Origin of the sequence: Nostoc sp. GT001 (genome assembly GCF_030382115.1) — a bacterium.
Taxonomy (GTDB): Bacteria; Cyanobacteriota; Cyanobacteriia; order Cyanobacteriales; family Nostocaceae; genus Nostoc.
The window spans coordinates 1-57,671 of sequence record NZ_JAUDRJ010000003.1 but is presented as its reverse complement, the minus strand read 5'-3'; the positions used below and the strand labels follow the sequence as shown (position 1 = coordinate 57,671).

At 40.7% G+C, this 57,671-nt stretch carries 50 protein-coding genes, 1 tRNA gene and 1 pseudogene (1 of these 52 running past the window's edge); 35 read left to right on the top strand and 17 right to left on the bottom strand.

The annotated features are described in order from the left end of the window. Window positions 1-62: the final stretch of a pyruvate:ferredoxin (flavodoxin) oxidoreductase gene (nifJ, locus tag QUD05_RS02925; RefSeq protein ID WP_289794785.1), read on the top strand. Its footprint begins 3,550 nt before the window's first position; only the last 62 of its 3,612 coding nucleotides appear in the window; the start codon falls outside the window, past its left edge; the stop codon is at window positions 60-62. Window positions 63-819: 757 nt separating this feature from the next. On the opposite strand, the gene QUD05_RS02920 is transcribed toward nifJ, so the two are convergent. Next, window positions 820-957, bottom strand: coding sequence for a hypothetical protein (locus tag QUD05_RS02920; RefSeq protein WP_289794784.1), 138 nt, complete (start codon window positions 955-957; stop codon window positions 820-822). Between the two features lie 50 nt (window positions 958-1,007). Continuing rightward, a pseudogene (locus QUD05_RS33920) lies at window positions 1,008-1,085 on the bottom strand (transposase); the annotation flags it as partial. Between the two features lie 402 nt (window positions 1,086-1,487). Between QUD05_RS33920 and QUD05_RS02915 the strand changes: the two are divergent. Continuing rightward, window positions 1,488-1,874 (top strand): hypothetical protein, encoded by a 387-nt coding sequence (locus QUD05_RS02915; RefSeq protein WP_289794783.1) that lies wholly within the window; start codon window positions 1,488-1,490, stop codon window positions 1,872-1,874. A gap of 34 nt (window positions 1,875-1,908) precedes the next feature. Here the strand turns inward: QUD05_RS02915 and QUD05_RS02910 are convergent, their stop codons facing one another. Further along, window positions 1,909-3,204, bottom strand: coding sequence for a glycosyltransferase family protein (locus QUD05_RS02910; protein WP_289794782.1), 1,296 nt, complete (start codon window positions 3,202-3,204; stop codon window positions 1,909-1,911). A gap of 547 nt (window positions 3,205-3,751) precedes the next feature. On the opposite strand from QUD05_RS02910, the gene QUD05_RS02905 reads away from it, so the two are divergent. From QUD05_RS02905 to QUD05_RS02895, 3 genes are all read left to right on the top strand, one after another. Continuing rightward, window positions 3,752-6,142, top strand: a complete 2,391-nt coding sequence (locus QUD05_RS02905) for a hybrid sensor histidine kinase/response regulator (RefSeq protein WP_502911424.1) — start codon at window positions 3,752-3,754, stop codon at window positions 6,140-6,142. 110 nt (window positions 6,143-6,252) lie between these two features. Then, on the top strand, window positions 6,253-7,554 hold the full coding sequence (locus QUD05_RS02900) for a sensor histidine kinase (RefSeq protein WP_289794780.1): 1,302 nt from the start codon (window positions 6,253-6,255) through the stop codon (window positions 7,552-7,554). Window positions 7,555-7,574: 20 nt separating this feature from the next. Next, entirely contained in the window at window positions 7,575-7,760 is a 186-nt protein-coding gene (locus tag QUD05_RS02895) for a hypothetical protein (RefSeq protein WP_289800139.1), read from the top strand. Between the two features lie 91 nt (window positions 7,761-7,851). On the opposite strand, the gene QUD05_RS02890 is transcribed toward QUD05_RS02895, so the two are convergent. Beyond that, complete coding sequence (locus tag QUD05_RS02890) at window positions 7,852-8,049, bottom strand: DUF2283 domain-containing protein (RefSeq protein ID WP_289794779.1); 198 nt, start codon at window positions 8,047-8,049, stop codon at window positions 7,852-7,854. A 397-nt stretch (window positions 8,050-8,446) separates the two neighbouring features. On the opposite strand from QUD05_RS02890, the gene QUD05_RS33915 reads away from it, so the two are divergent. The 9 genes from QUD05_RS33915 (at window position 8,447) to QUD05_RS02845 (ending at window position 17,459) form a co-directional block, all read left to right on the top strand. Then, entirely contained in the window at window positions 8,447-9,034 is a 588-nt protein-coding gene (locus tag QUD05_RS33915; protein WP_354666110.1) for a hypothetical protein, read from the top strand. Between the two features lie 269 nt (window positions 9,035-9,303). Further along, window positions 9,304-13,290: a magnesium chelatase subunit H gene (locus QUD05_RS02880; RefSeq protein ID WP_289794777.1), complete on the top strand. Its 3,987-nt coding sequence runs from the start codon at window positions 9,304-9,306 to the stop codon at window positions 13,288-13,290. A gap of 114 nt (window positions 13,291-13,404) precedes the next feature. Then, a complete protein-coding gene (locus tag QUD05_RS02875; RefSeq protein ID WP_289794776.1) occupies window positions 13,405-13,824 on the top strand; it encodes a XisH family protein in 420 nt (139 codons plus the stop codon). Beyond that, window positions 13,812-14,147, top strand: coding sequence for a XisI protein (locus QUD05_RS02870; protein ID WP_289794775.1), 336 nt, complete (start codon window positions 13,812-13,814; stop codon window positions 14,145-14,147). The genes QUD05_RS02875 and QUD05_RS02870 overlap by 13 nt, the downstream gene beginning before the upstream one ends. Window positions 14,148-14,484: 337 nt before the next feature. After that, a complete protein-coding gene (locus tag QUD05_RS02865; protein WP_289794774.1) occupies window positions 14,485-15,723 on the top strand; it encodes a HEPN domain-containing protein in 1,239 nt (412 codons plus the stop codon). Between the two features lie 227 nt (window positions 15,724-15,950). After that, window positions 15,951-16,526: a Uma2 family endonuclease gene (locus QUD05_RS02860; RefSeq protein WP_289794773.1), complete on the top strand. Its 576-nt coding sequence runs from the start codon at window positions 15,951-15,953 to the stop codon at window positions 16,524-16,526. Window positions 16,527-16,660: 134 nt separating this feature from the next. Continuing rightward, on the top strand, window positions 16,661-16,858 hold the full coding sequence (locus QUD05_RS02855; RefSeq protein WP_289794772.1) for a hypothetical protein: 198 nt from the start codon (window positions 16,661-16,663) through the stop codon (window positions 16,856-16,858). Continuing rightward, window positions 16,842-17,171, top strand: coding sequence for a type II toxin-antitoxin system PemK/MazF family toxin (locus QUD05_RS02850; RefSeq protein WP_289794771.1), 330 nt, complete (start codon window positions 16,842-16,844; stop codon window positions 17,169-17,171). Before QUD05_RS02855 ends, QUD05_RS02850 begins: the two co-directional genes overlap by 17 nt. Then, entirely contained in the window at window positions 17,172-17,459 is a 288-nt protein-coding gene (locus tag QUD05_RS02845) for an addiction module protein (RefSeq protein WP_289794770.1), read from the top strand. It abuts the gene before it with no gap. Window positions 17,460-17,816: 357 nt separating this feature from the next. Here the strand turns inward: QUD05_RS02845 and murA are convergent, their stop codons facing one another. After that, a complete protein-coding gene (gene murA / locus QUD05_RS02840; protein ID WP_289799864.1) occupies window positions 17,817-19,184 on the bottom strand; it encodes a UDP-N-acetylglucosamine 1-carboxyvinyltransferase in 1,368 nt (455 codons plus the stop codon). Between the two features lie 407 nt (window positions 19,185-19,591). On the opposite strand from murA, the gene QUD05_RS02835 reads away from it, so the two are divergent. Together QUD05_RS02835 and QUD05_RS02830 are read left to right on the top strand one after the other, a co-directional pair. After that, window positions 19,592-19,672 (top strand) — tRNA-Leu (locus tag QUD05_RS02835). A gap of 86 nt (window positions 19,673-19,758) precedes the next feature. Further along, window positions 19,759-20,541, top strand: a complete 783-nt coding sequence (locus QUD05_RS02830; RefSeq protein WP_289794769.1) for a TrmH family RNA methyltransferase — start codon at window positions 19,759-19,761, stop codon at window positions 20,539-20,541. Between the two features lie 14 nt (window positions 20,542-20,555). Here QUD05_RS02830 and QUD05_RS02825 read toward each other — a convergent pair whose 3' ends face one another. Beyond that, complete coding sequence (locus QUD05_RS02825) at window positions 20,556-20,924, bottom strand: hypothetical protein (RefSeq protein ID WP_322636120.1); 369 nt, start codon at window positions 20,922-20,924, stop codon at window positions 20,556-20,558. A gap of 180 nt (window positions 20,925-21,104) precedes the next feature. On the opposite strand from QUD05_RS02825, the gene QUD05_RS02820 reads away from it, so the two are divergent. The 8 genes from QUD05_RS02820 to QUD05_RS02785 all read left to right on the top strand — a co-directional run bounded on the left by QUD05_RS02820 (window position 21,105) and on the right by QUD05_RS02785 (window position 29,207). Continuing rightward, a complete protein-coding gene (locus QUD05_RS02820; protein WP_289794768.1) occupies window positions 21,105-22,775 on the top strand; it encodes a dipeptide ABC transporter ATP-binding protein in 1,671 nt (556 codons plus the stop codon). 183 nt (window positions 22,776-22,958) lie between these two features. Continuing rightward, complete coding sequence (locus tag QUD05_RS02815; RefSeq protein ID WP_289794767.1) at window positions 22,959-23,462, top strand: GNAT family N-acetyltransferase; 504 nt, start codon at window positions 22,959-22,961, stop codon at window positions 23,460-23,462. A gap of 386 nt (window positions 23,463-23,848) precedes the next feature. Continuing rightward, window positions 23,849-24,136: a Mo-dependent nitrogenase C-terminal domain-containing protein gene (locus tag QUD05_RS02810; protein WP_289794766.1), complete on the top strand. Its 288-nt coding sequence runs from the start codon at window positions 23,849-23,851 to the stop codon at window positions 24,134-24,136. Window positions 24,137-24,305: 169 nt separating this feature from the next. Beyond that, window positions 24,306-24,980, top strand: a complete 675-nt coding sequence (locus QUD05_RS02805) for a response regulator transcription factor (protein ID WP_289794765.1) — start codon at window positions 24,306-24,308, stop codon at window positions 24,978-24,980. A 203-nt stretch (window positions 24,981-25,183) separates the two neighbouring features. Beyond that, entirely contained in the window at window positions 25,184-26,152 is a 969-nt protein-coding gene (gene arsM / locus QUD05_RS02800; RefSeq protein WP_289794764.1) for an arsenosugar biosynthesis arsenite methyltransferase ArsM, read from the top strand. Window positions 26,153-26,420: 268 nt separating this feature from the next. After that, a complete protein-coding gene (locus QUD05_RS02795) occupies window positions 26,421-27,386 on the top strand; it encodes an inorganic phosphate transporter (protein ID WP_289794763.1) in 966 nt (321 codons plus the stop codon). 43 nt (window positions 27,387-27,429) lie between these two features. After that, window positions 27,430-28,437, top strand: coding sequence for an arsenosugar biosynthesis radical SAM (seleno)protein ArsS (arsS, locus tag QUD05_RS02790; RefSeq protein WP_289794762.1), 1,008 nt, complete (start codon window positions 27,430-27,432; stop codon window positions 28,435-28,437). Further along, a complete protein-coding gene (locus QUD05_RS02785) occupies window positions 28,437-29,207 on the top strand; it encodes an SDR family NAD(P)-dependent oxidoreductase (RefSeq protein WP_289794761.1) in 771 nt (256 codons plus the stop codon). Before arsS ends, QUD05_RS02785 begins: the two co-directional genes overlap by 1 nt. Window positions 29,208-29,225: 18 nt before the next feature. Here the strand turns inward: QUD05_RS02785 and QUD05_RS02780 are convergent, their stop codons facing one another. Together QUD05_RS02780 and QUD05_RS02775 are read right to left on the bottom strand one after the other, a co-directional pair. Beyond that, complete coding sequence (locus tag QUD05_RS02780; RefSeq protein ID WP_289794760.1) at window positions 29,226-30,146, bottom strand: alpha/beta hydrolase; 921 nt, start codon at window positions 30,144-30,146, stop codon at window positions 29,226-29,228. Between the two features lie 365 nt (window positions 30,147-30,511). Next, window positions 30,512-33,796, bottom strand: a complete 3,285-nt coding sequence (locus QUD05_RS02775; RefSeq protein ID WP_289794759.1) for an alpha-mannosidase — start codon at window positions 33,794-33,796, stop codon at window positions 30,512-30,514. Between the two features lie 87 nt (window positions 33,797-33,883). Here QUD05_RS02775 and QUD05_RS02770 point away from each other — a divergent pair, with 87 nt between their 5' ends. Continuing rightward, a complete protein-coding gene (locus tag QUD05_RS02770) occupies window positions 33,884-35,524 on the top strand; it encodes a hypothetical protein (RefSeq protein ID WP_289794758.1) in 1,641 nt (546 codons plus the stop codon). Between the two features lie 322 nt (window positions 35,525-35,846). Continuing rightward, window positions 35,847-36,143, top strand: a complete 297-nt coding sequence (locus QUD05_RS02765) for a hypothetical protein (RefSeq protein ID WP_289794757.1) — start codon at window positions 35,847-35,849, stop codon at window positions 36,141-36,143. A 963-nt stretch (window positions 36,144-37,106) separates the two neighbouring features. Here the strand turns inward: QUD05_RS02765 and QUD05_RS02760 are convergent. Both QUD05_RS02760 and QUD05_RS02755 read right to left on the bottom strand, forming a co-directional pair. Further along, window positions 37,107-37,520, bottom strand: a complete 414-nt coding sequence (locus tag QUD05_RS02760; protein WP_289794756.1) for a hypothetical protein — start codon at window positions 37,518-37,520, stop codon at window positions 37,107-37,109. 480 nt (window positions 37,521-38,000) lie between these two features. Further along, entirely contained in the window at window positions 38,001-38,552 is a 552-nt protein-coding gene (locus QUD05_RS02755) for a DUF2231 domain-containing protein (RefSeq protein WP_289794755.1), read from the bottom strand. A 451-nt stretch (window positions 38,553-39,003) separates the two neighbouring features. Between QUD05_RS02755 and QUD05_RS02750 the strand changes: the two genes are divergently transcribed. From QUD05_RS02750 to QUD05_RS02730, 5 genes are all read left to right on the top strand, one after another. Next, a complete protein-coding gene (locus QUD05_RS02750) occupies window positions 39,004-39,570 on the top strand; it encodes an HD domain-containing protein (protein ID WP_289794754.1) in 567 nt (188 codons plus the stop codon). A 184-nt stretch (window positions 39,571-39,754) separates the two neighbouring features. Then, complete coding sequence (locus tag QUD05_RS02745) at window positions 39,755-40,285, top strand: hypothetical protein (protein WP_289794753.1); 531 nt, start codon at window positions 39,755-39,757, stop codon at window positions 40,283-40,285. Window positions 40,286-40,325: 40 nt separating this feature from the next. Next, window positions 40,326-41,162: a CheR family methyltransferase gene (locus QUD05_RS02740; protein WP_289799862.1), complete on the top strand. Its 837-nt coding sequence runs from the start codon at window positions 40,326-40,328 to the stop codon at window positions 41,160-41,162. A 201-nt stretch (window positions 41,163-41,363) separates the two neighbouring features. Then, window positions 41,364-42,143 (top strand): hypothetical protein, encoded by a 780-nt coding sequence (locus QUD05_RS02735; protein ID WP_289794752.1) that lies wholly within the window; start codon window positions 41,364-41,366, stop codon window positions 42,141-42,143. 45 nt (window positions 42,144-42,188) lie between these two features. Next, the gene (locus QUD05_RS02730) at window positions 42,189-42,320 is read left to right on the top strand and encodes a hypothetical protein (protein ID WP_289794751.1); all 132 of its coding nucleotides are present in this window, start codon (window positions 42,189-42,191) and stop codon (window positions 42,318-42,320) included. Window positions 42,321-42,601: 281 nt separating this feature from the next. Here QUD05_RS02730 and truB read toward each other — a convergent pair whose 3' ends face one another. After that, entirely contained in the window at window positions 42,602-43,486 is an 885-nt protein-coding gene (gene truB, locus QUD05_RS02725; protein ID WP_289794750.1) for a tRNA pseudouridine(55) synthase TruB, read from the bottom strand. Between the two features lie 441 nt (window positions 43,487-43,927). Between truB and QUD05_RS02720 the strand changes: the two genes are divergently transcribed. After that, window positions 43,928-44,434: a hypothetical protein gene (locus QUD05_RS02720; protein WP_289794749.1), complete on the top strand. Its 507-nt coding sequence runs from the start codon at window positions 43,928-43,930 to the stop codon at window positions 44,432-44,434. Window positions 44,435-44,463: 29 nt separating this feature from the next. On the opposite strand, the gene QUD05_RS02715 is transcribed toward QUD05_RS02720, so the two are convergent. The 3 genes from QUD05_RS02715 to QUD05_RS02705 all read right to left on the bottom strand — a co-directional run bounded on the left by QUD05_RS02715 (window position 44,464) and on the right by QUD05_RS02705 (window position 49,441). Beyond that, a complete protein-coding gene (locus QUD05_RS02715; RefSeq protein WP_289794748.1) occupies window positions 44,464-46,284 on the bottom strand; it encodes a hybrid sensor histidine kinase/response regulator in 1,821 nt (606 codons plus the stop codon). A gap of 279 nt (window positions 46,285-46,563) precedes the next feature. Next, window positions 46,564-47,037: a response regulator gene (locus tag QUD05_RS02710; RefSeq protein ID WP_289794747.1), complete on the bottom strand. Its 474-nt coding sequence runs from the start codon at window positions 47,035-47,037 to the stop codon at window positions 46,564-46,566. A gap of 52 nt (window positions 47,038-47,089) precedes the next feature. Beyond that, a complete protein-coding gene (locus QUD05_RS02705; RefSeq protein ID WP_289794746.1) occupies window positions 47,090-49,441 on the bottom strand; it encodes an ATP-binding protein in 2,352 nt (783 codons plus the stop codon). Between the two features lie 215 nt (window positions 49,442-49,656). Between QUD05_RS02705 and QUD05_RS02700 the strand changes: the two genes are divergently transcribed. Then, window positions 49,657-49,923 (top strand): type II toxin-antitoxin system ParD family antitoxin, encoded by a 267-nt coding sequence (locus QUD05_RS02700; RefSeq protein ID WP_289794745.1) that lies wholly within the window; start codon window positions 49,657-49,659, stop codon window positions 49,921-49,923. Then, window positions 49,920-50,228: a type II toxin-antitoxin system RelE/ParE family toxin gene (locus QUD05_RS02695; protein WP_289794744.1), complete on the top strand. Its 309-nt coding sequence runs from the start codon at window positions 49,920-49,922 to the stop codon at window positions 50,226-50,228. The genes QUD05_RS02700 and QUD05_RS02695 overlap by 4 nt, the downstream gene beginning before the upstream one ends. A gap of 33 nt (window positions 50,229-50,261) precedes the next feature. Here the strand turns inward: QUD05_RS02695 and QUD05_RS02690 are convergent, their stop codons facing one another. Together QUD05_RS02690 and QUD05_RS02685 are read right to left on the bottom strand one after the other, a co-directional pair. Further along, on the bottom strand, window positions 50,262-52,064 hold the full coding sequence (locus tag QUD05_RS02690) for an alpha/beta hydrolase (protein ID WP_289794743.1): 1,803 nt from the start codon (window positions 52,062-52,064) through the stop codon (window positions 50,262-50,264). A gap of 508 nt (window positions 52,065-52,572) precedes the next feature. Then, window positions 52,573-53,496, bottom strand: a complete 924-nt coding sequence (locus QUD05_RS02685) for a DMT family transporter (protein WP_289794742.1) — start codon at window positions 53,494-53,496, stop codon at window positions 52,573-52,575. A 284-nt stretch (window positions 53,497-53,780) separates the two neighbouring features. Between QUD05_RS02685 and QUD05_RS02680 the strand changes: the two genes are divergently transcribed. Then, window positions 53,781-55,949: a cytochrome-c peroxidase gene (locus QUD05_RS02680; protein ID WP_289794741.1), complete on the top strand. Its 2,169-nt coding sequence runs from the start codon at window positions 53,781-53,783 to the stop codon at window positions 55,947-55,949. 287 nt (window positions 55,950-56,236) lie between these two features. Here QUD05_RS02680 and QUD05_RS02675 read toward each other — a convergent pair whose 3' ends face one another. After that, entirely contained in the window at window positions 56,237-57,577 is a 1,341-nt protein-coding gene (locus QUD05_RS02675; RefSeq protein ID WP_289794346.1) for a transposase, read from the bottom strand. Window positions 57,578-57,671 lie beyond the last annotated feature (94 nt).

Below are 57,671 nucleotides of genomic sequence, written 5' to 3'. Positions count from 1 at the left end.
AAGCTGAAGTAGATGCACGTTGGCAGATGTACCAATTTCTGGCAAAACGCGATATTCTCTGAATATTAACCCTAATTTTAGTTATAAAAATTGCGACTTAACTAACTCATATCATGTCCGCTTGATTGCTTATTAAACCCGAAGAACCCCACCCCGCCAAAGCTGTGCTTTGTCTCCCCTCCCCGCAGGCGAGGAGGGTGTTGGGGGTGGGGTTATTTTATTATGGGTAATTTGGCGGACATGATATCAAGTCGCAATTTTCATTATAAAAACCCATTTTTTTTGTTACAAACATTAGAATTTTCGTTATAAAAAACCATTTTGGTTACTAAATTCATTATTTTCGTGACAAACATCAGAGTTTTCGTTACAAAAGCACCATTTTAGCTACTCAAATCGTTATTTTCGTTACTAACGCTATGGTTTAAGGTGTGTTGAACCCAAACTTTAGTCAACAAACTAGCAAGGCACAAGTATAGCCAGATAATTATGACCGTTTGTGGGTTAGTCAGGCTACGGCTTAATTGTTTACTTTTACTAGATATTAATATTTAAATATTTTGGTAAATAATAAAATTTATTTTACCAATATTTTTGCCTCTAAACTGATAATTTGACCGTAGTTTATGCTCAAACTCCTATTCTTTCGTATACCTAATCCAGCGTAGGCGCAGCCCGCCGCAGGCATCGCACATTCCCTTATAATCCCTGAAATTCCTTTACCGTATACATTTACCATTTTCGGATAAGTCTCTTGTAATCTTGTAATTCGTGATTAAATTTTATAATTACGAATTAGAATTACGAATTACAAATTATTCAATTACTGCGATCGGTGGGATGTGGCAGCAGAGAGGCATCAAAGAGGGTAAGCGGGGAAATATTAATAGATAGCTCAATTTTAGAAGAGAGCAGGTGCGATCGCAAAGTTTGATAATTTCGAGTCCTTTGTGCCATACTCCTTTACGCTCCCAGCGTCGGAAATATGAATATATCGTTTGCCATGCAGGTAAATCGTGAGGCATCATTCGCCACGAGCAACCTGCACGCAATATGTAAAAGATTGCATTTACTACCTCCCGCATATCTACTTCACGCTTTTTTCCACGATGAAGGCTGACGTTCTGCTGGAATCATTGATTTTATCAAATCCCATTCGACATCAGAAACGTCTGTAGGATAAGCTTTTCGAGCCATTTTACCCCATTCAAATACTATGACTGTCTCTTTTAAAATACCTGTCCTGGGGGAATTACTATGGTGCTCTTTATTTTTTATTTATAAACACGCCCTTAGACTAAAATGTGAAGTATTTTTTGATACCTTTAGATAGAGAATGGGTGTAAAGCGGGTGTAAACAAGCTAAGAAGCTGGATATTTACTAAGTAGTTGAAATCTTGTTAGCCTTTATGCTTAAAATTGCACAAGAGGTTTATTTAGCATCTACTCACAGCTAAAGTTGACCCTTTGCAGGACTATCCCAAGCAATGCTGACTGAAATTTTACCTTTCCGTTTTGAGTTAGACACGATCGCGATCGCCGGAGCGAGTTTGTGGTCATTAGCCCTATATCTAGGTTTTTCCAGAGTCAATGAATGGGTAATCGAGCAACTCAATCGCTGGTTTAACTTTGCCGAGCGATCGCTCTACACCAGCCAGACAGAGTTTGAAAAGACTCGTAAAGCCAGAGAATCCCAAAATGCTTTCTACGCCTCACTATTTAGCATTGTGCCTTTTTTGGTAGTCGGCGCTTTATGTAACTGGGGTCTGGAAATTAGTTTAGGTGAGAGTTGGGGAATTAGTACAGGTATATTAGCCTGTATGGGTGCTGGCATTTTTGAACTTGGGCGCAGGGATGGAGAATCTTCAGATTAAGCCAGAGTGAAAAATGAGGGAGATGTTGCTTCCATTACTCCCTCATCTCTCGCGACTTCCCAATTTCCTCAGCAACAATCTGTGCTATTTTCTGGGCTGCACCGCTTTCGCCGCGAGTATTACGGAGTTTAGCGCGCATATCATCCAATTTTTCTGGATTCGCCAAAAAGTCTAAAACCATTTCCCCAACTTCTTGCGATTTAAGTTTACCCATAAGTTCTGGGACTATCTCTTCCTGTGCCCAGATATTTGGCCATGCTAATAAACCTTTGCGTCTCACAAATCTCAGAAATGACCAATTAATCACCTTAGCGCATAGCGTACCGACGACTGGCAGATTTGCTAGCAATCCGGGTAAACCGTCCCAAGAACGCATGGCATCAAGTTGCTGGGTTGGTAGTAAAACAATCATTGGCACTCCTAAAGCACCAAGTTCGGCAGTGTTTGCCCCCACCGTAGTTAAGCAGATGCAGCACTGGGATAATAAGTGATATGCAGGGTTTTCTTGCCACAGTTCCACAGTTAAGCCCGTTGCAGTTTTGAGCAATGCCTTGCCTTTAGCATCCTCTGGGATAATTAAGGAAGCACCACCAAAGCTAAAACTTTCAGCAATAGAGTTCTTTTGGGGATCGGCAAAACTAGCTAAAGTTTGTAAATCCAAAGTTGGGGCTACAGGAATTACAAATCTGGTTTGCGGTCTTTTTGTACGAACGTATTCGGCAATAGCTAAACATAATGGTACTCCTTGGGCTAATTTTGCTGCTTTTGAACCAGGGAGTAAACCAATCAATTCAGTTTTTGATGGAGTAATAGGCAAAGGAGAATTTGAATCTAGGCTTTCCTCTGCTGCTTCTAGCATCAAATCACCGACAACAGTGAATTTGTGAGCATATTTCTGGGGAACACGGGCTGCAACTTCGGGTTTCATGATTCCAAAGCGATCTATCCAGTTATGCCATCTAGCTTCCCATTCGGCGTAAACAACAGTGCGATATCCCAGCTTTTTGCCGATGATTACGGGGAAAATTTGATCGCCGCCCAGAAAAACGACTACACCGCGACTTCTCCAATCCCAATTTTCAAATGTTTTGCCCCAAAGCAAAAATTGCCAAAAATGTTCTGCTCCCTGAACTCTATCTACTTCTGGGAAAGAAAGAGCGATCGCAGCTTCTTTACCACTAGCATTTGAGCAAGGCGACAATACCACAGAAATCCTCGCTAAAGAACGGTCATCCCCTAGTTCTTGCCGCAACGCCTTTACTACTGGACGCACCCAGGTTGCTACTTCACCTGGGCCATTTGAAAGGATCAGAATATCTATTTGAGTCATTAGTCAAAAGGCAAATATTACCTAATTCGTTCTTATACTTAGGTATATACTGTAGCTTGTTAATGAGATTGATAACCTCTTTCACATTAATTTTGTATAGAGTTGGCAATTATTTAATCGCTACCACTATCACCTAGAATGCGACTACTAGCATTCAGCTATATTTATTTGATATTGCCAAATAATCCATAATTTTTTAATTTTAAATGCCTGTTTAACTAGATAAAATTTTACCATTTTATGAAACTTAAATGTCAGTAATATTATTTAATTTCTCAAGAAAAATATAGCGATAAATTTTATTATTATAAAATGTATTTTTTGAACTTACCTGATGATAAGCCTATACATACTTCACAATACAGGTCTTTAGAGGATGGTTAGCAAAGTTTAGGGTATTGACAATCGCAGCTATGAACAATCATAGCTGCGATTATTAATAATTTTTTGGGCAATCTAAATATAGCCCTTTTTTTTGCTTACCAAACCCATTGTTTAGAGGGTGAACCCTGTGATAAAAAACAACTCCAGCCCATCTGACACCAAAATGTATTCCTCGCGGAATTTGTTGATTCGATTTATTCTTGGCGGTACTACTCTTATTGTGAGTATTTCTGCTTATTTTAGCTATCAGGCTGCTCGGAAAATAACGCTAGAAGACTTGAGAGTAAAGGCTTTCTTAGAGGTACAGAGAGGGGTTGATGAAATTGAGGAGTGGTTACATGTTCGTAAAGTAGAGGTGCAAACCCTTGCTCATACCTCAACTGTACGCTCCTTAGACTGGTCTGTGGCAGAACCCTATTTAAAGTCAGAAGTTGAGCGGATCGATGAATTTTTCTTTTTCCAAATAGTTACCCCAGATGGTTCATTTTCTAATACTAAGGTTGGTCGAGCAAATAAGAATATTAAGGATCGAGACTACTTTCAAAAAGCACTAGCCGGAAAAAGCAATATTTCTGATCCCTTTATCAGCCGTTCTACAGGCATTCCATTAATTGCGATCGCCACCCCAATCTGGTCAAATTTTCCTACCAGTCGTTCACCGATTGGCGTCTTCCAAGGCAATGTTAAGGTCGATCATATTGCTGAGGTGGTCAACTCGTTGCACTACGGCAATAACAGCTATGCGTTCGCCCTCAATTCTCAAGGAGAAGCGATCGTCCATCCCAACTCAATGTTAATGTCAACGTTAGAAAAACCTGCACCTAGCCTGCTGAAAATTCCAGATCGCAATTTAAATGCGATCGCGCAGCAGATGGTAAAAAAACAACAGGGAATTCAGTTGATGGAAATTGACGGCACTAAAAAGTATGTTGCTTATGTGCCGTTACAAGAAGCTAATTGGTCTGTAGCTTTGGTAATTCCGCGCCAAAACATTGAATCTCGGCTACAATTCCTCGATCTGATAGCCCTAATTGTGGGTGGATTAACAGTGACGATGATTGCTGTCTTGTGGCAGGTGCAAGCGTTTGAACAAGCTCAACTGAAAAAATCTAAAGTAGCGGCTGATACCGCAAACCGTGCTAAGAGCGAATTTTTAGCCAACATGAGCCATGAACTGCGAACACCCTTGAATGGTATTTTGGGTTGTGCTCAAATTTTGCTGCGTTCTAAAGGTTTGCCGGAGCCAGAGCAATATCATGTAAACATTATTGAACAGTGTGGCTCTCATCTGCTGACTTTAATTAATGACATTTTGGATCTTTCCAAAATTGAAGCGCGAAAACTAGAACTGCATCCTCAAGATGTTCATTTTCCCTCTTTTTTACAGGGTATTGTAGAAATTTGTCAGATTCGGGCAGAACAAAAAGGCATTTTGTTTGTCTATGAACCCGCAAGCAACTTACCCACAGCGGTTCATGTCGATGTCAAAAGGTTACGTCAGGTTCTCTTGAATCTGCTGGGAAATGCCATTAAATTTACCGATGAGGGTAAGGTTAGCTTCAAGGTTGAGGTAATCGAGCGACTTCCTGCTGATGGACAGACAGAGAAATATTGCATTCACTTTAGTGTAAAAGACACAGGAATTGGCATAACTCCAACCCAATTAGACAACATTTTTTTGCCATTTGAACAAGTAGGTGAGAAAAAGCATCAGATAGAAGGGACAGGGCTGGGTTTAGCTATTACTCGGCAGTTAGTGCAGATGATGGGTAGCGAGATCCAGGTTAAAAGTGAGATCGGTCAGGGTAGTACTTTCTGGTTTGAAATTGCGATCGCCCAAGCCAGCGAATGGGTACAGTCTGCGATGACTGCATCCAAGGGACAAATCATTGGCTTTGAAGGTAGTCCCCGCACTATCCTGATGGTGGACGATCGCTGGGAGAATCGCACAGTAATTACAAACTTATTGCAACCATTGGGTTTCAAAGTGGTTGAAGCCATCAATGGTAAAGATGGTTTAGAAAAAGCGATCGCTCTGAAACCAGACCTGGTGATTACAGATTTGCTGATGCCAGAAATGGATGGGTTTGAATTGATTAAACACCTGCGTCATACCCCAAAGATCCAAGATGTCAAGATTATCGTCTCTTCTGCTAGTGTCTTTGAAGCCGACCAACATCGCAGTCTGCAAGCAGGAGGTGACACCTTTTTGAGTAAACCCATACAGGCAGATGAATTACTACATCAATTAGAGTGTCACTTAAATTTGGTATGGATTTACCAGCAGTATCAATCTGAAGAACAAAAAATCAACTCTTCCACTACAACACTTGATAGCTCATCAGATAAATTGACTCCACCTTCCCTTGATGTATTGCGGGAACTGATGAATTTAGCGAGTAAAGGTAACTTCAATGACATTCTCAAATGGGCAGATAAACTAGAGGAAGCAGACACAAAATTTACTCCCTTTGCTAACCAATTGCGGCAACTAGCAAGGCAGTTTGACGAAGATTTAATCCTTAATTTTTTGATCGAAAAAGAAAAGTATTAATTTTATTAAATTTATTTATGGGGATTGTAGTGAGTGAATTTTAAATTTAGAGTGTTCTACTTTAGCGTATTGCAAAAAAGTAACGTGAATCAATATAGGATAGAAACATTATGACAGCAACGATAGGCAATCAAAAAAATTTACTAAATCGCGATCCTGCTAGAGGAATTATTTTAGTCGTTGATGATAACCCTGCCAACTTACAAGTTTTATCAAGCTTTTTGGATCAGTCTAGCTTTGAAGTTTGGGCAGCTCGTAGTGGTGAAAAAGCCATTCAGAGATTAGAAAATGATAATTTACCTGATTTAATCTTGCTTGATATCATGATGCCGGGTATCGATGGGTTTGAAACTTGTAAATACCTAAAAAGTGAAAGCAATCCTCGTGTTAGGGATATTCCGATCATTTTTATGACTGCTCTCTCAGATACTGCTGACAAGGTTAAAGGATTGAGACTGGGAGCCGTAGATTATATTACTAAACCTTTTCAGTATGAAGAGGTCTTGGTGCGAGTAGAGCATCAACTTAAGCTGAGAAATTTGACGAAAACCTTGATGGACAAAAACGCCGAATTACAACAGGCGCAAACCCAACTGGTTCAAGCAGAAAAGGTAGCAACCTTGGGTCAAATGACAGCAGGAATTGCCCATGAAGTAAATAACCCTATCAATTTTATTGCTGGTAATTTGAATTTTATTGAACAATATTTTCAAGAGGTTGTTAATTTGCTTGAACTATATCAAAAATATCTACCCGATCCACCTCTTGAAATTCAAAATGCTATTAAAACAAAAGATATCAGCTATTTGTTAAATGATTTTTCCAAAGTTATTCAATCCATGCAACTGGGTACAGATCGCGTTACAGAAATTGTGTCATCATTGAACAAATTCTCTCGACACGGAGAAGCAGGAAAGAAACGTGCTAACCTGCATGAGGGGTTAGAAACTACGCTACTCATTCTTGGACATCGACTCAAAGCAAATGCTCATCGTCCGGTAATACAACTAAGTAAAGAATATGGAGAATTGCCGCTTGTTGAGTGCTATCCAGGCGAACTAAATCAAGTTTTTATGAATTTGATTAGTAATGCAATAGAGGCAATTGAAGAAATACAAAAAAATCAGCATTTTGGTGAAAATTTTAAACATATTGGTATGATTTGGATTAAAACTGAAGCAATTGGAGAGCGAGTTATTATCAGAATTGCAGACAATGGTTCAGGAATCAGCGAAGCCAACCGAACAAAGATATTCGATGCTTTCTACACTACAAAAGTCATCGGTCAAGGAACAGGGCTAGGTTTATCTATTGCTTACCAAATTGTAGTTAATAATCATCGCGGTAAGCTAAGTTGTCATTCAACACAAGGTGAGGGTACAGAGTTTGTGATTGAATTACCTATACGATAAATTAGAATCTTAAATCCTAATTGCGATCGCATTTCCCTGAACTCAATATACCGATTAAGACAATTTATGGTGGCGTCAGCAGCGGTACGGCTTGGCGATTTTTGAAATTAGAAGGGCAAACATTGAGTATTGATTTGAATGATTATACTGTTCCGCCAGTGGAAATACTTTTGGGAAGGTTGGTTTGGATGGTGTGGGAAAGTTAGATATTTTGATCTTTGTGTCTTAATGTCTGTGCTTAAAACAGGATCGCTTCAAAGAGACGAAAAGCTGTACGCTAACCATCTCAAACCTCTATTATGTAGAAATCGAATACTCTAGGGAACGTGGATTATCGATTCTTTTGGAAGCGTCTAATATTTCTAGGGCAATAATATTTCCATCTTCGTCGTAATCTAAAATTACCCCTGGCTTTTCTTCATCACTATCTTCTATGGGTACATCACTCAATATCATTCTTAATATATCTACTTCTGGGTCATAGGTAATTTTCATATTTCTCTCCAGTATTTTTCAATTTTACTAGTTTTATATACGGTGATTACAACTGCTGGGTCAATATCATCTACTAATTGGATAGCAAGTGCTGTTGTTAATGGTAATGCTCCTGGTTCTCAACCTTAATCTTTTGTATCTGGTTTTTTAAACTTAAACCACATCTATTTTGAGAACCATACTTTTAAAAGTAGTGACAGTATCTTGCTCCCTGCTGGTAGTAGCGGGCTTTTCGGACCGCACCACTATTTATTTTTAAGATGGATGAGCTTTAGTTAATAAATTATAGAAATTAGGCGATCGCATTCCGCCAAACAAAACACCAATCAGCCTTCAGTATGACTTCTTCAATCATCTTCCTAATCAAATAGCCAACCAGGTGAAATCTGGTTGGGTTATGAAATATGATGATGGATTAGAAAGGAAAAATCTGAATTCTCCTCTAGTTGCCGAAGAATTCAAATTTAGTGAGGAACTTAATCTCAGGAACTCGAGCATTCCTGAAGTCGTCGAAACTAACTCCAGTACACTGTACGAAGCCGGGTTGCCACAAATTGGCTCCATTCCAGATAGTATCGCTGAAATTGCAATTAATGAAGGTAGACCCCGTTATATCTTGTACGCCAGTAAAATCGGAACAAGTGAAATCAATATCTTCCCATACAACAAAGTCCCATTTAGCATTGCAGAAAATGGCGTTTCTCATAGTAGCACCACTGAAATCGATTTTGATAAAACAAGCTCCCAGATCAATGCCACTGAGGTCAACACCTCTGAAAAAACCTTTACGTCTGTCCTTGATGCTACCAGTAAAATCTCTCTCTCCAGCAGCGTAACGTTGCAAAAGCTCCTCAGCAGTTATACTCATCTGTATACCTCTGCATTAACCAACACATATAAAGATAAACCACTAAACCTCCTTGACCCCACTTTCAAGATCCATCAATCTGACAACCCGCTTGTGCGGGTTTTGTTTTGTAGATAGGATATTATCTTTAAATAACTATTTAGTCATTATATATGTTTCAAAAAATTTACAGATATGTGAGCTAACACTCTTATATAAAGTCAACAATTACGAAGAAATATTTCGTTTTTTATATCGATTTGTGTCATATAAGGGATAAAATGCCTACTGGGCAAGCATTTTCTGATAAAAAACAGATATTGCCTAAAAGATCACAAGTTACCTGTGGCTGATGATGCCGCTAGGAACTTCCTTCAGAGAACACGCATCAAAGGAGCCGAAGAAGCATGTTCACACACGTCAAGTCCACCATTAGACACATTGCGCCTGATAACTTACGCGGACGTAGTTTAATCAAGGTGGTCTATGTCGTGCTTGAGTCCCAGTACCAGAGCGCATTGTCGCAAGCGGTTCGCACCATTAACGCGAACAATCCCAACTTGGCGATTGAAATCAGCGGGTACTTGATTGAGGAACTCCGCGACCCAGAGAATTACGAAGAGTTCAAACGAGAAATTGAGAGTGCGAATATCTTCATCGCTTCCCTCATTTTCATCGAAGACTTAGCACAGAAAGTAGTAGCAGCAGTAGAACCGCACCGCGATCGCTTGGACGTTTCCGTTGTCTTTCCCTCTATGCCAGAGGTAATGCGCCTGAGTAAAATGGGCAGCTTTTCCTTGGCACAGTTGGGTCAGTCAAAAAGTGCGATCGCCCAATTCATGCGGAAACGCAAAGAAAAATCCGGTGCGGGATTCCAAGATGGGATGCTGAAGCTTTTGCGAACCCTGCCGCAAGTGCTGAAGTTCTTACCAATGGATAAGGCACAGGATGCCCGAAATTTCATGCTCAGTTTTCAGTATTGGCTAGGTGGTTCTCCAGAAAATCTGGAAAACTTCTTGCTGATGCTAGCTGATAAATATGTATTTAAAGGTTTAGAGAAACAAAATTTTGAACCTTCTACATACGAACAGCTAGTGGTTTATCCCGATTTAGGGATTTGGCATCCTTTGGCTCCCAGTATGTTTGAAGATGTCAGAGAATACCTGAATTGGTACACAGCTCGTAAGGATATTTCTAGTGATCTAAAAGATCCCCTAGCTCCTTGTGTCGGGTTAGTATTGCAACGCACTCACCTAGTTACAGGTGATGATGCCCATTATGTAGCAATGGTGCAGGAGTTGGAAGCACTAGGCGCACGAGTATTACCTGTGTTTGCTGGTGGTTTGGATTTCTCCAAGCCTGTGGATGCTTACTTCTACGAACCAATTACCAAAATACAGTTAGTAGATGCAGTGATATCGCTGACTGGTTTTGCTTTAGTGGGTGGCCCAGCTAGACAAGATCATCCCAAAGCAATTGAATCACTCAAACGCTTAAACCGTCCTTATATGGTGGCGTTACCCTTAGTATTCCAAACCACAGAAGAGTGGATGGATAGCGATTTAGGGTTACATCCAATTCAAGTAGCTTTGCAAATTGCAATTCCTGAATTGGATGGAGCAATTGAGCCGATTATCTTATCTGGTAGAGATGGAACTACAGGGAAAGCGATCGCACTGCGCGATCGGGTTGAAGCTGTCGCTGAACGCGCCTTAAAATGGGCAAATCTGCGTCGCAAGCCGAAACTGGAGAAAAAAGTCGCCATCACCGTTTTCAGTTTCCCGCCAGATAAAGGCAACGTCGGAACCGCCGCTTACTTGGATGTATTCGGTTCCATCTACGAGGTGATGAAAGCCCTTAAAAATAACGGCTACGACTTACCAGAATTGCCAGAATCCGCCGAAGCGTTGATGCAAGAAGTCATCCATGACGCACAGGCGCAGTACAACAGCCCAGAATTGAACGTTGCTTACAAAATGTCGGTTCCTGAATATGAGGCGCTGACCCCTTACTCTCACCGCCTAGAAGAAAACTGGGGCCCACCTCCCGGACATCTTAACAGTGACGGGCAAAACTTGCTAATTTATGGTAAGCAATTTGGTAACGTCTTCATTGGTGTGCAACCTACATTTGGTTACGAAGGCGACCCGATGCGGCTGTTATTCTCCCGTTCAGCTAGTCCTCACCACGGTTTTGCTGCTTACTACACTTACCTAGAGCAAGTTTGGAAAGCTGATGCTGTACTGCACTTTGGTACACACGGTTCCTTGGAATTCATGCCAGGTAAACAGATGGGAATGTCTGGTGATTGTTACCCAGATAACTTAATTGGTTCAATTCCCAACCTGTATTACTACGCAGCCAATAATCCGAGTGAAGCGACAATTGCCAAACGTCGGAGTTATGCTGAAACAATTTCTTACTTGACACCGCCGGCAGAAAATGCTGGGTTGTATAAAGGTTTGAAGGAACTCAGCGAATTAATTGCTTCTTACCAAACCTTAAAAGATAGTGGACGCGGTGTTTCCATTGTTAACAGCATCATGGATAAATGCCGGATCGTGAATCTGGATAAGGATATTGACCTGCCAGAAACCGATGCCAGAGATATGAGTGCTGAAGAGCGCGATAATATTGTTGGCAACGTCTACCGCAAGTTGATGGAAATCGAGTCGCGGTTATTGCCTTGTGGTTTGCACGTCATTGGAAAACCCCCAAGTGCAGAAGAAGCGATCGCAACTCTGGTAAATATTGCTAGTCTAGATCGTCAAGAAGAAGGACTTCAAGGCTTACCGGGAATTATCGCTAACAGCATTGGGCGTAACATTGACGATATTTACCAAAATAATGACAGAGGCATTTTAGAAGATGTCCAGTTATTGCAAGATATCACTTTAGCAACCCGTGCAGCAGTTACCGCCCTTGTCCAAGAGCAAATCGACGCGGAAGGACGAGTTTCTCTGGTTTCCCGGTTGAATTTCTTCAACATGGGCAAAAAGGAACCTTGGGTAGAAGCATTACATAAACTCGGCTATCCCAAAGTTGACACAGCCACACTCAAACCCTTATTTGAGTATTTGGAATTCTGCCTGCAACAAGTTTGTGCCGACAACGAACTTGGAGCATTACTCAAAGGCTTAGAAGGCGAGTACGTCTTACCTGGCCCAGGTGGTGATCCCATCCGCAATCCGGATGTATTGCCCACGGGTAAGAATATCCACGCACTCGATCCGCAATCCATCCCAACAACAGCAGCAGTTCAATCAGCCAAAATCGTTGTAGATCGGCTCTTAGCACGTAACAAAGCCGAAAACGATGGAAAATGGCCAGAAACCATTGCCTGTGTCCTTTGGGGAACCGATAACATCAAAACTTACGGTGAATCCCTAGCGCAAATTATGTGGATGGTGGGCGTGCGTCCAGTTCCCGATGCCTTGGGACGGGTGAACAAGTTGGAATTGATATCTTTAGAAGAGTTGGGACGCCCCAGAATTGATGTGGTAATCAACTGTTCTGGCGTATTCCGCGACTTGTTCATCAACCAAATGAACCTGCTAGACCAAGGGGTGAAGATGGCGGCCGAGGCGGATGAACCCTTAGAAATGAACTTTGTTCGCAAACATGCTTTGCAACAAGCCGAGGACATGGGGATTAATCTGCGTCAAGCAGCGACGCGGGTTTTCTCCAACGCTTCTGGTTCCTACTCGTCAAATATCAACTTGGCAGTAGAAAACAGCACTTGGGATAGCGAAGCCGAGTTACAGGAAATGTATCTCAACCGGAAATCCTTCTCCTTCAATTCCGATAACCCCGGAATTATGGACGAATCCCGGCAGATTTTTGAAAGCACATTGAAAACTGCTGATGCAACTTTCCAAAATTTGGATTCTTCCGAGATTAGCTTAACGGACGTTTCCCATTACTTTGATTCAGATCCCACAAAGCTAGTGGCAAGTCTGCGCGGTGATGGTAAAAAACCAGCATCTTATATTGCAGATACAACCACAGCTAACGCCCAAGTGCGGACATTATCAGAAACCGTGCGTTTGGATGCGCGTACCAAATTGTTAAATCCCAAATGGTACGAGGGGATGCTGTCTCACGGTTACGAAGGTGTGCGCGAACTCTCCAAGCGGTTGGTGAATACAACAGGTTGGAGTGCGACAGCCGACGCTGTGGATAACTGGATTTATGAGGATACAAACGAAACCTTCATCAAAGATGAAGAAATGCAGAAGCGGTTGCTGAACCTCAACCCCCATTCTTTCCGCAAGATTGTATCAACTTTGTTGGAAGTGAATGGACGCGGTTATTGGGAGACTAGCGAGGATAATTTAGATCGTCTGCGCGAGTTGTACCAAGAAGTTGAAGACCGGATTGAAGGGATAGAATAATCCCTAATCATAAATGTAGGGACGTTTTATAAAACGTCCCTACATAAAAAACGGTTTTGACAAATTGTATAGAATCCGGCTAAATGAAAATCAAATATATAATTATAGATATGTATGTCTGCTAAAGATGTCTTTCACGAAGTTGTAAAAACAGCTTTATACAAAGATGGTTGGCAAATTACTCACGATCCACTCACAATAAGTGTGGGAGGAGTTAACCTTTCGATTGATTTAGCCGCCCAAAAGCTGATTGCAGCAGAACGTGAAGGACAAAAAATTGCAGTCGAAGTCAAAAGTTTTTTAGAGAGGTCGTCTGCTATTTCAGAATTTCATACAGCATTAGGACAATTTATTAATTATAGAGGTGCATTACGACGGCGACAACCAGAGCGTGTTTTATATTTAGCAGTACCTTTAACAACTTACAAAACATTTTTTCAACTTGATTTCCCTAAAGAGATGATAGCAGAAAATCAAGTTAAAATGCTTATTTATGATGTAGAGCAAGAGGTAATTTTCCAATGGATAAATTAACTCAATATCGCCAGCTTGTACAAAAGATATTACAGAAATATAGTGAGCAAAAACCAGCTGACGGAAATATAGAAGTTGAAACAATTTTTGATACAGAACGTGACCATTATCAAATAGTTCATGTGGGCTGGGAAGGTCAGGAATGGGTACATAGTTGTATTATCCATATTGATATTAAAAATGAAAAAATTTGGCTTCAGTGGAATGGTACAGAAGATGATATTGCAGCTAATTTTGTAGCTGCGGGAGTTCCCAAGGAAAATATTGTGTTAGGTTTCCAGTCTCCTTTTATGAGACAGTTTACAGAATACGCAGTGAGTTAGGAGATGTTTTGAAAATCTCCAAGTACTACTTAATGAACGTTAACCATTTTTTGAATAATTGGAATTTATTAACAGACAAATGTTGATAAAAATTTTATATGTTACAAAACATTAAATTATAAAAAATTTTTAATAGAGTCTGTTTGTCCTTAAATACTTTTATGGCCCTCTATAGATGAGAAAAAGGGTGAAGCATTTGCAGGAGTGGAGTTTTAGGCATTTTACAAAAATGCAGATTTCGGCAAAACGACCTGTGGAGAGCAAAATATCCAGTACATTTACTAATGCGAGATGTGTATAAAAATGCGTTAATTTTACAAAAGACAAAAATAAATATATGAAATTAGAATATCTGGTTGCTTTTGAAAAAAGTGAGAATTTTTGTTCCGATGTTAATAGTATTAAGAATCTTTTACAATCAAATTCAAGAATTTCAATTGAGAGTGATAAACTAACATACAAAGATGAAAACGAAGAATCTTTAACTTGTAATGTAATTATTACTACAGGTGAAGTTCAAGATAAAAAACAACAAAGATATATTCTTATTGAGTTAACCTATACAGAGAATCCTGAAAATATAGAAGATCAAAACACTGAAGTTTTTAATCAAGTAAGAAGAATTGTTAGAAAATCATTAGGAACTTTGACTGTAACTAGTAAAAGCGCAAGCATAAATACATTATGGGATGATATTTCTTTGTATTATTCAAAAAAATCATATCCGCTTATTCATCAAATTGAAAACTTGATGAGAAAATTTATCACTCGCTTTATGTTCATGACAGTTGGAATATCTGCATTTGAAGATATAGCCCCACCAGAACTCAAAAAGCAAGTCAGCGATAAAAAGAAAAATATTTTAGAAGATGCATTACAAGAATTAGATTTTATACAGTTATCTCATTTCTTTTTTAATAAAGAAAGAACACTGACCGTAGAAAAATTAGAATCTTTAATTAGCAAATCTACAAAAATTGAAGATTTCAAATTAGAAAACTTAAAAGAATTTGTACCTAAATCAAACTGGGACAGATTTTTTTCCAATATTATAGAATTGGATGGGAATAAATTATCAGAAAAGTGGAGAGTACTTTATGATCTAAGATGTAAAGTTGCTCATAATAAAGACTTTAATAAAAATGATTATGAAAAAGTTGAATTACTTTGTACAGAAATATCTGATGTTGTAAATAAAGCTATTGAGCAGTTAAAATTGGGTAAAATAAAATTAAATGATGAAGATGTAGAAAACGTAACTTATTCTAGTGGGAAAACTATCCTTACAGAAAGTTACCCAAATCAATTTCATAAAATTTCGGAAGAAGAGTTAATTAAAGAGTTAACGGAAGTTCAAGAATGGGCTAAACATGCTGATAATTTTGTTAGTTTAAAATACTTTGTAATGAAGGTTCTAGGTTCAAAATCTTATGAATATCAAACAAGCTATGACATGGTTAATAAGATGATTCAAGATGGAGAAATTGAAGTTTCTCAAAGTATAATATCTCCACATACAAGTAATACTGTAACATCAATTAGGTTGAAAGAAAAAAATAATGATAATCTAAGCTAGATAAATATTGTAAGCTTTTGGCAGGTTTTGAGGTGTGGAATGCGATCGCTTCGCTCATCTTCCATATAGGCGATCGCTTTTTTTGAGGTTTTCTGCAAAGCGATCGCCTACAATGTCATCATACAATCAGCGATCGCTTTGCTAATGGGGGAGTGCGTTAGCGCAGCTTACCGTAGGTATCGCTTCTATATTAAATTTTATGAGAATATTCAAGTTGAAATTTTTCTATGGATGCGTTAACTATCAACTTTGCTCCTGTTCTTCAAATAACAGATGAGCAATTCTTCCAGTTATGTCAGATAAATGAATTAATCAGATTTGAGCGTAATGCTGATGGCACATTGCTACTAATGCCTCTAGTTGGAGGCTTAACCAGCAACCGCAATGCTAATTTAACTGCTCAACTTGGAGTGTGGAATCGTGATGAGTCAATAGGTATAGCTTTTGGTTCTTCAGTTGGGTTTATTTTACCAAATGGGGCAGTTCGTTCGCCTGACGCATCTTGGTTAAGACGTGACAGATGGGACTCTCTCACACGGGAGCAAAAAGAGAGATTTGCGCCTGTCTGTCCTGATTTTGTAGTGGAATTGCGTTCTGATACTGATTGTTTAACAAGGCTACAAAATAAAATGCAAGAGTACCGAGACAACGGTACTAGATTAGGTTGGTTAATTGATTTAGAAAATCGGCAAGTAGAAATTTATCGCTCCGCTAGAGATGTTGAATTACTGCAATCTCCTGCTAGTTTATCAGGAGAAGATATACTACCTGGATTTGTGCTTAATTTTGAAGATATCTGGTGAATTGATTAAAACACGAAGTGCGTTAGCGTAGCTCACCGTAGGTATCGCTTTATTTTTGAGATTTTCTGTAAGGCGATCGCACCTCATCAACTATCGAAGCATAAAATTAAAGCATGACTATTCANTAAACAGATATGCTAAAAACGCTTTGGGCTACTGTTCGGGAAGGAAAAATCGAATTGCTGGAGTCAGAGGAATTACCGGAAGGGACAAGAGTGTTAGTGACGCTGCTTCCTGATGATGAAACTGAATTTTGGCTTCAAACCAGTCAAACATCACTCTCATCAGTTTGGGATAACACAGAGGATGATGTCTATGCCCAACTACTCTAAAAATGACATCATTTTGGTTAAGTATCCCTTTTCAGATTTGTCCAGTTCAAAAGTTAGACCTGCTGTTGTTGTAAGTGCGCCACACGTTTCTCAAGATATCCTAATTACACCCTTGACGAGCAAAACTGGAGCATTGCTAGAAGGTGAGTTTGTCTTGTCTGAATGGTCAGCAGCAGGGCTAAACGTGGCTACAGCAGTCAAGAGAGGTTTATACACAGTGCATAAAAGCTTAGTTGTAAAAGCGATCGGCAAGTTAGCTGATACTGATGCTGAACTGTTAGAGCAATCTTTGCGGTATTGGTTAGGGTTGTGAATGGACAAAATCTTGTCCGCTATATTTAAGGTGTACCAGTTGCTTCCTCACTCCAAGTTAATCAGCATGGATATCACAGCTACTTTGAACGAAATCGCAACTCTCAGTGTTGAAGATAGAATCCGTATTGTGCAGGCAATTTGGGATAGCATCGCAGCAGAGCAAGTTTACCCTGATTTAACCGATGCACAAAAGCGAGAACTCGATCGTCGAACTACTGACTACGATTCAAATCCAGACAATGTGCTGACTTGGGAGGAAATCAAAGTAATTAATAAAACAGCATGAGTATTATACTTAAAGAAATAAGTATAATTTGTGATAACTTTAAATACAAAAAGACCAGCCTCCCACAGCTGGTCTAAAAAATTTTTTTGCGTTGTCTTCTCAAGAGAGTTAAAACCCAATTACGCGTTCCCAAAATGCAACGGGCAACTTTTCTTAACAATATTGTAACAGCCAACACAGATTTTTCCAGAATATTCATCAAAAAAAGATATGGGCAAAGCTTAAAAGCCTCTATCTATCAGGAGAATTCAGCAGATCGCAAGGTATAGATGGGAGAGATAAAGGCAGACAAGGGAGAAAATTTTACCTTGTCTGCTTTATTCTTCTTATCCTCGCGTCAGTCTCAACCGAGAAATTTCAACTTGACAGGCTACTAATGCTGGGAGCGATTTCTGCATCTGTTGCTGTTTCGCCTACGCGGAGAATTTTAGCCCCCAATTGCTGCAACTTCATATCAAGTCGATCGTAGCCGCGATCAAGGTGCTGTAAACCTTGAATTGTGGTTTGTCCTTCTGCCGCTAGTCCGGCGATGACTAACGCTGCCGATGCTCGTAAGTCTGTACCTAATACTGGTGCGCCAGATAATTTTGGTACTCCTCGAACGAAAGCAGCATTGCCTTTGACACGAATATCTGCCCCCAAACGATTCAACTCTGAGGCATGACGCAAGCGATTTTCAAAGACGGATTCGTTAATTACGCTGTCGCCTTCTGCCACTGCCAGCAAAGCCATGAATGGCGCTTGCATATCTGTGGGGAAACCTGGATGGTATTGAGTTTCAATATCCGTTGCCTTAAGGCTTTCCGCTGGCAGAATGTGCAAGTGGTCAGGCTTTTCATCAATTATTGTCACTCCAATATCTCGCAGCTTGGCAATTACTGGAATGAGATGTTCTGGAGCCACTGGCGAGAGAAGAAGTTCTGAGCGGGTAATTGCTGCTGCCAGCAAAAACGTCCCAGCCTCAATGCGATCGGGAATAATGCTGTAGTCAACAGAATGCAACTTGGGGACTCCTTCGATAATAATTCTGCTAGTCCCCGCGCCCTTAATCTTCGCTCCCATTGCGTTACAGAAGTTAGCTAGATCGACTACTTCCGGTTCTCTGGCAGCATTTTCGATGATCGTTTCACCCTCTGCTAGGGTAGCCGCCATCATCAAGTTTTCCGTCGCTCCAACGCTGGCAATGTCTAAGTAAATCTTCGCACCTTTTAATCTCCGGCTGCTGCCAGGGACGTAGGCATTACAAATGCCATGCTCAATTTGTACTTCCGCTCCCATTGCTTGCAGTCCTCGAACATGCAAGTCAACCGGTCTTGCCCCGATCGCACAACCGCCTGGTAAAGGCATCTGTGCTACTCCCAGTCTTGCCAGAATGGCTCCAATGGCGAAAAAACTCGCTCTCAACTGGGTAACTAATTCATAGGGAGCTTTTGATGTTTTAATTTCGCTGGCATTGATATCTAAAATGTCACCTTGTCGGGTTAATTGCACACCCAAAGCTGATAACACCTGACCCATCCGTTCTACGTCCGCTAACAAAGGGACATTACGGATACGACAATCGCCCGGACACAGCAAGGCTCCAGCCATGATTACCAGTGCTGAATTTTTTGCCCCGCTAATTTTCACATGACCCCGCAAAGGATGCCCACCCCAAATTTGCAAGACTGAGGAGTCTGCTTCTGGAGCAATTTTGGCATCTGGTAAGCTGGTAGAAGGATTAATAAGCCTACCTCCAAAAGTAATACGTATTTTATATGTTTGAAGTTGGTTTTGATTCTACAGTAAAGATTCAAAATGTCCACGTTTTAAAGCAGGGTTTTGTATAAAAAAATTGCTTTTTGAGTGAAAATGCAGGCTGTAAACAAGCAATAGCAAGCTTTTTGAGATTTTTAAAAAATTTAAAAAAAGAATCAATAAGCAGTAGTTTTAAGCAAAATTAAATACTCAGTAAAATAACTTAAGTATTCTCTAAAAATCAATGCTGTACTGTTCAGTTAATATTTTGATTCGACGTTGTGCCTGAAAAACTCGTTTCCAGTTAGAGACTTTTAACGAGGCATTATTGCTTTTACTTGACAAAGGTAAAACATAACGCAATAATAAGAAATTGTCGATAAGCACAAATGCCAGCGGAACTGGCGGAATGGCAGACGCGCTAGATTCAGGTTCTAGTGCCGCAAGGCTTCCGGGTTCAAGTCCCGGGTTCCGCATACTATCTAAGTTAGGAGTTATGAGTTATGAGTTTAAGAAAACTAAATTAACTCCTAACTCTTAATTCCTAACTCCTAACTTTTTAATGTTGACCAGTTTACAGAATTCCCTAGTCAAACAAATTCGCAAGCTGCACTCCACTAAGGAGAGGCACAAGCAACAGTTATTTCTACTAGAAGGGACGCACTTGTTAGAAGAAGCTTGTGCGGTCAATTACCCACTAGAAACAGTGTGTTGTACCCCAGATTGGCAATTAGCCCATCCTTCGCTATGGGAAGAAGCTTGTAGCCGATGCGATCGCGCCGAAATTGTCAGTCAAGAAGTCTTGGATGCGATCGCTACCACAGTCCAACCGGATGGTGTGGTGGCAACGGCAAAACGAAGCCAACGCCAAACTCAACTACCATTTACTGGTTTAGTGCTAGCTTTAGAAACGGTACAAGATCCCGGCAACCTGGGTACAATGATTCGCACCGCTGCTGCTGCCGGAGCATCAGGTTTGTGGGTAAGTGAAGATAGTGTAGATTTAGATAGCCCTAAAGTTCTGCGTGCTTCCGCAGGGCAATGGTTTCGCCTAACAACAGCCGTAACCGAAGATTTAAAAGCGACAGTCCAACAAAGTCAGCAAGCAGGAATGCAGGTAGTGGCAACCTTACCCGATGCGACTTTAACTTATTGGGAAGTGGACTGGCGAAAACCCAGTATGATTTTACTGGGAAATGAAGGTGCTGGATTGTCAGCAGATTTAGCAGCGATCGCAGATCGGCAAGTCAGAATTCCTTTGAGTCCTGGGGTGGAATCTTTGAATGTGGCGATCGCAGCCGCTTTAATGTTGTACGAAGCTCAACGGCAATTGATTTGTCAGTAGTGAATTTTAACTTTTTACCCCAATTGGGTTTTTGTTTTTTCTTCGAGATATTGTTCAATATCAGCAACTGCGTCCTCAAGAGCTGCTAAATCAATATCTATCAAGTCTTCGTCGAGTTCTACTTCCGTGAAAGTACTAGTATGCAGTTGAGGGATCTCTTCTTCCTCAGTTGAAATTTCTTGTAAGATATCCTCCAACTGTTCGAGGGATTGTTGAAATACTTGATCGGCAGCGCGGCGCTGTTCTGGCTGACTTTGCTCCATAATATTAGCTTGAAAATCCTGATTTACTGACTTAATTTTGATTCTAGTTCCTACAGATTTAAATTTTGCACTTATAACATCATAGTTGTGTGCTGTATCAACTTTAGCAATGGTTATCAAGAATATCGATAGCTGTCTCCAATTGCTAAGACGGGAGATTTATTGCGATCACTACGGGTACACTAAATCAAGTTTGGCTAAGTTTAGGTAAGTTTTATAAAACAGTTCTAATACTTAATTTGATAGACTATCCTAAATTTGAAATTATAAAAACTGGTAGCTCAGGGCTGATTACTAACTATGAGTGAAGCCTTATTCTGTATCGAAAATTTGCGAGTTGCCTATCCTGCTCGGAGTGGAGAAGAAGCAACCTGGGCGGTTGATGATGTATCTTTCACCTTGAAACCAGGTGAAAGGATGGGATTGGTGGGAGAGTCAGGTTGTGGTAAATCAACTATTGGACGGGCAGTAATGCGTTTACTACCAGCCTCTAGTCGGATTGAGGGACGGGTGACATTTCAAGGACAGTCAGTGTTTGACTTGACACCTAACCAGTTGCGGAAATTTCGGGGAGAGGCGATCGCCTTAATTTTTCAAGATCCCATGACACGCCTCGATCCGTTGATGACCATTGGTAAGCATTGTATCGAAACCCTCCAGGCGCACTCACCACAATTATCAACGCGGGAAGCGAAAGAAAAAGCACTTGCTACTTTAGCTAAGGTGAATATTCCCGCTAGTCGTTGGAATCAGTATCCTCATGAGTTTAGCGGTGGAATGCGCCAACGGGTAGCGATCGCTTTAGCTTTACTCCTCAACCCCAAGTTTATTGTTGCCGATGAACCCACCACCAGTTTAGATGTCACCGTTTCCGCGCAGATATTGCAAGAATTAACTCGCCTGTGCGGTGAAGAAAACATGGGATTGTTGTTGATATCTCACGATTTAGCAATGGTGGCTGAATATTGCGATCGCATTGGCGTGATGTACAACGGCAAGATGGTCGAAATGGGTTCTACAGAAACCGTATTTAGGCAACCTCAACATGAATATACACGATCGCTCTTAAAAGCAGCTTTACATATTCAAGCAGTAACTGATAGTGGAGAATTGATAATTGCTAATGACGAAGAAAAGCAATTACCAATTATTAATCAGCAATCTCCAATTTTGAGCGTTACAGAACTCAAGCAACACTACACTATAGAACCTAACTTTATCGAACGACTGCTTAACACACAAGCGCAGACAATTAAAGCAGTAGATGGAATCAACCTGGATCTTTATTCAGGAGAAATTCTTGGCTTAGTCGGAGAATCAGGTTGTGGTAAAAGCACACTATCACGAACAATATTGCAACTAATTCGTCCCACTAGTGGCAAAGTTGAGTTTTTAGGACAGGATTTAACTAAACTATCGCGTCAAGAAATTCGTTCCTCGCGGCGACAAATACAAATGGTTTTCCAAGACCCTCATGCTTGTCTCAATCCAGCGATGACAGTGGGACAAAGTATTGCAGATCCTTTATTTATCCACAATTTAGCCAATCCTGCCAAGGCAAAAGAACAGGTTTTGTGGATGCTAAATAAAGTTGGGTTAACACCGCCAGAAGTGTATTATGAGCGTTATCCGTCAGATTTGTCTGGTGGACAACAGCAAAGAGTAGCGATCGCTCGTGCTTTGATTACTCACCCTAAACTTTTAATCTGCGATGAACCAGTAAGTATGCTAGACGCCAGCGTGCAGTCACAGGTGCTTGATTTGATGTTGCAATTAAAGGAAGAGTTTGAGTTAACTTATCTATTCATCACTCACGATCTTTGGTTAGCTCGATTTTTGTGCGATCGTATTGCCGTGATGAATGGCGGTAAAATTGTCGAACTCGGTCTGACAAAACAGATTTTCGCCAATCCTCAGCATCCTTATACCAAAACCTTACTAGCTGCTGCTCCCTTACTAGCACGTGCATAAAATTAGGAGTTATCGAAAGAGAATTCAGGATTCAGGAGTCAGAATTCAGTAGGGGAACAGATATGTGCCTATACCCGCCTAACTTATTCAAATAGAGAATCGCTATAGAAGCCGTAGAATTGCTACTGTTAACACTGTATTATTTTTGAATATTTTCTGAAAATTTTTTCCGAGACGGTAGCAATGACTATTCGCCATGCGGCTGAAACTGACTTACCTGTAATTGTGGCAATTTACAATGCCGCAGTTCCCAGCCGCATGGCAACGGCTGACTTAGAACCAGTATCCGTGGAAAGTCGCCTTGCTTGGTTTAAAGGGCGATCGCCTTCACAACGCCCACTTTGGGTAATTGAAATAGATGGAATAATCGCTGGATGGCTTAGTTTCCAATCTTTTTATGGGCACTCCGCCTATAGTAAGACTGCCGAAATTAGTATTTACATAGCCCCTAACTTTCATCGGTGCGGCTTGGGACGGCAACTCTTAGCACAAGCAATTAACGAAAGTCCTAGTTTAGGTATAAAGAGCCTAGTATGCTTCATATTTGCCCACAATCAGCCCAGTTTAAAACTCTTTGAAACGTTTGGTTTTGAACGCTGGGGACATTTACCTAACATTGCCGAACTTGACAGCGTTGAACGGGACTTAGTGATCATGGGACTGCGAATTAGTAAACCTTTTGTTTAAAGCGATCGCTTTTTTCTCGCTCTTCTTATTTCACATCGTAGCTTGAGCAAAGCTGGTGCAATATATTAAGTTGCACCCTTTTCCCTCTCTAGCAAAAATATATTTTTGTAAAAGGTCTATTTTTGCCCTGAAAATCGAGCTTCTTTACTAGGGAAAGATTAGAGGGTTAGGTTTTGATGGATTTTTCAATATTAAGGTGAAAAGTCAGGACAAATTATCGGGAACTGTAGTACTTGAATGTGTAGTTAATAATACTCATTTTATCTCTGTAGAGAACCAAAGAAAAAGTAATAAGTGCATAAAACTACAAAAGCGAACTGTATTTATTTATAGAGGTTCAAATACAAAAAACTTAATCTAGTTTGAAATTATCAAGGTGAAAAATTATGACAAGCTTTATGCAAGTTCACTCACACAACGACCTACTGCACTCAGTCCGCGAGTGGTTGGAAACTATAGAAATTCATAACTCCAAATTGGCTCATTTTCTATGCAAAGCTATTCCTGCTCAGTGTCCCTTTGAGCGAGACATCACCCTGTTTGGTCGGAAGCTATTGCATATTCCACCTATGTGTAAATTAAATCCTCTATACGAGGAAGTGGTTGGTTTGCGTTTTAGAGCGCTCTGTTATCTTGCCGATGAATGTGGTGAAGATATCACAGCTTATTGCTGATAGCCAGTTGGATTGTTCTTAGATCGAGCAGCGATCGGTAATTGCAGATTTACGGTTGTTACTTACTCAGGTTTATACTAAGCTAACGTACACCTAATTAGATGTTTGGCTATTAAGTAGCTGGCACTATTGTTGCTTCCCGTATCCTGCTGAAATTATTAAGATCATCATGACGCACATCTTACTGATTGAAGATGAGGTCAAACTGGCACGATTTGTCGAATTGGAATTGAATTATGAAGGCTATCAAGTCAGTATTGCCTACGATGGATTAACTGCACTTACCGCAGCAAGGGAGTTGCATCTGGATTTAGTAATTTTAGACTGGATGTTGCCTGGGTTGTCGGGGTGGGAAATTTGCAGCCGCTTGCGGAGCATATCTGAGAAAGTGCCGATAATCTTATTAACCGTCAAAGATGAAGTAAGCGATCGCATTGCAGGTTTAGACGCTGGTGCTGATGATTACCTTGTTAAACCCTTCAGCGTTGATGAATTATTAGCCAGAGTCGGCGCTCGCCTACGAAGAAGCAATCAAGTAGAGTACGCAGATGTTTTAGAATTTGAAGACCTGAGTTTAAATCGTCGCACACGCGAAGTGTATCGAGATCGGCGGTTAATTGAGTTAACTGCTAAAGAATTTCATTTACTAGAATATTTACTGGCCCATCCGCGACAGATAATTAGCTGCGATCGCATTTTAGAGGAAGTCTGGGGTTATGACTTCATGGGCGATGCTAACATCATTGAACCTTACATTAACTACCTGCGCCTGAAACTTGAAGCCAATAATGAAAAATGTCTCATTCAAACTGTGATTGGTGTTGGCTACACATTGCATGATTGAATTGGGGATTGGGGCAAGACAAGCAAAAGACTTTCCAATAATTCTTCCTTATTCCCTCAGTGCCTATTGCCCAAAAGCAAAGGTTTTAAGTTTAGCAAACTTTGGCGTTTTTGGCAATCTCTACAAAAACTCATCCAACTTAGAGTTAATTATATTAGGATGCACAAAGCTATCATCATCCAAAATCCAAAACTCAAAGTGGCATGACCTATCTAGAAACAGCAGCGCAGTTCTACCGCGAAGTTGCCCAAACCCCGCAAGTTGGACTTTGTTGTGTACAAAGTACGCCCCTGCAATTACCAGGATTGAAAATTCCTTTGCTAATGCAGGAAATGAATTATGGCTGTGGCACCACTGTTCACCCTACCGAACTAGGAAACCAACCTACAGTGCTGTACGTCGGTGTTGGTGGCGGCTTAGAAGCGTTGCAATTCGCTTATTTTTCCCGTTATGCAAGTGCTGTAATTGCCGTTGAACCGGTTGGGGCCATGCGGGAAGCAGCTGCACGTAATCTGGAAATTGCTGCTCAAGAAAACCCCTGGTTTAACACCAGCTTTGTAGAAATCTGCGAAGGTGATGCTTTTAACTTACCTGTTGCTGATGCTAGCGTCGATATCGTGGCACAAAATTGCCTTTTCAACATCTTTGAACCACAAGATTTAACTCGTGCTTTAAAAGAAGCATATCGGGTATTAAAACCAGGTGGACGCTTGCAGATGAGCGATCCAATTGCTACTCGTCCAATTCCAGCACATCTTCAAGAAGATGAGCGACTGAGAGCCATGTGTTTATCAGGCGCACTCACATATCAAGAGTATACTGAAAGGATTATAAATGCTGGTTTTGGTCAAGTTGAAATTCGTGCCCGTCGTCCTTATCGCCTACTAGATTCCCAGACTTATAATTTAGAAGAAAACTTACTTTTAGAAAGTCTGGATTCTGTCTCATTTAAAGTTATCATTCCAGAAGATGGTGCTTGCATATTCACTGGAAAAACAGCAATTTATGCTGGTTCTGAACCCTTCTTTGACGATTTGGCAGGTCATATACTTCAGTTAGGTATTCCGGCTGCGGTGTGTGATAAAACTGCTGCTAAACTTGCTGCTAGTAAGCCAGCAGAAATAATTGTTACCGATTCAACCTGGCACTATAGCGGTGGTGGCTGCTGTTGATTTATTCAGAAAGAATTCAGGTGTCAGAATGGGCTAAACCTTAGCTATCCGCTAACAGAATGGTTCTGTGCGACACTTCCTTCTCTACGTTCGCGCAGCGTGTTGCAGACAGACGCTTCGCGTAGCTTGCTTCCCCGGAGGAGTACGACAAGCTACTTCGACTGCGCTCAGTACAAGTCAGTGCATCGCTGGGTAATGAATGCGCAATTTGAATATTTCACTAATTACATTCTGAATTCTGAATTCTTTCTTCTTTATAAACTCCAAAATGTTGTTAATTAGTCTATTTTTAGCTACGCTTTTTTTAGCATATTCAAATGGAGCAAATGATAATTTTAAAGGTGTAGCGACGCTGTTTGGTAGCCGAACTAGCAGTTATCAAACAGCAATTTTGTGGGCAACTTTTACAACTTTTGCTGGTGCAATAACTGCGACTTTTTTAGGAGGAGTATTAATTAAAAATTTCTCTGGAAAAGGACTATTACCTGATGCGATCGCTAATTCTCCAGAGTTTCATCTCGCAGTTGCGATCGCTACTGGATTGACTGTACTCATTGCTACCCTTATGGGGTTTCCTATTTCCACAACTCACAGTTTAACAGGTGCGCTGGTTGGCGCTGGATTAGTTGCAATCGGATTACAAGTTAATTTTGCAGCTTTAGGAACTTCCTTTGTTTTGCCTTTATTACTCAGTCCAATTATTGCTATTCCCTTGGGAGCAGGAATTTACAGCTTATCTGGCTATATTAATTCAAAATGGCATCTACCAGTCAACCAAAAAATGATTGATGGGTGTCATTTTTTCAGTACTGCAATTGTCAGTTTTGCTAGAGGCTTAAATGATACTCCTAAGATTGTTTCACTCATCCTCATTATTGAGTATTTCTCGATTCAGGGAGGAATGATCACAATAGCGATCGCAATGGCACTTGGCGGTTTACTCAACTCCCAAAAAGTTGCAATAACCATGAGTGAAAAGATTACCTCAATGAATCATACTCAAGGCTTATCAGCAAATATAGTCACTGGGATTCTGGTGATTGCAGCTACTCGGTTTGGGCTTCCAGTTTCTACCACTTACGTTTCAGTTGGTTCGATTTTTGGTGTAGGATTAATTAGCAAAAAATCTAAATCTAATACGCGTGTTTTTTATCAGATTCTACTATCGTGGATTTTAACTTTACCAACTGCTGGAATTATTAGTGCAATAACCTACAGATTATTGCAAGGTTAGAAAAGTTGAATATTGTTGTGCAATTTTTTAGGAGTAGTAACTAATGCAAACTCAAGCAAAAATTCTACGAGATACAGCAGTCACAGCCTTTAAAAATAAACTCAGTTCACCTTTGACAAAAAAAGGAATCACTGTTTTACAAATTAATCTAGGTAAGCGTTGTAATCTGGCCTGTACACACTGTCATGTCGAAGCCGGGCCAAAACGTACAGAAGAACTTTCTCCTGAAATTTGCCAACAATTGATTTCACTAATCCATAATTTTCCTGAAATTAAAGTTGTGGATTTGACTGGTGGCGCGCCTGAAATGAATTATGGATTTAAGCCACTGGTAGAAGCAGCAAAAGCAACTGGTAAACAAGTGATTGTCCGCTCTAATTTGGCCATTTATTTTGAAGATGGATTTGGTGATTTACCAGAATACTTTGCTAAACACCAAGTAAGAGTTGTGGCTTCTCTACCCTGTTACCTAGCAGATAATGTTGATAAAATGCGCGGTACTGGTGTTTTTGATAGTTCAGTCAAAGCTTTGCAGTGGCTTAACGAACTCGGCTATGGTAAAGACCAAAACTTAATTTTAGACTTGGTTTTTAATCCTCAGTTGCCCACCGATGAAAAATTTTCTTTAGCTCCCGAACAGAGTAACCTAGAACGAGATTACAAAATGTTCTTGCAAGAACATTTTAATATTGTGTTTAACAACCTCTTCACCTTTACCAACCTACCAGTTGGTAGAACCAAAATGTATTTAGAGCGGAGAAAACTATACGCTAGCTATTTGCAGTTTTTAGAGTCGCATTTTAATCCCAGCACAGTTGAACATTTAATGTGTCGCGATGAACTTTCAATTGACTATCTGGGCAATGTATATGATTGTGACTTTAACCAAATGATGAATTTGCCTGCAAAAACTCGCAATGGTGAAACTTTGACAGTTGGCAAATTGTTAGAAGCTGGCAATTTAGACCTGATTAGTGATGTACAAACTGCTGCTTATTGCTATGGTTGTACTGCTGGGTGTGGTTCTAGTTGTGGTGGCGCTTTGCTCTAATGTCTTTTATCGATGAAATTAATCCTGTCAATGCTTTGATTGTGGGAGCCAGCCAAGGTATTGGTTTGGGTTGTGTGAAAAAATTGCTACAAGATCGCAGAATAGCTAAAATTTATGCAACTTCTCGTCAACCGAAATCAGCCTTAGAGTTAATAGCTCTTGCAGACGAATGTCCTGAGCGATTAATTTGTTTGGAGATGGATATTACTGACGAGTTACAGATTATTGAAGCTGTTCAAAAAATACATACTCAAGTTGACAAACTGCATTTGGTAGTCAACTGTGTAGGACTGTTACATGAAGATACTTTGCAACCTGAAAAAAGCTTAAGACAGATCAATTCAGAAAATTTGCTGCGCTACTTTCAGATAAATAGTATTGGTGCTGTCTTACTGGCTAAACATTTATTGCCTCTGTTTCGTCATGGCGATCGCAGCGTCTTCGCCACTATTTCTGCTAAATTGGGCAGTATTGGCGATAACCAACTTGGTGGATGGTATGGCTATCGGGCTTCTAAAGCAGCACTCAATATGTTGATGCGAACTGCGGCAATTGAGTATAAAAGAAGTTGTCCGAAAGCATTAATAGTAACATTACATCCTGGTACAACTGATACCAGCCTTTCTCGTCCTTTCCAAAGAAATGTCCCTGCGGAAAAATTATTTTCAGTGGAACGTACTGTTACCCAATTATTGGCTGTCATCGAACAGCTTCAAGAAGGCGATAGCGGACACTTTTTCTCATGGGATGGTAGCAGATTGCCTTGGTAACTTTTTAAAATTTAGGTTCTAAGAACTAGGAAACTCTAACTCAGCGCTTTCCCGTGCTAACTGCACTACCTCAGATGGTAGGTGTCGCTCCAACCAGTCTTCCAAATCAGCTAGTACCTCGCGGTAATTTATGTCACTCTGAAGTTCGTGATAGGCTCCTGGATACTCGATTCTCAGCTTATCTGTGCAGTTTAGCCTTTGGTAAAAAATATCGCTTCCCCCTGGCAAAGCTACTCGGTCTGCGCCACCGTGGAGAATCAATAATGGTAATTGCCAATCACCTGCATGAGCATTAATCCAATCAACTGTTGCAAAGAATTCTGTAGCCAGACGGGCAGCAGCACGGGTATGTTGCATTGTATCCTGAGCAATGGCAGCTAAAACCTGGGGTTCTCGTGAACCAGCACTGATGTCAATGCCTGTATTCAGGGTGAAACGCGGCCACACTCGTGAGAGCATTTTTCCTAAAAGCACCCGAATCGGTGAAACCCCTACTTTACCCAAAGTTGGCGCAAGAGCGATCGCACCCTGCAATAATGATGCTTGTTGGGGATATCGGAGAATGTAATCTAAGACAATCACCGCGCCTAAACTGTGACCCAAGAGAAAAACTGGACATCCAGGATTCTGAGTCTGAATTAACTGTAAAAAAGCTCCCAAGTCTTCACGAAACTCACTCCAAGCGTTGATATAGCCTTGCTGACCCGGTGAGCGTCCATGACCACGCAAGTCTAAGGCGTAGACAGCATATTGCTTGGGTATCAACTGCTCAATTATATTACTGTAGCGATCGCTGTGTGCTCCGAGTCCATGCACAATGGCTAATATTACCCGGACTTTACCCTCTGGATGCCAGCTTTGATAATACAGTTCAAGTCCTCCAACACCTGGGAATCTACCTTGTTTATGAGAGAGTATGCGATCGCTATGGTCAATCATAGGGTTAATTTTTTATGTAATTTAAATAATTTCTATACTATTTTTGAGGATAGTGTGATTTGAAACAAAAAATGAGATTTTAACTCATGATATGCTTCAGAAATGAGTATCCAGTTTATAGGTTCTTGTCAGATTTTGGTGATGATGAAAGGTTACGCACTTTAAGGCAGAGGGCAGAGGGCAGTCCCAACCAAGATCACCAAAAGTTGCCAAGAACCCATATTTTGAATTTAGGACTTACGCAAAAATTGTTCAAAAGCTTAATTTATCGAACCGCCAAGACGCCTTCGCGTTGGCGAAGCCTCTCGTAGAGAAGAGCGCTGAGAATTCGTATAGTGTGCGTAAGTCCTAATGTTTAATTATGCCTACCTACTTATCATCTTGAAATTGGCGATTTTCCAAGGTTGTATCATCAAGATTTGTTGCTGAGATGAAAATTCAGTACTGTCAGAGCGCTCTAATAAATCTACTGGATTTCCGAGATTCAATCCTAAATCACTTTGCAAAGATAACTCGGCTGTTTCTCCGTGAGATTCATAACATCGGAGAATTAACTGCTGTTGATCGTCTTCAGATGGCTTTAAGGCCATCAAGATTAAATTTTCAGCTGATAAATCTAGGAAACTTACTCCTTCAATAGTGTCGGTAGTGGTAGCGGAGGGTTGAGCCAGTGGCCAATTGAATATCACTTGCAACGGTATATTCAATTCATAACCACGCCGTACTGTATGGGCTGATTGCCAACTACCTGCATGAGGATACAAGGTATATTTGAACTCATGAAAACCTCGGTCAGCCTCTGAGTCTGGCCAATTAGAACTGCGTAGCAGTGTTAGGCGGAGTTGATTTGGTTTGCTGTCATAACCGTATTTACAATCATTGAGCAAACTGACACCATAACGATTTGGGATTGTGGTATTTGTCTGTGTGTTTTCTGCTGTTAAATCAGCCCAACGCAAAGCAGGAACTTCCCATTTTGCTTTCTCTGCGGGGGTTTGCGGTTTAGTTGGGCGGCGAATCGCGCCACAGGGAATTTCATAAGTAGCAAAGTCGGCTTCAATATTTAGAGGAAAAGCAGCTTTCACTAATACATGATTTTCTTGCCAATTGACAGTTGTAGCGATGTTCAGCAGAGGTAAACCAGCTTGCAGAATATAGTCTTGGCAAAATTCCGATTCGCCCAACTGACGCACCACGCGTACACGACTTTGCACTGGGCCTTGTTCTAACCACTGAATAGATTGAAGATTTGTTGAGGGTAAGGGATGTTGAGTATAATTGGGGTCTATATTCCAAGCATCCCAATATTGCCCACTGTCTTTAAAAGCTTGTAGTTGATTCCCCGCGCCACTTAAAACTTCTCTCTGATAAGTTTTGTCAAAAACACTTGATAAATCTCCGGTATCAGGATCTATAACAACTCGCAAGAATTCATTTTCTAAAATCCAGTCTGGGAGGAGTGGGGGAAATGAGGGAGAGACGCGATTAATCTCGTCTGTAGTGGGGAGTGAAGGGGAAAGCCAAAATATGCGGTAGCCTACGGGTGGAATTTTGGTGGCGAGAAATAGTAGGGTTGAGGATTCAGATAATTGGGATACAAGCTGGTTTCCAGAAGCATCGTAAATCTGCCATCCTTGAGTAGTTGTTGGAGTAGTTGTTGGTGGTGTAGGTAAGGCTACAGAGATTACTTCAGAACGTTGCCAATTGAGAGAATTGAAAACAAAAATAGGTAGACTATCGGGTTTTGGTGGTTCTGATAGGGTAATGTGAGATGCGATCGCTAAAAGTGATTCCTGTAATATTTTCGTTCCTACTTGTTCCACTTGCTGCCATTGAGGCAACGCATCTGTGTAAACTTGGGTAATTGAAGAACCAGGTAAAATATCGTGAAACTGTTGAAATAAAACTAATTTCCAAGCTGCTTCGATTTCTGCTTTAGGATATGTCAAACCACAGCTTACGGTTGCCAAAGTAGCAAATAGTTCAGCTTGATATAATAAATTTTCACAACGACGATTCCAACGTTTTTGATCTGCGTGGGTAGTGTAGCAACCGCGATGAAATTCTAAGTATAGTTCGTCATTCCAAGTAGGGAATGAGGAGGATGGGGAGGCAGGGGAAGAATCATAATTATTAACAGACGCGATGAATCGCGTCTCTACAACTTGCTGTAAATACTTTTCAGCCGTCGTGAATTCTAAGTCTGGGAAGAAAGGCGACTTTTGCCAGCGTTGGGCGGTTTCTAACATATCACGGGTGGGGCCGCCGCCGTGGTCGCCGACACCGGGAAGCCAGAGGGATTCTGATAAACCAGTTTGAGTTTGCCACTCAAGAGCATAAGTTGCCATTTTAACTGGGTCTATAGCTTCACCGATGGGTGCAGACATCAAACTAAAGACTTCGCTACCGTCAGGCGATCGCCACCAAAAAGCCCCATAATCAAATTTAGTAGTATCATTCCACCGCAACTTCTGCGTCACAAAATACTCAATTCCAGCATTAGCGAAAAACTGCGGTAAAGTGGCACAAAAACCAAAAGAATCTGGAACCCATTCTACAGTTGAGAACTTGCCAAATTTCTCTTGGATGTAGCGCTGACCATACAGTAGCTGACGGACTATTGATTCACCAGCAATTATGTTGAGTTCTGGTTCCACCCACATTCCGCCGACAACTTCCCAACGTCCGGCGACTACCTGTGCTTGAATTGCCCTGAATAAATCCGGGCGATGTTCTTCAATCCAAGCATAAAGTGCGGGACTTGAATGACAGAAAATTAACTCAGGAAAATCTGCTTGCAACTTCAAAACCGACTCAAAAGTATTTTGCGCCGCATTCCAAGTTTCACTTACAGGCCATAACCATGCTAAATCTAAGTGAGCATGACCCAACAGGAAAATTTTAGATTTTTGATCCCCCCAACCCCCCTTCAAAAGGGGGGCTAAGATGTCGGATTGAATTAGGTTTTGGCGTAGAGACAAAAACGACTTTACCAACCCTCCATTGTCTTCCTCCGTGTCCTCTGCGCCTCTGCGGTTCGTAACCTCCCCCACCATCGCCGCCAAAACATCCAACCTCTCCGGCGCAAATTTTTCCAAATAAAGTTGCACCACAGCTAACTCATCAGCCACAAAACCCGGATCGGGATTATTATCAACATAAGACTCATAAACTAGGAGCGATCGCACTAAAGCACCATCACAATGTCCCGGACTCACTAACCGCAAAGCCACAGTGAACTCTTCGCCTGGCGTCACCCCCTGACACAGAAGCACTCTCGGCGAACAATCAAATAAATCACCCTCCAGCACTAACTCGCCATTTACATAAATCTCAGCAGAATCCGCCCACCAAAGCAGCGCCAGCCGCAAAGACAACCCCGCCAAGGGATAACCGTGTAAATCTTGGGGAACCACCAATCTTTGCACTAGCCATAGCACTTTTTTCCCGCCCGTCCAAGCAATATGTTCTTTAGCATTCAACTGGGCAAGTTGCCAATGAGACAAATCAGCAGCTACAACATCAGTAATAACTAGGTCAGATTCCTGATACAGCCATGTAGACTGGATATTAACTTGACAAAAAGAGCGCAGTTGCTCAATTGCTTGTGAGATAAATTTGGTCTGGGATTGAGAGACAGTCGGGGTCATATATTCGCTAAGATGGGGTGTTGGTCGTTTTTATTGTTTGGCGCGAGTCTCACAACTTAACAAGACTTGAACTAAAAAATTACTACTATGTCTTCTGGTTCCTCTGGTCGTTATCAAAGCAGACTATTTAACTTTGTCCACCAGCAATCTCGGCGGGTGACACAACAGTGGGAACATACCTTTCGGCATTTGCAAGTCGCCACTAAGTGGGGTGTCGAGGTACTACTTTACCCAGTGTATCTACTGTTTCAGTCATCTGAATCATCTGGGAAAACGCTACATACTAAAGAACCACAAACTAGATTAAAGTTACAACCAAATGATACCGATTTCCAGCCTGAAACTCTACCCAATGCTGATAGTCCGATTCAAAATGTACTAGAGGCAGTCAAGTATCTGTCATCAGATGAACCCGCTTCCACTTCTACGAAAGCATCTAAACATTTCAATCCCTTGGCTTTATTGGGAGTTTTTCGGCTGAAATTGCTTGAAAAGAACTCTAATCTTACTCAATCATCAAATATTACGGCTAATCAAGCTATCAGTCTCAACCCTTCACAATTAGACAATGCCCTTCAACAGCGTTTTCCAATAGTGCGAGGAATTGCCACAAATTTGATGAATCGAAATTTAGTACTTGTTACTGCCGACAATGAAATTCTAGATATTTTAACACCTGAACAACAGGTAAAATTAGAAGACCGAATTATTAACGAAGTTGCTAATTACTGGCAGTATTGGCGTTTGATTGTAGCTAAAAAAGAAACGCAGCTATTACCACAAATTGACCGATTATTAGCAAAACTCACTGACGTAAACCCAGCTAAAATTCCAGTTTTAGCGGAGGGTATACCAAAAGATTTACTTAATACAGATAGATTATTAGCATTTCTAGATATAGCCATTGCTAAGTTGGAATCGAATGCTTTACTCCCAGTGCAAGAACGTAGCCAGGAAGTTATCCAAGTTGCCCAAACTCAGTTAAACATATTTCTTTATGGCAAAGAGCAATTAGCTGCCAAAGGAGAAATTGCGCCTAATGCTGATGGTTTAGAAACTCATTCACAGGATTTTCAGGCTTTGATTGAGGCGGCGCTTAATTACTTTTTTGGTGTTGGTAATAGAAAAACACTTGAGACAACAACCAGTAATGTGAGATTGCCAGGTAAACTATTTCCATCACGCCTTAGAAAAGCTTTGTCCAAAAGCCCTCTGATAGAGAATCAGGATTTAACAAACGATCCTTGGCTAACGTGGAATGATTTATTTGGTGACAGCGAAACCGTTGCTGAAAAGCCAGTTACACTTTCTGGGGGAATAAATCCTGCTTTAGCCCCAAGTTTATCAATAGGGCATTTTCCACAAAAGAATTTGAGTGTAAAACAACCTAAAGTCGGATCTGGTTTGGTACAAAGAAAACAACCAAGTCGTAATCTTACCTCAAGTCGAAAAACATCTGGAAAAGTCGCCTCTGTAAAACAAACTCAAACCCGCATTTCCCAAACTAAAAGTGAGAGTCGTAAAGGGGAAATTTTGCAACATCAGTTTCACCAAAGCAGTCAAGTTGAGGCGCAGCCAGACTGGATAGAAACCACAGCAACTTCAGCTGGCTATGAAAAGCACCCCTTAGAGCAACTTCTGGAATGGCTTGATTATGTTATGGTCTGGCTAGAAGAGAGATTTGTAAGAATTTTTCAGTCATTGCGGCAGCTATGGCAGGGGAAATAATACTAATTCGTAATTCGTAATACTTCTCTACGAGAGGCTGCACTTCTCTACGAGACGCTCCGCGAACGACTACGCTCTGTTACCACGCCAACGGCTACGCGGTAGTTGAGCGCAGTCGAAACTCAGTACAAGTTCGTAATTCGTAATGACGCTCTCTACGAGACGCTAAAAGCGTAGCTTGCTTCTCTGTAAGAGTACGAATACTCGCTACCGCTACGCTAACGTAATTTGTAATTAACACTCATCAGATTTCATCGGGGCTGACAATTTTTGAATTTAAGGATAATTTTGATTATCTATAATGTTATTGGTAGTTGCCTAAGTGAAAATTATTGTTTACTGTAAATACTTCAATTTCAAAAATCCATTAGATAAACCGAAAATTGAGACGTTTGTGGTAAATCTGCCTCAAATTCCGAAGATAGGTGAAACAATTGTAGTCGAAAGAATTTCACCCCAAAAGCAATTTGTGATTATCTTTGAATACATTGTGACAGCAGTGCAATTTAATGCATCTAGGGAATCGGTTGATGCAGCAGATGCCCAGGTAAACGCATTTTTAAACCACTGTTGGGAGGGAACATCAAATTTCAAAGTTACAAACTTTTTAGAACAATAATCTCTTTCCTTGACTTATAGTTTCCAGTCGATTGAGAGTTTTTTCGAGAATTTGGCGAACAGCGCGTAGGCATAGCCCGCACTTCTCTACGAGACGCTGCGCGAACGGCTGCGCTCAGTGACCATCGTAGACATCGCCAGCCGCAGTTACACCCTCTTTTACCCGCTTGATTGCTGCGGGACTCAAGGGTACTAAAGTTTCTGATTGTGTTTTACTTTCCTGCTGATGGCTAGATTTCGAGTCGGTATGAACTTCGGAAGTTACCCCATCAGCTAGGTCTTGCTGAACAGATTCGCTAGAAGAACTTTTGATAACACCCTCTTTGAATTCATGAACCGATCATAATTCTTGAGGTCAATATTATTAAACAACCCACGGTTAGAAGTTGTCTGTTGAATCAGACTGGTTTGATATATTAAATCACCCACCGCACCATCTGCTACGTTTGAGTAAAAAATCTTATGAAGAACTAGGCTGTGAGATAAAATTTTACATGCCACCTGCAAATTCTGTTATGGCACGAACAATAAACAATTTTAGTTTATCTAAATTTGGAAAAAATCAAACAGTATCTAAGTTTAGATTACTCCAAGAAATAATAAAAAATCCTACTCTATCCCGGAAACTGACAGAAGAGGGGTAATGGTTAGTGATTAATAGAACAAGCACTAACCATTAGACATCTGGTGAAATTAAATATGTGTTATTCAAAACCCTTGTAGAAATTTAATAGTGCTGCATCTCTACATTCTTTTTCATCAGATTCCTATTAACAATTGGCTTATTTGTATCACCATTCCTCAATAGACATCTCTAGAAACTAATTATCTGCCTTATCCAAAATCCTTAGTATGCAAAATTTATGTAGCTGGAGGCTTCCCCTAGCACTTTCTGGAAGCAAGCTACACGCAGCCTTTCCATTAATAGAAGGGTATTATGACTACGTAGTTTTCACTCCTATCTCTAATAGCGTCGGCGGATAATCTGGCGTTGTCCATAAGGCTGCCGTCGTTCGATAATCTGGCGTTGTCCATAAGGCTGCCGTCGTTCGATAATCTGGCGTTGTCCATAAGGCTGCCGTCGTTCGATAATCTGGTATCGTCTATAAGGCTGCCGTCGTTGGATTCTCTGGTATCGTCCGTAGGGCTGCCGTCGTCGGATTATCTGCCGTCGTCGGATTCTCTGGTATCGTCCTGACCGCCGTTGAGCAATCAAAAGCTCTCCGGTTTTATTTCCAACCAGGTTAGTATCTGGCGCAACGCTCTGTTCATTCAGAGTATTACTTAGAGAAATATCTTTCGCTTCAGCTAATGAGGGCGGAGACACAAAGGCAAATAGCAAAACTGCTATTGAGGATAGTTTCCTGAAACCTTCCATGTTTTTGCTTCTCTAGACTTTCGGTAATAACTTTATTAAAACACTTTAAAGTCTGAAAATTAGCGATCGCGCACTTTTCTAAACTTAATTTAGTATGAAATTTAATATTGCAATTTCACCCTTTTGTATAATTGCAATTTTTAAAAGTTTGTGTATATAAATAGTTGGTATTTAACAGGATGTATTCTTTTTACTACATAGATAAAGTATACAGTTATTAATTAAATAAGCAATATTTTTTCTTGTGAGATGGGTTTAAAAGCCTTGCTGGGTAAGGGAAATATCTTCCCGGATTTGGATTTTTTAAAACCTTAGCTCGGACTTATATCCACCCCACAAGATGTATCAAAACTGTATCAAATACAAACGATAACTGCTAAATATTCTTAGCGGAAGCTGTAAATAATAATCTGTCACTGGGTTTCTAGCTCCAAGTAACTATCTTGTTAATTGCTGCGTTTTTTCTATCTTCTGCCTCCTTTAAGGGTATCTTCTGCTACCTCCACCCACTACACCAATTTTGTGGCGATAGGAGAGTTCAGCACCAAACCAACCAGAAGCACTGGTTAGCGTACCGACAACAAGCGAGATTAACAGTCCCCAAGGTAAGATTCGGGATTCAGCGTCACCCAAACGTAGGAGAAAGTTGACGAGTGATAAAACTAGTATAGAAACGTTAAGTATTAGATGTGTCCAACCAGCGGTGCGCTTGCGGACGCGTTCAATTTTCACAAAGTCGCTAAGACCGATCGCAGATGCAAGGATGCCTCCACCTAATCCAAGTCCGATTAACCATAGCGAAGCCCTAGCCCAAAAGAAATCGCCAGTTAACCAATAACCAATGTCACTTCCCAAAGCAGCAGCTAAAAATGCTATGGGAAAGATCACACTCAAGGGGTGTAGGGGATGTCCGGCGATCGCAACTGTACTGGGTACACCAGTATCACGATACTCACTATCGTTACTTTCAATAACTGGTGGAATATTTGGAAAAGGTGTTGAACCTGTTTGTGTTGTTTCTGTAGTTTCCATTATTAGTATCCTGAATTTATGAACTTTACATTTTTCGGCTGAAGAAATTTTTTTAACATTAGCTTCAGCTTGTAGGATAGTTTGCCTACTTCTAGTTTTAGTGGGTTGACTTGACTAATTTTCTGCTGGAATTTAGCGCTACTTTTCCATCACCTGATCATCGAAAATTTGTTTTTCTAATCCAGGATTGTCTGAACATTATGTAAGTTAACTTTTAGTCCTAGTTTGAAAAGCGCATCTTTGAGTAAATCTAATAAACTAACAGCAGAGTTTTATCTATCTGGCGATGGAATATAGATTTAAATGTTATCTATCTAATTTCAAACTTCAATTTTCCCTTTGTACTATTTTTATCCTTTATTACCTCTGCACTTGGAGCGATTTGTTATAAAATTGACACAAACCCAATATTTCGGTTAAGTTCTTCTGACTGCTGGAATTTTTTTATACAATGCTCTCAGAACGTTTTACGGCAGCCCTTACCTACGCCACCCAACTACACGCTAACCAAGTTCGTAAAGGTTCAGGCATCCCTTATGTTGCCCATTTATTAGGTGTCACCAGTATTGCTTTAGAATACGGGGCAAATGAGGATGAAGCGATCGCAGCTCTCTTACACGATGCGATCGAAGACCAAGGTGGCGCTGCAACACGAGAAGAAATTCGTCGTCGCTTTGGTGACAATGTAACGGCAATTGTAGATGGTTGTACTGACGCTGATACAACTCCAAAACCCCCTTGGCGACAGCGTAAGGAGGCATACATTGCTCATATTGCTACTGCTTCCCCATCAGTTCTGCTTGTGTCATCAGCGGATAAACTTTACAACGCCCAGTCTATTCTCAAAGATTATCGCATTTTGGGCGAATCACTTTGGGAACGTTTTCATGGGCGTAAAGAAGGTACTCTTTGGTATTATCGGGCGCTTTTAGAGGCTTTTAAAAAGATTGAAAGCACTGTAATCATTGAGGAATTAGAACGGGTAATTTTGCAAATTGAGGTGTTAGCATCTAAATAAAAATTTTATTGATCCAGAAGCAGATAAAAAATTTATCAAACCTAGACAAATAGATTTTTTATAAACACGATATAGTCATGTTTCTCAGGAATAAATTTTGGCTTTTAGGTTCTCTCTCTAGATAAAAAATCTTTCTCTCGATAGATAGGTGTACTGACATTATTATGGCTGCTATGTTACCAATATGACGATAGTAAGACAAAACACTCTAAATCCAACTGTAAATCCTTCAGTAAGTCCTCCAGAAAACTTGGCAGAAAAGTATATGGAAGCAGAGCGTATGCGTGATGTTCTGCTTTTATTGCAAAACTTGATTAACAGTGAAGAAGCCACTGTAAAATTAATTTTGGATTGTCTTTATGATGTTGGTTCAGTTAATTTGATTAATCAAAAGCTTCGCCTGAAACCCTTAAACAGGGTGATGAAATTAATTGCCCGAATGTCTAAACCAGTTTTTAGAACCTTAGCTTTAAATTGGTTTAAAAAGAACTGTCCCCAACTGATTACTAATTGGCTACACACGCAAGTCTCTTTTGAAAATCCCCAAAAGACACCCGAACAAGTAGCTATTGAAGTTGTACAACTGGAACCATATTCCATACCACAAAGAGAAAGTCTGAGCCAAGAGATTAAAAATCTGCGCTCTCAGGTAAGATGGCTAGCTGGAATTTCAATAATTGCGATCGCTGTTTTAGTAGTAAGGGCCACTTGGTAAACTGAAACTGATGAATGATGAATTATGAATGATGAATATTATGCCTCTACCCAAACCAATATTGGAGGACATAGAAATACACTTGCTCTTGGAAGGTGTGTATCAATACTACGGTTATGACTTTCGCAATTATGCTCTTTCCTCGCTCAAGCGCCGTATTCAGGGCTTTATGCAATTAGAAGGTGTAGCAAATGTTTCTGCATTGCAAGAGCGTTTACTCCACAACCGCGCCTATTTAGAAAGATTTTTGCTGGCTCTGACGGTGAATGTAACATCAATGTTTCGCGATCCCAGCTTTTATAACACCTTCAGAAATCAGGTTATTCCTTTCTTACAAACCTATCCATTTATTCGCATCTGGCACGCTGGATGTTCAACTGGTGAAGAAGTATATTCAATGGCAATTTTATTGCAAGAAGAAGGACTTTATCACCGTTGTCGCATATATGCCACTGATACGAACGAGAAGGTATTACAAAATGCCAAAAGTGGGATTTTCTCGCTAAAAATGATGCAGGAATATACTCACCTTTATCTGAAAGCAGGTGGCAAGAAATCTTTCTCAGAATATTATACAGCAGCTTATGACAATGCTATTTTCCGCTCATCTCTAAGAGAAAATATTGTTTTTGCCCAGCATAATTTAGCAACTGATAGTTCTTTTAATGAGTTTAATGTGATTCTTTGTCGTAATGTCCTCATATATTTTAATCAGGTACTTCAGAAGCGAGTACACGAACTTTTTTATAATAGCCTTTGCACCTTTGGCATTTTGGGTTTAGGAAAACAAGAATCTATCAGATTTACCTCTTACGAGCCGTACTATGAAGAGTTAATCAAGGGTGAGAAAATATATAGAAAAATAGCAGGTGCCTGAAGAGAATGCTTTGAATGGGTAATTAAATTATGAATTATGAATTATCCTAAAATAACTAATAGCCAATACCTCGAAAATTATGAAGAAAATTGCGCTCCTTGTCAAAAGACAGTCTGTCAAACATTTTTTATTGTGTTCAGAAGATAGATTTAGCGAGCGTTTAAGGTAAATTACACATTAAAGTATTAAAGGAGATTGTCGATGCAACTTCTCGAATGTCCTCCTGTTGCAGTCATTGCTGGAGAAAATGCGGTTCATGTTTCTCAACTACCTTCTATATGGCAAGACATTGCTAGAGGAGCCACGAGTGTCGGACTTTCCCAACCCCAAAGCTATGTTGAGATGGCGCAATTGTTCCTGTATAAATTAGAACGTGGTGATGTTGACTTATTTAGCGATCGCCCCCAACTAGCTCACCTAATACCATCATTTTCTCAGTTATTTGCACAACTGGCATGGGAAACCTTAGAGTTTTTTGGACAAGACTTTCTCAAACACAACTATCCGAACTTTGCAGAAATTCTCCGCGATGTGGAGTCCAAAGGAATCGATTACGCTGATGAAATAAAAGTGGCTCGTATTGGCATAGATTTGTTCAATGAATTTGGTTATGAACTACCTGCTAGCTTTTATCACGTGCATTTAGCACCAATTTACCGCGATCATGTTTTTGAAGAACGTGCTTTGCGATTCGATCAGCGCGATATCGAACACAAACGTGCTTGGGATGCCATACTCCATGCAGGTAAGGTATTTGCTATTCAAATGAAGGTGCAAAGTATTGCTTCTAAATATGGTTTTACTTATCAGCATGGCTGTGGTTGCAACTCTCATCTATCTTCCATTGATGTATCTCGTGGGGCGTTTGAATATGAATTGAGTCCCGACAAGCGTCAGCGATGGATTCGCAGTTTCATCTGGACTGCTTGGTATGAGTATGCCTTTTTTGCGATCGTACCTAATACGAGTTATTTGGTTTAACAAGAAAGAATTCAGGAGTCAGGAGCCAGAATTCAGAATTGAATTGTGTCTCGTTCCCAGTCGGAGACTGGGAATGCCGTTCTAGAGGCTCCGCCTCCCTTGCTGGCGGCAGAGCGCCAAGAGCAGCATTTCCAGCCCAGAGGCTGGAAACGAGATTTGCAAAGGCTTTCAGCTTAAGTTGACACCAATGCAAGTCAGCGTACCCTTGCAGCGAATAAAGCAAGCTATACAGAGCGTCTTGTAGTGAACATCTTGATTTTTATACCATTTCTTTGTGAGGCTGCGCCAAATTTTTTTTCTTCTTTGTGTCCAACTCTTACGAGACGCTGCGCGTAGCTTGCTTCTCCGTAGGAGTATGCGCCCTTTGCGGTTCGTTCCTCATATAGTTTGGCGCATCTTCATACAGAATTGGTATTACCGGAGCCGCAGACACTCCACCTCCACTCCTGAATTCTCCTTCAAGAAATCGGTTCAAAAACCATTTGCGGAATCAACACTTCATCTTGTAATTGTCCAACACCTAAAAAGCGAGTCTCTTCTTCATAAACTCGCACTATCCCAGTAATATCAGAGTTTAGAGAAACTCGCTGACCTTGGCACCATTTTTGAGCAGATGTTGCTGGTAAAGTCACAGACAACAAATGTTGTAAGGCTGCATCAGGGGCGAGAGGTTGAAATGTCCCGCCTTGCAATTTAGCTTCTAAGTCGGTAAAAGTGAGACTATCTGTTAAATCGAAACCACTGCTTTGGGTACGGATCAAAGCCGCCAAAGTACCACCAGTTTCTAAGATTGCACCTAAGTCACGAGCGATCGCTCTAATATATGTACCAGATCCACAGGCGATCGCCACATCCAATTCGGGAAAATCTCCTTCTCTCCAATCCAAAATATCTATCTGAAAAATTTCCACTGTCCGCACTGGGACTTCCACCATTTTTCCTTGGCGGGCTAAGTCGTAGAGACGTTTCCCATCCACTTGAATTGCACTATAATTCGGTGGGATTTGCTCAATCTTGCCTTCAAATTGTGTTAGTGCAGTTTTCACCTCTGCTAAACTCAATCCAGCACAAGCTTGAGAACTAATGATTTCACCTTGTAAATCATCGGTTGTAGTCCGCACACCCAGACGAATCGTAGCCTTATAAGCTTTGTTTTCTGGCAGATATTGCAATAATCTTGTGGCTTTACCAAGTGCGATCGGTAAAACCCCTGTTGCTGCTGGATCTAAGGTTCCCGCATGTCCTACACGTTTGAGGCGCAACAATTTTCGCACCCGCGCTACGCAGTCGTGGGAAGTCCAGTCAAATGGTTTGTTTAAGTTGAGAAAACCTTGAAATAACACAAAATCAATACTTACAGCTTTTAAACTCTATTAAATACTTATTTAATGCTCAAAACATTAATATTTAGCAATCAAAGTTTATCGAAACAGAATTCAGGAGTCAGAATTCAGGAGTCAGAATTAATTCTGACTGAAAAAGCGGATAATAAGTCGTAGAGAGCGTCTTGATTCTGAATTTTGAATTCTTCTTCAATTAAGCATTATTTTATCAGTATCAAGACATTCTCTAAGAACTTTACCGAATAATATCCAAAAAGTAAGGATAACGCCGAGTATTCTCCGCAAATATCACGATGTCATTTATAACTTCCGATACATAAAATTGTAATAATCAAGAAATCTTATAGAAAACTTCATGAAAGTTTTTATTGCCAATCAAAGATTTTACTTGTAGTGCTTTTAGCCAAACAACTATCAATAGTTTTTACTAACATAAATCAAATGAAAAAATCAATCTTCACTACTACATTGTTTTTTTGCTCTATGTTGATTGTGAGTTGTAGCGACTCAGGCAATAGTGCTTCTCAACAGAATAAAGTTAATCCAGCAAATACTGCAAAAGCTACGCAAGTTAATTCTGAATCTATTTCTGCAAATCAAGTAAAACTAGATAACAGCAAAAAAACTATTAAGTCAGCATCATCTGAAAAAACATCTCCTAAAAACAATCAATCCAAGGAAATTAAAAACAATAATCCAATTTCTGGTACTATCAAAGATATGCAAAACGGAGACTTAAAATGCTACGTTACTGTTGTCGATGAAAAGGGCAAAGTATATGAAGGTGTCGGTGCAGTCTTTGAGGTTTGCGAACCAGAGAAATACGTCAACAAAAAAGTAAAAATGTCTTATTCTCTAGAGAACGTCAGTGATTGCCAAAGTTCTGAGCCTTGCGGGAAAACAATCAAAGAATGGTTGATTAGCAAAATAGAAATTCAAAAGCAATAATTACAATATGCTTTTTAAAATTATCTAAATCAAGTGGATGATGGGGATAGTTGACCAGTTGGGCATATCTTCGGTAAGCTAACTGTAACTTTAGTTCCTTGCCCCACTTCACTTGACAAAGTAATATTGCCACTATGTAACTCGACACAAGCTTTAGCGATCGCTAGCCCTAAGCCTGTACCAGGAATTGTGTCAACGTTACTTCCACGACTGAAGGATTGAAACAAATTTTCTTGATCTGCCATCGGGATGCCAATTCCCCAATCTTTGATGTAAAAAATTGCTTCTGATTCTTTGCCGATCAGGTGGAATTCTACACTACCTCCTTCTGGAGAGTACTTAATTGCATTAGACATTAAGTTAATAAAAATTTGTTGCAAAAGTCCGCGATCGCCCCAAAATCCATGATGATTACCAGTAATTTTAAAAATCAATTCGTGGCGATCGCCTACTGTTTCTCGCTCTTGTTCTAAAAGATCAGAAAAAAATTGTAGTAAATCGACTGAGATTGGTTGAAACTTGGGTTTTTCCAGTTCCAGTTGGTTAACCAGAAGCATATTATCCACAAGTTTGGACATATACCTGGCTTTCTGTTCAATGATTCCCAAGAATCGCTCTTGTTTAGACTCATCTAGTTGCTGGCTATGTTTTACCAAAGTTGATGCCGCAGCCAGAATCGAAGTTAAGGGCGTTCGATACTCATGCGAAACCGTTGTAATTATTTGGGATTTAAATACATTGAGTTGCTTTTCTTTGGCAAGGGCTGCTTGAGTTTGGGCTAACAATTCCGCCTGTTGAATAGCGATGGCTAATTGTACTGATACTTCATTGAGCATTTCTGCATCATCAGTTTGCCAGTGTCGCTCCCCGGAATTATGGTGAGCAATCAATAAACCCCAAAGCTTGGGGGTTGGGTTCCCATTGTTGCTTAGATTAATCGGAACTACCAGATTTGCCTTAGTATTAAATTGCTCTTTTAGGCTGACACAATTACACAAGCCAAGCTCATAGATATAAGGGATTGCGGATTCGGAATTGGGCACAAGAGGCAGAGAGGCACAGGGGCGGAGGGGCACAGGAGAAAAACCTACTGCAACTTCTTCCCTGCTCCTCTGCTCCTCTGCTCCTCTGTCACTGAGTTTAGCCTGAGCGGCGTCGAAGGGCGTAGTCGTTGGCGCAGCCTCTCGTAGAGAAGTGCTGCTCCCCTGCTCCCCAGTCCCAGCGCCAACGCGATCGCACAATGCTACAGTGCGGTATGACTCAACTGATGAGGCGACTATCTTACCATCTGTATCTGGGTAAAACTGATACACCATCACGCGATCGCACTTCAAAAGTTGCTGTACCTCAGCTACAGCCGTATTCAAAATTTGCTCTAGATTAAGAGACTGGCGAATTCGTAAAGCAGTTGTGGCAATTAGGCGTTGTCTCTCTTGAGTTTTGAGCAGTTGGGCTTGCAAGCACGACTGCTTGATGGCGTTGCGGACTGCTAGTTGCAGCACATCCTGTGTTAGATGGTGCTTGACTAAATAATCCAAAGCACCCCGCTTCATTACCTGTACAGCGATTTCTTCATCACCGCGCCCTGTTAACATAATCACGGGGACAGAAGTCTTAAATATCTCCTGCTGGATGCGATCGAAAAGTTCTAACCCACTCATATCAGGTAGGCAAAAATCCAGCAAAATGACATCGCAGCGTACTTTTTGGCACAAAGCAAGTCCTTCTTCTGCGCAATCTGCCTCCAAAATCTGGTAGGACTGGTGCGGATCTTTCAAAAGATATCGACGATAGATTTTCCGATCTGCGGCACAATCATCGATGATAAGTAGCGTCCGTATGTCCAACATAAGGTTATGACGATCAGGGAGCCATATAGATCCCTTTTATCCAGATTGTGTTTTCTTGCATAATTCTAAAAATAATATAAAATAAGTGTAAATAAAATCTAAATTCTTTAGTAATCCTAAAGAAACACCAAATAGTCAAAAACAGGAAAATGGGGAAAAGAAATCTAACAGAGACCAACAGACACAGTGACTCAAAGAGGAAAATGTCTTTGTGTCCTCTGAGCCATCTCTTTTATGATCGTTTTTCCCCGACTGCTACATCAACAAAAAATAAACAACTTAATCCAACACAGGCGGTGTATTGGCTTCAAGCCAGTAGTCTACAAATGCCTGAATCGTCTTTTTTAGTTCCAGAGCATCCATCGGTTTTACCAGATATCCATTGGCGCCCTTCTGGTAGCACAATTCAATATCCTTGGGGTTAGATGATGTGGTAAAAACAACGATGGGGATTCCCTTGAAAGTCTTGTCTTGCTTGAGCCGATCTAAAATGTCACGCCCATCAATACCTGGCAAATTGAGATCGAGCAAGATTACAGAGGGTCGTAATACTACTTTTGGGTTAGGTAGGTCTTCGCCTTTAGTGTAGGCATCGTTCCCCAGTTGATAGAGAAACTCTAAAACCTCATCTCCATTAGTACAACGGTGTATGGGATTCTGGACGGACATACGCCGCATCAGACGTTGCAGCATCCGAAAATCTTCATTGCTGTCCTCAACAACGAGCAGCGGTTCATGAAGTTTTTTTGTCATTCGTGGTCTTAAAAGAGCTTAACAAAAATACATATTTAGTCATTATCTTAAACTATTCCAACGTAAAATAGAACATCGAGCCAACACCTACGGTAGATTCAACCCAAATTTGACCGTTATGAAGCTCAACAATCTTCTTAACAATAGCTAGTCCCGCACCTGCTCCTCCACCGTACTTTTCCTGAGAATGGAGCCGCTTAAATAATCTAAAGATAGTTTCTAGATGATGCTGTGGAATTCCAATACCGTTATCTCGGATATAAAATATTGGGCATGGGACATGGGGCATGGGGCATTGGGTATGAGTTACTCCCCTGCTCCCCTGCTCCCCTGCTCCCCTGCCCCTCTGCTCCCCTGCCCCTCTGCTCCCCTGCCCCTCTACCTCTTCTTGAGAAAAGTAGCCAATCTCAACCCATTGCTCTGCTTTATCGTTATATTTGAACGCATTACCAAGCAGATTACTGAAGACTTCATTAACCAGCACTCGATCGCACAAAACTGTTGGTAAAGGGCGAGGAATGCGGATATCCACAAGCCCAGAGTCTTGGCGACTAGCACGAAAAACGTCAATTACTTGATTGAGCAATTCGTTGAGGTCAGTTGCTTGCAAACGCAGTTGTGCTTGTCCTAACTGCGATAACCGCAGCAGAGCATTAATCAGAGTTTCCATGCGTACAGACAAGGATACTACTGTTTGCAAGCACTCAATTCCCTCATCATCTAATACTTGGGCATAGTCTTCTAACAGCACTGTTGAGAAGTTATAAATGCCTCGCAAAGGTTCCTTGAGGTCGTGGGAAGCGGCGTAGGCAAAGGATGCTAGTTCTTGGTTGCTGCGCTCTAACTCCAGGTTGATTTTAGCTAATTCATCCGCTTTCGAGAGTACAATACCAACGATCGCATTATTCAGAGCGATCGCACTGTCAAGTTCACAAGGTTTCCAAGGTAGAGAAGTTAATCTAACCGTTTCTTGCCATTGTTCAAAAGATTTTCGGGGAGACAGGGTATAGCTACCATCTGGCTGTGCTTGCATGGATTCCTGTGGATTTCCTGCCCAGTGTACCGTTTGGATAACTTCCGGGCGAAACCAAAGGATGTAATAGCGCCGAATTTTAGAAATCCGCAGTAGCAACAAGCCACTAGCAGTATCTTTAAATATCAGCGCCTCTTGGTAAACCTTCGGCAGGGAATCAGTAGAAAATAGGTTATCACTAACTTGGGTATCTGCCCATTCAATGAGTGCCTGAACTTCATTAATATTCGGTGTTGCTCCCACAAGGGTAATTTCATTATCCAGACAAACTGCTGCTCCTGAAGCACTAACAAGATCGAGCAAGCGGATTTCCGGTTTAATTAGGGCATCGATAAAATTGTCTGCTTGGGAAATAGATTCTAGAAACTCAGACTGTAACGATTTGAGTTTTACTTTATAATCCCATTCCGAGTAACTGATTTTGCGTGCTAACTCTGAAGACGCAATCTGTGCCAAAAATTCGCACATCTTGCGGACTTCGTAAGAAATATACTTTGGTGTTTGATGGTGGCAGGATATTAATCCCCAAAGCTTTTGTTCTTGAATAATTGAAATCACCAAAAGAGCCTTCACTCCCATATTTTGATGATACTCAGTACAACACCAATCAAAACTCCGTAGCAGACAGTAGCTTAAGTCAAGATGCTGATGTGTTGTCGGATTTTCCGTTGGAACTAGTTTGACAGGTTCGGCAGTCAAATCGGGGAGAAATCTGAGAAAGCAACGCGTGTATAACTCCCTAGCCTGTGCTGGAATATCTGTAGCTGGATAGTGGAGTCCTAAATAAGGTGATAAATCTTCTCGTTTAACTTCTGCAACAACAGAACCCGCTTCTGATTCGTCAAATTGATAGACCATCACCCGATCGAAACCGATGATTTTTTGGACTTCTTCAGCCACTAAATGCAAAAATTCTACCAGATTCGATATGCTTTGCATTTTAGCGATCGCTTCACTCGCAAAACTATGAAAGTTTAAGAAACTCACCTCAAATTCCGAGTCAGTTGGTTCTAGCTCCAGAATCACAGCTTCTTCTGTACGATGAGCGATCGCATCAAAGTATATTTCTCCATACAAAGTATTTATTAATACTTTCAACGCATTAGCGCTGCCAACCTTTTTTACTAAGCACTGCTTGACAATTTCCACTGTCTGAGGTTCAAGTAAATAGCTCAAAGGTTTACCGAGCAAATCTTCTGGAGCTTTGCACAAATACACTTGGGTATTATTGCTAACTTGCAGTATCTCTAGCTGATTACTGAGTGCCAGGAGAATGCCATGAGGTTGAATAGAGCCAGGTATGTGAATAGGTTTGCGATCGTGGTTAGTCAGGGCAGTAGCTTGGGCTGTAGTATATTCCGGCTGGCTCATAACTGAACTTATGTAAAGCTGGTTTTTACAATAGCGTAATTAAATGTCATATTTCTTTAAATTATATGCTGAGAAGTTGTGAGTGCGATCGCATATCATCTGCGCCTATTACGGTTTTACAGTAATAGGCGCAGCTCTTTGTGAAAGTTTTCACTAGCAAGCAATAACAAAAACTGTTATTATAATGTCTATTCTTGTTATAAAGAGATAGATATATGAATATTTCCCTTACTCCTGAGTTGGAAGCCTTCGTCCAAATGCAGGTTGAGTCCGGCTTGTACCATTCTCAAAGCGAGGTGATTCGGGAGGGGTTGCGTCTTTTGAAACGCTTTAACGACCATTCCGAGGAATATAAATTGTGGCTCAATGAGCAAATTGCTATCGGTCTTTCGGAGCTTGATAATGCACAAGGTCTTCCCAAAGAAGGTGCGCGAGACCGCATCCGCAACAAGGCACAACAATTGATCAAAAAATCTTTGTGACGAACCCAAAACTTTATATTCTCTCCCCGCAAGCAGAAAACGACCTCGCGAGAATTTATGCCTATATTGCGCGAGATAATTCTGATGCTGCCGAACAGGTGCTAGATAAGCTACTTTGTGCCTGTGAATTACTGACAGACAACCCCAGAATCGGACAGTACCGTTACGACCTGACTCCGCTTCCCGTCCGTTTCTGGTTGGTGCAGCCCCGATATTTCCTGATATACAGAGGTGAAAACCCCGTTGAAATCGTGCGTGTACTGGCAGCAAACATGGATATTGCGCGGGAACTGGCCGGAGAATAATTAGAAGATGGTTTTCGGTACGTTATGGAAGCCTTACAGCGGTTCCCACTCAAATACGTCTGTACAAATCAAATAAAAATCATTACATGCAGCAATGCAACACCAATATCCAACATCCAAAATCCGAAGCTGACTATGGTGTTGGGAACTTTTTTTTACGAGTTTGCCTCCTTTTATATCCAATAATTGTGCTAATTCGGTTGTATTCAATGACTTGACGAGACTCAAACCAAGAGACTTACTAGAAATGCTTTGAGTGTAAGCAGCGTTCAGATATGGTGTGTATTGCGGCTTGCCTGCAATGTATGTTTGGAAAAAAGGTAAACTTAAAACATTCATGTAATGACGTGCTTGAGAAGCATCGCCAATCATATCAGCAGGTAATGCTACTTGTTGATTTGCAGGGTTTGCATTGCCAATGGTGGAAAAGTGTGTACCACCAACAAGCATGACGAGATACTTTTGGGAATTTGCCAACCAGGAGAAAGGTAAAATTTGCTCGGATAAAGCTGGTGCAACTGTATCATCACTACTGCTGACAATCATCACTGGAGTTTTAATTTGACTTAAGCCAGCTTTGCCGAAAATCGAACTAGTAATGGGATTAACTGCGATCGCAGCTTTTACTCTCTCATCCCGCAGGTTATAATCTTTACCAGACTTACTAATGCTCAATTCTAAAGCGCGACACTGGAGCAGTAAAGACATATTCCAGGTATTTTGTAGTGCTGCTGGTTGACAGTCTTGTTTTAGCTGCTCAAAGTTGATTTTAGCGCCTGCTAGGGCCAAAGCTGTGTAGCCTCCCAAAGATTGGCCAAATACTCCGACTTGTTGCAGATTTAAGCGACCTTTAAATCGTAAATCAGATTGATTACCTTTTTGCAATTGATTCAGTATATATGTTATGTCCATTGGTCGGTCTTGAAATTCACTTGGTTCTGCTACTTCAATGGCGCGTCCATTTAGCAGAGAACGCAATTGTTTCGCATCACTACCAGGGTGATTGGGAACAACGACAGCAAATCCGTAAGAAGCTAGATGAGTGGCTAAATATTGAAAGTTACTGCTGTCTAAACCCAAGCCGTGAGAAATGACAATTATCGGTGCAGTCTTCTGGACATTGGGGATGTAAACATCAGTCAATAAAAGCCGATTGCGGGTTGAGTCGAAAAACTTCAGGATGTATTTTTGCGACTTAAATTTTCCCGGAACCTTTAAATCGGGCAATTGTGAGAAATTTGGTTGAGAAATGCTCTCAGCTTCTATTTTAGACTTTTCGGAAACAGCTGCGATCGCACTATGGGTTTGATTAACAAGTTTCTCCAATTCCGTAGCTATTTCCAAAGTCTCTGCGACATCAAGGTGAATGCTACTTTTGGGATATTTACGCAACACATTCAAAAGTGTCAAGCCTCCCGATTCAGCAGAGGCTAAAATTAGCGCCGAACGCAAATTACCAAATCCTGGTTGACTGCTTTTAATGACTTGTGCCAACCGACGCAGTAAAAATTCTCCTTGTGGTGTGTAGAGAAGTTGCGAAACTACTACTGGACTAACTTTCACACGATTAAGCAAAATCCGCCGCAATTCTTGAAGCTGTTCTAGAGGCAGATATTGCTGATAGGCTGCTAAGTCTTCGTTAATTACACCTGTTTTGGCGTAGTTCTCTAAAGTTTTGACTGAAATGGAAAGCTCCAAAGCTGAATAAGATGCATAAATCCGCTCTGCTGCCAAGACAGAATTACTAATTCCAAATGTTGGCAGCACCATTGAAAGAACCAGCAATAAAGAATTTTTTCTGAGGGTGCTAGCCCAATTACCAAACAAACTATTCATCGCTCAACTATTTCGGTGGTCTGGTTTTATCAGGTGTTGGCTTTGGTAGTTATTCGGGCGCCCTGCTTGGTTTACTTAAAGTTACTAGCCTCAATTTTATCAAAACAGAATTTAGGAGTCAGTAGTTATAATTCACGATGAATTAATGTATGACTTGCAAATGTAGCTTGCTCAAAATAATGGGTATAAATGGGTTTAAAATTTCCACCAAATCTGAGATTTAGTAGTCAAATAAAGTAGTGATTCCCAATTACCTAGTAATTTATTCTGACTCCTGAATTCTGATTTTTGAATTCTTTTCCAATGATATTTCGGCTATAAAGTCAACAATCAAATCCTACAAAGTCACGCAGATTGCTACAGTATCCATCTGACTTCAGTAGTTTGCCTTCACTATTAAATCATAACAAATAAAAAATAGTCTGCCTCAGTATTTATGTTGTAGCTTTGAATATTGCACAAAATCACTAGCTGAAAAAGCCAGTAAAAATCCTGAAAAACATTGCAATTAATTAGCTTTTCCCAAAGCGATCGCTACTGAACCTGTAACTACTAAACCCGCTCCAAATATTGCTATGAGGGTGAAGTGTTCTGGTGGTATCCAATCAGGTGCAATCACTGATACAACCGTGACTGCTATTAATGTCACAATGGGAGCTAAAGCTATTACTGCACTTACTCGTGATGCTTCCCAATGTTGTAATGATTCAGAAAAAGCACCGTAAGCGATTAAAGTATTCAAGGCACAAAAAACCAACATTCCCAAATGGAAACTATCAAGTATAAAAAGTGATTTAACTTTAGCTAGAGGAGTGAATAATAAAGCACAGCCTCCATAAATAATCAACATGATGCTGCTGGAAGATAAAGATTGTAATAACTGCTTTTGTGCCAAAGCATAAATAGCCCAAGCCATTGCTCCTAGCGCAATTAAAACACTACCTAGTATATATGTGCCATGTGCTGTAATTAAATTCGTTAGTTGTTCGCGAAAAAATAAAAGATAACCACAAATCATCACACTAACGCCAATCCATTGAGATAGCCGATAACGTTCTTTAAAAATTACTAACCCGCCAAAACCTAATAAAAGGCTAGATAATTGAATGAGAACTTCAGCGTTAGCAGGCGATGTTAATGCTAAACCTTGGGTAAATGAAAAGTAATTAATCCCTAAAAATATTGTTGCGATCGCTAATAATTTTCCAGAAGCAGAGCGCAATTGTTCTAGTTTTGGTAATTTGCCGCGTATCCCTAAATACACAGCAAGCAATACAAATGATACTAAAAAACGAAACCAAATAACGGTATAGACATCAAGTACTTGTAGAATTACTGCAAGGGCAATAGGTAAAATTCCCCATAACAAGACTGTCAATAGTGATAATGTTAGCCCTAAGCGCCACCGACCAGAACTTTGATGTAGTAACATTAAAATATCCAAAAAGTAGGACTGATAAGTAAGTTATATCTAATTTAAATATCTAAACATTTTATCAAACTATTATCGATAAAATATATTTAATAGTTTAGTTAATGCAAATTCAATATAGAATAACGAATTTATCAAATTCAATTTACGATTCGTAGCCCGAAGAGGGTATTTTTTCTGTTCACATAAAATTCGTAATTTGTGTGTTCACTTTACATGAATCTTAAATTTAAAACTGCCTTGTAAATGTATACTTTATCTCGGTGTTACTTTATAATACAACTATGGGGATTATACCCATAATCAGCTTAGTAATCTTTACGACTGCCTTATCAAGTTACTTATTGCTGACCTCAAGAGGTCGATTTTTGCTCAAATCTTTGGTGACAAAAATAAAGCGGCAAGAGTGGAAATTTAGATATGGCAAACCTAATTACTTGAGATCGAAATTTTCAAGAACTACAACAATTGCTGCCATTATTCTGGCAGCAGTAATAGCTGGAAATACTGTATCAGCAAAGGTTACAGGGCCACCTCCAGTTTCGCTCAAGAGTGTATCGGTTCCAGAACCTGACAATCTTGGAGACTTCGTAAAAGACAAAACAGCTGCAATCAAGTTAGGAAAGACTCTTTTTTGGGATATGCAGGTTGGGAGCGATGGAAAGACCTCCTGTGCTAGTTGTCACTTCCATGCTGGAGCCGACAATAGATCCAAAAATCAGATTGCTCCTGGGCTTTTGCGGGTCAACGCCAATGGTACAGAGAATCCAGATTCAGTTTTCAATGTCGGCGGACTACCAAACTATCAACTCAAACCAGAAGATTTTCCTTTCCACAAGCTGTCAAACCCAAACGATCCTAAGACCGTTATATCTGACCGTAACGATATCAGTTCTTCTCAGGGGATCTTCTATACGAAGTTTGTGGATGTCACACCTGGAAATGCAGAAGACAAAGTTACAACCGAGCCAGATTCGGTGTTTAACGTAAAAGGTATCAATGTGCGGCGCGTCGAGCCGCGTAACACGCCAACCGTGATTAATGCCGCATTCAACTTCCGCAACTTTTGGGATGGAAGGGCACAAGACATCTTTAATGGAGTGAATCCCTTCGGTTTAAGAGATCCTAACGCCGCTGTCGTCAAGGCTATAAACCCAATTCGTGTAGAATTTGTAAAAGTCAGCTTAAAGAACTCGTCTTTGGCATCTCAAGCTGTCAGGCCGCCACTCAGTTCCTTTGAGTCATCCGCAGATGGTCGCACTTTTGAAGAAATTGGTGATAAGTTCGGGGGGGTTAATCAATTCGGGAAAATTGACATAACACCTCTGAGGATTGATAAGGGTAAAAAGCTCCCCCGAAAACTTGCGAAAAAGTTATTAGCTCTGAGACCGCTAGGTAAGCAGATTGTGCATCCACAAGACAGCGTTTTAGGTAAAGATAGTAGATCACCTCAACCTGGACTTAAAGATAAAACCTACACTCAGATGATTCAAGAGGCTTTCAAGCCGGAGTGGTGGAATTCTAATCGACTCATCCAAGTTGACTCTGACGGTAAACGGACTATTATCAAGAGGCCCGATCGCTCTTTGAAGACTAATGAGTACACATTGCTAGAGTACAACTTTTCGCTATTCTTTGGGCTGGCAGTTCAGTTGTACGAGTCTACACTCATTTCCTATGATACGCCCTACGATCGCTACTTGGAAGGAAACACCAACGCCTTAACCGCGCAGCAGCAACGAGGCAAAGGACTGTTTGAGGGCAAAGCTCTGTGTATTGCTTGCCACAGTGGATTAGAATTAACAGCTGCTTCAGTCAGCAACGTGGCTAAAGAGGGACGAATCAAACGTGCGCCGTTCGGCCTCAAATTCCCTGAAGACACTGGTTTCTTCAATATCGGTGTCAGACCTGCCACAGAAGACCCCAGTTTGGGTGGTTATGACGGTTTGCAGAATAATGGTCAACCTAATCCGCTTTCAGAAGCACGATTGGCTCAGTTGGGTAAATTTAAGAATCTCCTGGGCGAAAATCCCCCAACCCTTAATCCACCGTTGAATTCCAGTGAACCTGTGTTTGCAAATGGAGCTTTCAAAGCACCTGGACTTCGCAATGTGGAACTAACTGCTCCCTACTTCCACAATGGAGGTCAGGCGACTCTAGAGCAAGTGATTGATTTTTACAATCGTGGTGGTGATTATGGACTACTTCCACCGCTAAAGCTCTCACCAGTAGAAAAACAGGAATTGGTCGCCTTTTTAAAAGCGCTGACTGATGACCGAGTTCGGTTTGATAAAGCGCCCTTTGACCATCCACAATTGTTTATCCCTAATGGACATGTGGGTAACACTAATTACGTTGTCAATGACGGCACTGGTAAAGCTAAAGATGACACAGTGGAAATTCCTGCTGTTGGTAGGAGTGGTAATAGTGGTACACCAAATTTCCTCAGTTAATCTCATTTCACGACGAAATACCTGAATACAGATAGATATGTAGGGATGTACAAATGTACGTCCCTATTTTTGCGATTTGGTGCAATTGCCAAGTTCGTAGTGAGGGCTAAAGCCCTCAAACCAAGGACTTTAGTCCTTACTACAAACTTATTCACCAAAAACTTGGGTCTGAAGCCCCGTCCTTTGAGGACGGCTTTTTATCATCGGTGACAGGACTTTAAATGAGTAATGAGTAATGAGTAAAGAGTGGATGAGAAATGGGTATTTACTCCAATACCTCTGCCAATTTACGAGGGTTCAACGCCAGTGGAAACGGGATGAATACGTCCTAAAGAAGTAAGCTTGGCAAAAATCTGGGTTAATAAAATAGGCTCAGGGATTTCGGGAAGCATTTTTAACATTTCACGAACATATCGAAAACCACGATGGTAAGCCTTAAGGTCAATAATGCCAGAACCGGGATTGAGTTGCTGGAAATCAGCGAGAAGATGGTGGGATAAATTGACCATAAAAAATGCTAAATTAGAAGCATTAGTCACGGCAGTTTGGCTCAGGTTCATAAAATCTTCCAATCCCCAAAACTGCTTGGCATCCCTAAAATTAAACTCGATTTGGAAACGGAGTTTGTAATAGTCGATAATTTTTTCAAATGACAGAGTTAGGTCGCTAGAAAAAATAATTACATGGCTGCAAGCATTAGTTTTAAGATTGGTTTTGACCAAAATCACTACATTGAGAGCTTGGGCAAATTCTTTGTGAATAAGAGTGGCTTGATAAATATCAGTTTGAATATCATCCTCAATAGCACTTTTACATAAGTATTTGTCAGGTATATTACGATAGTCTAGCTTATCACCGTATTTACGACGAGAGCGCTTACTGGAGTCAGGATTTTCATAAGGGAAGTATAATGCTGAATCATGGCGCAATTTGGAAATTATCTGCAAGTTGACAAGACGTGCCATCTGCAAAGCATTGTTGTTACCAAAATGACCATCTACTACCAAGTAGGTGAGGGAAATAGAGTTAGCTAATAACTTGAATAGTGAACCAATCATTTTCTGAATTAGTATTAATTCAGATGTTAATATCACTTCCTTTTTATTTTTGTTTTTACTTCCTTTTGGTCGTCCACGCCCACGCTTTTCTTTTTTGTTTGGTTTTTCGATTGTCGAGGTACTTTTTGTTTGAGTATCTTTCTTTATTACCTGTTCTATCTGAATCGGAAACGAGTGCCTCTGTTCAACACTCACTAATGATAATACAAAGAAAGATAATCCTGATATCGGTTTATTGGCTAGGCTAGAAAAGAATCTATCTAATCCATAAGTCTTTTTACCCGATTTACTGACTACAACTTCATCTCCTGCAAGCAAATATACCTCATTCGCACGGAACAAATGCTTGCGGAAAAATAGCCAAAACAATGTAGCCCAAGGTATTACTGTATGAAAAAACCGCAACATCGTCCGATAACTACCACCAATGCCTGCCCAACGGGAAATTCCCAACATCGTGACTCGTCCGCTCATCGCTAACATAGCCAGGATTATCTGGTTCAATTGCCGCATCGTCGTAGCGTTTATCTGCGGTAGCAAGCATTGTAGCAGTGATAAGATATCGGACATGGGCTGATTGTAGTTTTTGAGTTGTCGTTGTGAGAGACAATAACTCTACTACATCGGCCCTCTCTCCTCATCCTCTTATTTTGGCTAAGGTATT

Coding starts and splice junctions, on each gene's coding strand:
- QUD05_RS02920 (WP_289794784.1), bottom strand. CDS start 957: ATGGCACAAAGGACTCGAAATTATCAAACTTTGCGATCGCACCTGCTC.
- QUD05_RS02915 (WP_289794783.1), top strand. CDS start 1,488: ATGCTGACTGAAATTTTACCTTTCCGTTTTGAGTTAGACACGATCGCG.
- QUD05_RS02910 (WP_289794782.1), bottom strand. CDS start 3,204: ATGACTCAAATAGATATTCTGATCCTTTCAAATGGCCCAGGTGAAGTA.
- QUD05_RS02905 (WP_502911424.1), top strand. CDS start 3,752: ATGTATTCCTCGCGGAATTTGTTGATTCGATTTATTCTTGGCGGTACT.
- QUD05_RS02900 (WP_289794780.1), top strand. CDS start 6,253: ATGACAGCAACGATAGGCAATCAAAAAAATTTACTAAATCGCGATCCT.
- QUD05_RS02890 (WP_289794779.1), bottom strand. CDS start 8,049: ATGAAAATTACCTATGACCCAGAAGTAGATATATTAAGAATGATATTG.
- QUD05_RS33915 (WP_354666110.1), top strand. CDS start 8,447: ATGAAATATGATGATGGATTAGAAAGGAAAAATCTGAATTCTCCTCTA.
- QUD05_RS02880 (WP_289794777.1), top strand. CDS start 9,304: ATGTTCACACACGTCAAGTCCACCATTAGACACATTGCGCCTGATAAC.
- QUD05_RS02875 (WP_289794776.1), top strand. CDS start 13,405: ATGTCTGCTAAAGATGTCTTTCACGAAGTTGTAAAAACAGCTTTATAC.
- QUD05_RS02870 (WP_289794775.1), top strand. CDS start 13,812: ATGGATAAATTAACTCAATATCGCCAGCTTGTACAAAAGATATTACAG.
- QUD05_RS02865 (WP_289794774.1), top strand. CDS start 14,485: ATGAAATTAGAATATCTGGTTGCTTTTGAAAAAAGTGAGAATTTTTGT.
- QUD05_RS02860 (WP_289794773.1), top strand. CDS start 15,951: ATGGATGCGTTAACTATCAACTTTGCTCCTGTTCTTCAAATAACAGAT.
- QUD05_RS02855 (WP_289794772.1), top strand. CDS start 16,661: ATGCTAAAAACGCTTTGGGCTACTGTTCGGGAAGGAAAAATCGAATTG.
- QUD05_RS02850 (WP_289794771.1), top strand. CDS start 16,842: ATGCCCAACTACTCTAAAAATGACATCATTTTGGTTAAGTATCCCTTT.
- QUD05_RS02845 (WP_289794770.1), top strand. CDS start 17,172: ATGGACAAAATCTTGTCCGCTATATTTAAGGTGTACCAGTTGCTTCCT.
- QUD05_RS02830 (WP_289794769.1), top strand. CDS start 19,759: ATGTTGACCAGTTTACAGAATTCCCTAGTCAAACAAATTCGCAAGCTG.
- QUD05_RS02820 (WP_289794768.1), top strand. CDS start 21,105: ATGAGTGAAGCCTTATTCTGTATCGAAAATTTGCGAGTTGCCTATCCT.
- QUD05_RS02815 (WP_289794767.1), top strand. CDS start 22,959: ATGACTATTCGCCATGCGGCTGAAACTGACTTACCTGTAATTGTGGCA.
- QUD05_RS02810 (WP_289794766.1), top strand. CDS start 23,849: ATGACAAGCTTTATGCAAGTTCACTCACACAACGACCTACTGCACTCA.
- QUD05_RS02805 (WP_289794765.1), top strand. CDS start 24,306: ATGACGCACATCTTACTGATTGAAGATGAGGTCAAACTGGCACGATTT.
- arsM (WP_289794764.1), top strand. CDS start 25,184: ATGACCTATCTAGAAACAGCAGCGCAGTTCTACCGCGAAGTTGCCCAA.
- QUD05_RS02795 (WP_289794763.1), top strand. CDS start 26,421: ATGTTGTTAATTAGTCTATTTTTAGCTACGCTTTTTTTAGCATATTCA.
- arsS (WP_289794762.1), top strand. CDS start 27,430: ATGCAAACTCAAGCAAAAATTCTACGAGATACAGCAGTCACAGCCTTT.
- QUD05_RS02785 (WP_289794761.1), top strand. CDS start 28,437: ATGTCTTTTATCGATGAAATTAATCCTGTCAATGCTTTGATTGTGGGA.
- QUD05_RS02780 (WP_289794760.1), bottom strand. CDS start 30,146: ATGATTGACCATAGCGATCGCATACTCTCTCATAAACAAGGTAGATTC.
- QUD05_RS02775 (WP_289794759.1), bottom strand. CDS start 33,796: ATGACCCCGACTGTCTCTCAATCCCAGACCAAATTTATCTCACAAGCA.
- QUD05_RS02770 (WP_289794758.1), top strand. CDS start 33,884: ATGTCTTCTGGTTCCTCTGGTCGTTATCAAAGCAGACTATTTAACTTT.
- QUD05_RS02760 (WP_289794756.1), bottom strand. CDS start 37,520: ATGGAAGGTTTCAGGAAACTATCCTCAATAGCAGTTTTGCTATTTGCC.
- QUD05_RS02755 (WP_289794755.1), bottom strand. CDS start 38,552: ATGGAAACTACAGAAACAACACAAACAGGTTCAACACCTTTTCCAAAT.
- QUD05_RS02750 (WP_289794754.1), top strand. CDS start 39,004: ATGCTCTCAGAACGTTTTACGGCAGCCCTTACCTACGCCACCCAACTA.
- QUD05_RS02745 (WP_289794753.1), top strand. CDS start 39,755: ATGACGATAGTAAGACAAAACACTCTAAATCCAACTGTAAATCCTTCA.
- QUD05_RS02740 (WP_289799862.1), top strand. CDS start 40,326: ATGCCTCTACCCAAACCAATATTGGAGGACATAGAAATACACTTGCTC.
- QUD05_RS02735 (WP_289794752.1), top strand. CDS start 41,364: ATGCAACTTCTCGAATGTCCTCCTGTTGCAGTCATTGCTGGAGAAAAT.
- QUD05_RS02720 (WP_289794749.1), top strand. CDS start 43,928: ATGAAAAAATCAATCTTCACTACTACATTGTTTTTTTGCTCTATGTTG.
- QUD05_RS02715 (WP_289794748.1), bottom strand. CDS start 46,284: ATGTTGGACATACGGACGCTACTTATCATCGATGATTGTGCCGCAGAT.
- QUD05_RS02710 (WP_289794747.1), bottom strand. CDS start 47,037: ATGACAAAAAAACTTCATGAACCGCTGCTCGTTGTTGAGGACAGCAAT.
- QUD05_RS02705 (WP_289794746.1), bottom strand. CDS start 49,441: ATGAGCCAGCCGGAATATACTACAGCCCAAGCTACTGCCCTGACTAAC.
- QUD05_RS02700 (WP_289794745.1), top strand. CDS start 49,657: ATGAATATTTCCCTTACTCCTGAGTTGGAAGCCTTCGTCCAAATGCAG.
- QUD05_RS02690 (WP_289794743.1), bottom strand. CDS start 52,064: ATGAATAGTTTGTTTGGTAATTGGGCTAGCACCCTCAGAAAAAATTCT.
- QUD05_RS02685 (WP_289794742.1), bottom strand. CDS start 53,496: ATGTTACTACATCAAAGTTCTGGTCGGTGGCGCTTAGGGCTAACATTA.
- QUD05_RS02680 (WP_289794741.1), top strand. CDS start 53,781: ATGGGGATTATACCCATAATCAGCTTAGTAATCTTTACGACTGCCTTA.
- QUD05_RS02675 (WP_289794346.1), bottom strand. CDS start 57,577: ATGTCCGATATCTTATCACTGCTACAATGCTTGCTACCGCAGATAAAC.